This is a genomic window from Soehngenia saccharolytica DSM 12858 (genome assembly GCF_059568515.1).
This window is the reverse complement of the sequence record NZ_JCANTN010000017.1, coordinates 1-44,259: the sequence shown is the minus strand read 5'-3', so window position 1 is coordinate 44,259 and position 44,259 is coordinate 1. Positions and strand designations below refer to the sequence as shown.

Sequence of the window (44,259 nt, the reverse complement as noted above, 5' to 3'; positions counted from 1 at the left end):
GGATTGTTATTAGAAGCCTTTAGGTTGAGAAGTTTATTACCTTGGAAATCAAGAGCACACAAGACGTTAGTCTTAGAACTTACATCAATACCAATAAATAAAGTTGATAAAATATTGTTCTTCATATTATCACCACCTTTCATAAGTAGTAGGGAGAACAATTAGTAAAAGAGATATCCCGATCTTAGCTACTAACTTCAACCTCGCACTATTAGCATTCATCTTTGAAAATTACCTTGCTGTTGGTCTAGTCAAGGAGATGCAGCATCTGAGTTGGAAGATTATGATAGCTAAGTCAGGAAGCATGCTATAGAGGCAATAACCATTTGGCTTTGCAAGGAGGACAAGAATTATCCTTCGCTAACTATTCTTTGTTTTATTATAACATCAGGATATCTCAATTAAAAATTGCATTTTAGATATAAAAATATGCTTAGAACACTTAGTAAAAAGTGATTCTAAACATATTATACGAGGAGGATAATTATGAAGTTGGAGCTATTTGATTTTATTGATCAAACCTTAGCCTTGATTGAAAAGGATGCTGATAAGTTAAATAAAGTTGCAGAAGAACTAGAAAACTTCTTCAATAATAGCTTATTTATAAAGGATCATTTTTTGAACGTGAATTATAGAATAAAATCTAGTGAAAGTTTAAAAGAAAAAATTTTGAGACACAATTTTTATATGAAATATGATACACCAGAAAAATTAGTTGATAATTTGTCTGATTTGATAGGATTTAGAATTGAATGTAGGTTTCTCGAAGATGAAAAAAAAATATACCAAGATATAATTACTTTATTTAACATAGAAAAAGAAGATGGATATTTTACCAATTCATTGAATGAAAGCATTTACTTGAAATTGGGTGAAAAACAGCCACAAATACAAAAGAATGGATTTGAGATATACAAAATTGACGGGAAATATATAAAGAGTGATATTTCGGTAAATTTTGAATTACAAATAAAATCTATGGTTAACATTTTCTGGAGTGACATAGAACATAAAGTTCTCTATAAGAATTATAATTATATGATAATTGAAGACTTTTTCAGAGATATTATGTCTTCAATCAAAGATAATCTGTCAATGATAGATAGACAGTTAATGTTAATATATAACCATCTAGATATAATGAACGCAAGTGATGAAGTTTCAAAAAAATCACAGCTAAAAGCTTTATTGTCAAAAATGATTCACGATATCTACTCAGTAAATATAAGAAATGAAGTTGGAGTTATCATAGAGCTTAAAAAATCAACAGATATTATCGTGGATTTTTTGTTTATGAAAGCAGAGGATGATAAGGGTGGATACACAGAAGAATTTTTAAGGATTTTAAATAGATTAAATGAGATCGGAAATGCTGATATTAATTTTAATACCTATTTGGACTTTGAAAGAGAAATACAGTATTCAGATGAATTTTTAAACAAATTCGGCAATAAAATAATGGAGATAATTAACAAAGACTTTAGGTGGTTTGTATTTTTTAAGATAATATTTGATATTCAAAATGGATCTAATTGTGACGACTTCGAAGAATTCATAAAATATTTAGAACTCACATACAATAATTTAGTTGATACGGCAATGGAGGGTATGAAAATTAACGAAAGAGAGAAGGAAGAAATTACTTCTGAGCTTTTAGATGTAATTGCAGATGTTTTCTGTAAAAATCCAAGCATTGATTTCATCAACAATTGTACTTATGACAAACTATTGCAAAAAATAAGGGACTTGCTTGGTCCTATAAATGATTACGATGAATGGTTAATTAGAAAAGATAATATAAAATTAGAAATATTTGAGTACGATAATTATTTTTATAGTTATTAAATATTATTAAAGAGCATAGAGTAGGGTATATATAACATGCTTATGGAGGTGTGAATATGTATAAAGAAGAAATAGATATTATTAAACAAGGAATATTGAATGAAGTCGAAGGATATGAGTTTTATAAATTAGCCGCAAAAGAGATTGACGGCCAAAATAATAAAAACTCTTTTCTTGAATTGGCAAACGAAGAACTGAAGCATATAAATTATTTAAAAGATTTGCTTAAAGAAATAGAAAAAGCTGATAATGATAACATAGACTTATCGTCTTTAAAGAAATTAGAATCCCCAGGTATCTTTACTTGGGATAAAGTTGATAAGGATTTTTTATCTCTAGCTATTTCAGTATATAGCATAGGGATACAAATGGAGAAGGATTCAATTGAATTTTATGAACAAGCAAAAAAGAAAACTATATACGAAAAAGCCAAGGATCTATATGATTTATTAATAAAATGGGAAAATGTTCATCTAGAACAATTCACTAAACAATATGATTTGTACACTAAAGATTGGTGGCTACATCAGGGATTTGCACCGTATTAATAACTGGCAGGGGTAACCCTGCCTCTACTTTTAGAGAGGAAATAGAGAGGTATCAAAAGGATGAAAAAGTTGAAACAACTAGGCATACTATTATTAATTTTGTGGTTAGCAAATATAATTTCAGTAAATTATATAAATATTTTACCGCCTACTATAATAGGAATGGTAATTTTATTTTTATTGTTAAAATTAAATATATTAAAAATATCTCATATTGAAGATATTTCTTCTGTATTATTAGAATATTTGCCTTTTATGTTTTTACCCATAGGCGTAGGCGTAATAAATGTATTAGATGTCTTAAAAAATGATTTAATTCCCATTTTAATAACAGTTTGCTTGACGTTGACATTAGTCATGATAACTACTGGCAAAACCATTCAATTTATGATTAATATTAAGAAAGAAAGGGAGAATAAATGAACTGGGCTATTGACACCCCATTATTTGGCTTCACAATTTCTATTATAATCTATTTTATATCGGTATTTATCTCTAAGAGATTAAGAATGCCACTATTAAATCCTTTATTATTATCTATAGCGGCTATAATATTTATGTTGAAAACATTCGATATAGATTTAGAAACTTATAATTTAGGTGGGAATATAATTACTTTTTTTCTTGCACCTGCTACAATTTCTTTAGCGGTTCCATTATATAAACAATGGGATGTATTTAAGAAAAATTATTTAATAATAATATCAGGAGTATTAGTAGGGGTGATGACTGGAGTTTTTACGACTATTATATTGAGTAAATTATTTAATTTTGACAAATTATTAATGACTGCGTTAATACCTAAGAACACAACAACCCCAATAGCTATAGAAATAGCAAATATGTTGGGGACAAATGCTTCTTTAACAGTCACATTTGTAATTTTAAGCGGTACTTTTGGATATGTAATAGGAGAGTATATATTAAATATATTTAGAATCAACAACAAAATCGCAAAAGGTATTGCACTAGGCACTGCATCGCATGTAATGGGTACTACTAAAGCTATGGAATTAGGGGATGTTGAAGGCGCGATGTCATCTATTGCTATAACATTGTCTGGAATAATAACTATAGCTATAGTACCATTTATTTTTAAATTAATATGATTTATAGAAAGGGGCATTTAAATGAAAGAGATATATTTTGCTGGTGGATGTTTTTGGGGTGTAGAAGAATATTTTTCTAGAATTGATGGAGTTATAGAAACTAAAGTAGGATATGCGAATGGCATAAAGGAGAATCCAACCTATCAAGAAGTATGCACTGGAACAACAAAACATGCAGAAACGGTATATGTGAAATATGACGAATCGGTTGTTTCATTGGAAGAATTATTGTATAAATTTTTCAATATAATAGATCCTACATTGTTGAATAGACAAGGTGGAGATATCGGCAACCAATACAGAACAGGTATATATTATGCCGATGAGAAGGATAAAGATATAATAGCTAAATATGTGGATGGAATACAACAGAATTACACAGAAAAAATAGTTACAGAAGTATGTCCTTTAAGATGTTTTTATTTAGCCGAGGAATACCACCAAAAATATTTAAAGAAGAATCCTAATGGCTATTGCCACATAGATTTAAGCAGGTAGGTGCTGAGATGATTAAAATTGATTCAATTAACAAAATGACTGAAGTTGAGAGATTAAAATACATGAATTTGTTATTAAAAGGTCAGTTATCTTCAGAAACTGATGTTTTAGCTAATATTTCTAACTCTACAGCGATAATAAAATTATGCATTAACAATATAAACTGGAGTGGGTTTTATTTTTTAAGGGGATCTGAACTTGTATTGGGACCATTCCAAGGACTTCCAGCATGCAATAGGATCAAGATAGGCAAAGGAGTATGCGGAACTTCTGTCGAAAGAAAAGAACCCATTATTGTTGACAATGTTAATGAATTTGAAGGGCATATTGCATGTGATGAAAATTCAAGATCAGAGATTGTAATTCCAATTATTCAAAACGATGAAGTATTTGGAGTATTAGACATAGATAGCCCTTATTTTAACAGATTCGATGAAATACATTTAAAATATTTGACAGAATTTGTTTCGATTATGAATAAGTATATTAAATGGAATGAATTTATAAATTAGTAAAATGTAGATCGGAGATATCATGACTATATTGAAAAGAATGTACGAAATAATTACAAGAGCTATATATGATTCTGAATTATTAATAGATCCAAAAAAAGAATATATACCTATTTCGTTTGGTAAAGCAGAAGATAATAATTATTTATATCTTACAGACAACTTAAATTGTCTAGTTGATTTATATAATAAAGGGTATTCAAATAGAATTGATTTAATATATATTGATCCTCCTTTTTTTACTAATATGAATTATGATCAAAAGATAAAGATAAATATTGGAAATGAGGAAATAGTATTAAAGAGAAATGATTTTTCTGATAGATACACATATGGTTTGGAAGAATACATCTATGATATTACTCTACGGTTATCGCTTATGAGAAAATTACTCTCTGATACTGGAAGCATCTATGTCCATGTCGACAACAGAGTAAGCCACTATATTAGAATTATCTTAGATGAAATATTTGATGAAAAAAATTTCATCAATGAAATTATATGGGTTTATAAATCAGGTGGTGCAAGCAATAGAAGATTTTCAAGGAAGCATGACAATATATATCTTTATAGTAAAACAAATAAATACATTTTTAATCAACAAAAAGAAAAATCATACAATCGAGATTTTAAACCATATAAATTCAGTAATGTTGTTGAATATAAAGATGATTTGGGTTGGTATACACTGGTTAATGCAAAAGATGTCTGGTATATAAATATGGTCGGTAGAACTAGTAAAGAAAGAGTGAATTATTCAACTCAAAAACCATTAGAATTAGTTAAAAAAGCAATATTAGCATCGACAAATATTAATTCTATAGTAGCTGATTTTTATTTAGGAAGCGGCACATCAATAGTTGCTGCTAGTGAGCTTGATAGAAAATGGATAGGATGTGACCAAAATCCTATTAGCATAGTTTCGACAACTAGAAGATTAGCTCAGAAAAGCTTTACATTATTAATTGAAAAAATAGATAAGAAATTAAATCAAAATTTCAAGATTGAATACAGCATTAACAAGGAAATAGTTAATTTGGATATAGTCGATTATGCTAATTCCAGTATTAAACTAAAAAATAATCCATCTTCATATATTGAGCAAATGTATATATGCGAAAATAATAATGATAGTTACCAAATCATTCATGCTTTTGTAAGATCTCAAATACAAGGAAATGCAATTAATTTTGTTATAAACGATCAAACTAATCTATGCATTATAATTGTGGATTTATTTGGAAATATTGACTATCATAAACTATGTTAAATTTAACTTGAATGGGGAAGAAAAATAATGTATCATTATAGTAAATAAGTAAATAATAAAGGAGAATAGAAATGAACGATAATAAACACGAGCATGATCACAACCACGAACATGATCATAATCATAATCATAATCATGAACATGATCACAACCATGAAGAAGATATGGAAATAATTACACTTACTCTTGAAGATGACACAGAATTAGAATGTGCAGTAATGGGCATATTTGAAGTGGAAGATAAGGAATATATTGCGTTACTTCCATTGACTGACGATGAAGAAGATTCAGTTTTATTGTACCAATATGTAGAAGATGAAGAAAATGATGAATTTGAGCTATTACTCATAGAAGATGAAGAAGAATTTGATGTTGTAGCAGAAGCTTTCTACACGTTATTTTCTGAAGATGAAGATTTCGAAGATTAATTAGTTTTAAACCAAGGTACTTTGCTTAAGCAAAGTACTTTGGCTTAAATAGAGGTGTTACGATGTACAAGCTAATAGCTATTGACTTAGATGGCACTTTGTTAAATGACAAAAAAGAAATTTCAAAAAAAGATTACGAATCCATTCTGAGAGCTTATCATAAAGGCTTAATTATTATAATAGTTACTGGTAGAAGTTATTATTCAGCAAAAAAAATTGTAAAGGATTTTGGCTTTGATATCAATATTATTTCAAACAATGGTGCAATATTGCGCTATAGTAAAAATGATAATGATACAATATTAAAACACATAAAACAGGATGATTTAGATTACTTGCTTAAACTATCTTATGATATGGGTTTGGAACCTACTATACATGTTAATTATTATAGAAAGGGAATAGATTTAATCACTTCTTTTGATAATCCTAACAAAGAATATATTATGAGTTATGAAAATAGGTATATTTTTATTAATAAGGAATACATGAATAAGATAAAAAAAGCATTGTCATTAGTTTATATCGATGACAAGATAAAGATAAATCACTTCTATGGACAACTAATAAGAACATATGGGGATAGATTTTCATATCATATATTAGAAAACCTTAGAGTTTGTGGAGCAATGCTTGAGGTTCAAGAAAAAAGGTCAACTAAATACCAGACATTGATAGAATACGCTCATATGGTAGGAATAAGACCAGAAGAGATAATTGCTATTGGTGATGACAATAATGATATAGAAATGATACAAAATGTAGGTTTAGGAGTAAGCATGAGAAATGGTACTCAACTTTGTAAAATGAACGCAAGTATTGTAACAAATTTCGATAATAACAATTCTGGAGTATCAGAAGTATTAGATTTTTATTTAAAGTGAAGGTAGATATGATGCAATCAAATCTATATAGAGAGTATTCAGCATATTTAAAGAATAAATATGGATGCAAAGTATATAAATTACCAATCAATCTAGATCTGACTTGTCCAAATAGGGATGGCAACGTAAGCACTGGAGGATGTACCTATTGCAATGAGAAAGGTGGATCATTTGAGAATCTTCCAAATAGTTACACTATTAAAGAACAGTTAGAAAAGAATATGGCACTTATTAGGAAGAAATATAAAGCTGAAAAATTCATAGCTTATTTTCAAAATTATAGCAATACTTATATGGGTATTGAGGAGTTTAAAGATGTTATTAATCAAGCAATTACAGAGGATATAGTAGGTATTTCAATATCAACTAGACCAGATTGTGTAAGCGATGAACAAATAAAATTTTTAAGTGATATACAAGAAAAAATGGGTATAGATATAACAATAGAGTTAGGTCTTCAGACTTCTAATTATAAGACTTTGAAGAAAATAAATAGAGGTCATAGCTTAGCTGAATTTATAGATGCTTGTATTAGAATCAAAGCATATAAGTTGCGAATTTGCGCACATGTAATTTTAGATTTGCCATGGGATGATATAGATGATACTATTGAAACTTCAAAGATTTTATCAAGTTTAGGTGTTGATGAAATTAAACTACATAGTTTATATATTGTAGATAAAACTAAAATGGCAGAAGAATATATCAATGGAAAGTTTAATATATTGTCTAAAGAAGATTATATTAATAGAGTAGTATTATTCTTGGAATATCTTAACCCTAATATAGTTATTCAGAGGCTTATTGGTAGAGCACCTAGGGAGGACTCTCTGCTAGTTAATTGGAATCAATCATGGTGGAAAATAAGAGATGAAATAATTGAAAGTATGATAAAAGCACAAACCTATCAGGGAGCTAAGTTTGATTATCTTGGAGGTAGTGCTTTAAGAAATATACAATTTGACAAATAAGAAAGGTAAGGTGGTTAACATGGTTAAATTCATCTTAGGGGAGCAAGGCTCTGGGAAAACAAAATGGTTAATTGACAATGCTAACAAGGATATGCTTGAAGGAAATGGAAACATTGTATTTGTTGATGTTGATGACGAACATATTTTTAGTTTAAATTATAATGTTAGATTAATTAATGCCATGGAATTTAACATTTTGAATGTTAAGAGCTTCTATGGCTTTTTGTGTGGAATTATGTCAATGGATTATGATTTAGAAAAAATTTACGTAGATGGAATCTACAAATTAATGAATCTAGAGCTTAAAGATTTAGTATTTTTGATAGATGCTTTAGAGAAAATATCTGAGAAATTCAATGTTGAGTTCTATATCAATGTTGATTACACACTAGATAAGATTCCTGAGAATTTAAAATCATATTGTTATGAAATAGAAGCATAATTTTTAGTAATTGAGTATTAACTAAATAATATATTAGATTGGGTGTTAGTTTTGTATTATAGTGCCAGGAAGAGTTTATTTAACATCTTTTTTGAAAACAGATCATCACTGATTTTGCAATATGAAAATGGAGATATAAGCAAAAGAGAATTTTTAGAAAATAATTACCATTTTGTAAAAAGCATGAATTTAAATCCATTTCTCAAAGTAGACAGTTTTGAGAAAGGAATTTATAATTATCAATATTATAATGTGTTAGCTAAGTACTATAAAATGCTTTCTAAAGAATCAAAAGGCAATAAAAAGCAAATAAAAAATTATGTCACATATCTTAATAAAGCGAATAATTATTATCACTTAAAGGATAAGACTACTCTAGAAATATTAAACCTCATTAATTTTTACAGAGTAGAAGCATATTACATTCAATGTGAATCAAAATCATTGAGTGATAAGCTTTACGAAATAGTATTGCTAGATTACAAAGAAGCCATTTTTCATTCTAAAGCTACATGGCTTTTAGAAGTGCTAAAAAAAGAGGGTGTATTTTCTGATCAGAAAAGGAAATCAATTATAGATGGATATATTAACGAAAAATATTAAACAGGCTAGTTATTGCTAGCCTGTTTTGAAATTATAAGGACAATTTCTTCAATTGATTGGCCACTATTCAGAGAGTAATTACCAGATCTTAGTTTAGTATCTAAACCTAGCTCTACTGCTTTAGCGACAAAATCTTTACTATTCTCAACAAGCCCGTTTTCCTGTAGTATTTTTCCTATGTCACTTGGCAAACTCCCATCAGGTATATTGACTTGTACTTCTCTCACTTCGGGGTCTACATTGCTTGGAGTTTCTGGTAATTCATTAGATGGGCTATTATTTTTGTCATCGGGTTTTGGTTCTTCCTCATTATCGATTAGTTCACTAACTTCGTTAGTAGGCAATTCACTTACATCGCTATCAGTGAATAAAATATCAAGTCTCCATCCTATTACTAGAATTACAACTGCAACTATGCCTATCATAATTATATAGTCTATTGAATCATAGAGAATATCTTTAAGCTTATCAAATGGTTTCACTATATCACTCCTAATATGTAACAATTAAGTATCTGGCAATATGTACAATTTATAGTATAATTATAGCATAATATAAATGAAAAGGTGATATAAGTTTGAAGGAAATATTAATTGATAAAAACGAAAATGAACAAAGGCTTGATAGGTTCTTAAAGAAGTATCTTTCTGAAGCATCATTGAGTTTTATTTACAAGATGATTAGAAAGAAAAATATAAAAGTAAATGGCAAGAAGGCTAACCCTGAAACTATTATTTACTGCGGAGATAAAATTGAATTATTTTTATCTGATGACTTATTAAACAAGTTGGTAGCCAATAAAGATACAGAGTACAAAAATTTTGATATGGATATTTGTTATGAGGATGAAAACATCATATTAATTAACAAACCAGTCGGCAAACTCTCCCATAGTACTACTGACAGTCGAGAAGACAATGTTGTAGATGACATGATAGCTTATTTGATTTCGAAAAAAGAATATGTTCCAAGACTTGAAAAAACATTTACTCCTAGCATCTGCAATAGACTAGATAGAAACACCTCTGGTATAATAATTGGTGTAAAGAATTATGATACTTTAAAAGCAGTAAACATGGCTATTAAGAATAATAAAATTAAAAAATATTACAAAACCATAGTTTTTGGTAGAATTGATAATGATTTTGTCAAATCAAGTTTTCTAGTTAAAAATGAAGTAAAAAACAAATCTATTGTATACAACAATCCAATAGATAAATCAAAGAATATTGAGACGGGTTTTAAAGTAATGCAAAACAATGATAAATATACATTGCTAGAAGTAGAACTAATAACTGGGAGGACACACCAAATAAGAGCCCAACTTTCACAAATAGGACATCCAATAATAGGAGATAAAAAGTATGGAATGCATGAAATCAATAATTATTTTGAAAAGAGATATGGTTTAAAATATCAACTATTGCATGCTTATAAAATTGTTTTCAGTGGGTTGGAAGGGAAACTTTCATATTTAAACAATAGAGAGTTTGAAACAACAGAATCTGATATATTTCTAGCAATTGAAAAAGACTTATTTTCAAGAGGTGTTTAATATGTTAAAAATTAATGTTGTTGGATATGGTGAATTAGAGGTTAAAGATGATGCTAGATTACTTGACATAAGCAAGATGATATTCAAAGAAAACCATAAAAAATATTTAGGAGCACGTATCAACAATGAAATATTTCCTTTATTTAAGTTTCCACACCAAAATGACACTATAGAGTTTATTGATATCAGAGATGTAGATGGCTATAGGATTTATACCAAAACAATTTCTGCATGCTTTATCCTAGCCTGTAAAAAGTTGTTTCCGGAGAACGATGCAATAATACATCATTTTTTGGGACCAGGATTATATTTCGAATTAAGTGGAAAAAGGAAAATCCATTTTAAAGACATGCAATTGATAGAAGAAAAAATGAAAGAAATTATCGATCAAGATATTGAGATAAGAAGGGAAGAGTTTGATAGAGAAGAAGCAATAAAGATATTTGAATCAACAAATCAAGAAGATAAAGTTCTATTGTTTAAGTCAGTTCCAAAATCAAAAATAAAGTTATATTCAATTGGAGATTATGTTGATTTCTTTCATGGGTATTTGGCTCCTTCTACTGGATATGTCAGAGAATTTAAGCTAAAGTATTATTATCCAGGGGTGCTTATATTATTTCCAAATATAAAAAACAACTTCAATATAACTAATTTTCAAGACCAAAGAAAGCTGGCAAAAATATTTGAAGAATCAAATGATTGGCTTGAAATTTTAGGATTATCAAATATAGGGTCTTTAAACGATCATATAAAAAACGGAAAGGTAAATGATATAATTCAAATTTCTGAAGCATTACATGAAAAGCGAATTGCCCATATAGCTGACAACATATGTAATGATCAAGACCTTACAATAATATTAATTTCCGGTCCATCTTCATCTGGTAAGACTACATTTGCTAAAAGGTTATGTACGCAGTTAAAAGTTAACGGGAAAAGGCCTGTTGCAATTTCGATGGATGACTATTTTCTAGATAGAGACAAAACACCAATTGGAAAAGATGGTCTTCCAGATTTTGAATCACTAAGCGCTTTGAATTTAGAGAAGCTTAACAGAGATCTGATATGCTTATTGGAAGGCGAAACGATTGAACTTCCTAGATTCAATTTTTTAACGGGCAAAAGTGAACATAGCGGGGAATTCATAAAAGTAGATATGGAATATCCTATCATAATTGAGGGCATCCATGCATTAAATCCAGAAGTAGCAAATGAGATACCAGATAAAAACAAATTTAAAATTTACATATCAGCTCTTACACAGTTAAATATTGATAACCATAATAGAATATCAACAACTGACACTAGGCTGATTAGAAGAATGGTGAGAGATATTAAGTTTAGAGGCAATGATCCTATTAGAACTTTTAATTTGTGGAAAGGCGTAAGGGAAGGAGAAGAAAAATATATTTTTCCATTTCAAGAAAATGCTGATGTTATGTTTAATTCTGCATTAGTTTATGAACTAGCACTTCTAAAAAACTATGTAATGCCCCTACTGAGCAAAATAGACAGTTCAAGTATTTTCTATAGTGAAGTTAAGAAGTTAATCAAATTTCTTGAATACTTCACTCCAATAACACAAACTAATTTAATACCTCCCCAATCGTTGTTAAGGGAATTTATTGGCTTTGAGCAATAGTTATGAGGTGACTAGCATTGAATAGAAAAAATAAATTACTAATATTATTGATGGCAATTCTCTTGTTAACTGCTTGTTCAAAAGAGAGCAACAAAAATTCATCACAAGATCTTAATAATACTGAAAATATAGAAGTAGAAACAGATAAAATTAAAATTCAAATCTCAAATATGAGTATTGATGAAAAAATCAGTCAGTTACTAATTATTGGAATAGAAGGATATGAATTAAGCCAAGACGAAATAGACCTAATAGATAAATATAACTTTTCTGGGTTTATATTTTTCGATAGGAATATAGAGACAAAAGAACAATTTATAGGTTTGATAAACAATATAAAAACTGAGAACAAGAAAAATGTGCATTGCTTCTTGTGTATTGATGAGGAGGGTGGAAGAGTAGAAAGATTGGACAAATTTTTCAAAGCAATTCCTCCTATGAATGAAATCGGGAACAAAAACAATGCTGAATTAGCTTTTAAAGTAGGAACTTTGTTAGGTGAAAAATTACAAACGTTTGGATTGAATATGAATTTTGCACCAGTTTTAGATATCAATTCTAACCCATCAAATCAAGTAATAGGAGATAGATCTTTTGGCAATGATCCTGATGTTGTTGCTAGATTGGGAAATGAGCTAGCAAAAGGTATATCCAATCAAAATATAGTAGCAGTAGGTAAACATTTTCCAGGTCATGGAGATACTGAAACGGATTCTCATTATGATTTGCCAGTAATTAATAAAGACTTGAATGACTTGGAAAAATTAGAATTAAAGCCTTTTATTTATAACATAAACAATGGGCTTAGAGCTATTATGGTTGGGCACTTATTCTTACCGCAAATAAGTAGCGAACCTAGCTCATTGTCAAATGAGATTATAAATGATCTTTTAAGAAAGAAATTAAAATTTAATGGGGTTGTTTTATCTGATGATATGACAATGGGTGCAATTGTCGATAATTACGATATAAGAGATGCTATATTGAAATTTTATTTAGCAGGAGGAGATATTGCATTAGTATGTCATGACAATAGCAAAATTCCTGATATTATCGATTATATAAAATTAGCATTAGAAAAAGGAACTATTTCAGAAACAGAGATCAATGAGAAATTATATCGAATTTTAACATTGAAGAATGATTATGAGATCAATAATGATAAGATAGATTATAGCATGGTTGATAATCATATCGAAAAAATCAATACAGAAATAAATAATCTGAATTTGGAGGTTGAGTAGAATGAAATATGTTGTGGGTGTAGATTTAGGAGGAACTAAAATCAATGCAGGTGTGGTAGACGAAAAAGGAAATATCCTCAAAAAAGCAAGTGCTCCAACCAGCAAGACAGGTAATCGCTTAGAAATATTGGATAAAATAGAAACACTGATAAAGGAGCTTAACACAGAATACAATATTGATGGCGTTGGTATAGGCTCACCAGGGTTCATAGATTCAGACAAAGGTGAAGTGCTTACAATCTCAGGTAATGTAATTGGATGGTCTGGCACAAAAATAAAGCAAGAATTAGGAAAGCGCTTTAACTATCCAATTCAAGTAGAGAATGATGCCAATGCAGCAGCTATTTGCGAAGGATGGTTAGGTTCTGCTAAAGATTATAATAGTTTTGTAATGATAACATTAGGTACAGGACTTGGTGGAGGAATAGTAGTTAATAGAGATTTGATAAGAGGATCTCATTTTCAAGGGTCTGAATTGGGCCATGCTATTCTGTACCCAAACGGTGTAGAATGCAGTTGTGGCCAAAAGGGTTGTGTGGAAAGATATATATCGGGAACTGCAGTAGAATTTTTTTACCATAAAAAAACTGGTAAAAATCTATCTGGCGAGGAAATATTTTCTAAATACTATGATGATGTAAATGCAAAAGAAGTAATAGACAAATTTGCAATGGATTTAGGATATTTCCTAGTGAGCCTAAAAAACATTTTGGATCCAGAAGCTGTTGTAATAGGTGGAGGAGTTATACTATCTAAAGACATTTGGTGGAGCAATATGATTAACCATTATCATAGTCTAGTAAACGATGACCCTGGAATTCAAATATTACCTGCTAAATATTTAAATGATTCAGGAATTGTTGGTGCGGCAAAAGCAATATTAAACAAGATTAATAGTTAACTATTAATCTTGTTTAATATTATCTAGATTATGTATCAAATACAGGCTAACAACTATGAAAACAAACGATATTATACTAACTATCTTCATTCCTCCAAATTCATATATCTTTGATGCTGTAAGCGAATAAAATGTAATTGTCAAAGCATTAACTGTGTACATTAAACTTAAAAATGTTCCACGCATTTCTTTTTCAACTTCTGTTATATAAGTTTGAAATGCGCTAAATCCTCCGTCAAGACCTAATGCAAAGACAAATGAAGCTATTGCTAGAATCAATAAATTATTAGTAAAGCCTATTGGCAATAAAGATATAATCACAAGACAAAAGAATAATTTAGAATAATTTAAGTTTCCAACTTTGTCCGAGAAAATTGCAGAGGATATTACTCCAAGGATTGTTCCAATAGCAATTAACGAATAAAAAGAACCTATTTTAGACTGATTAAAGCTGAAATTTGTAGAAAGATGAAGTCCTAGATAATTATAAATGAGTGTTGGTGCAGTTATGATAAGAAAAAGCGATGTAAGTATTTGCAAATTCTTTGGCTTTTTAGCAATATCAAATATATTCCTTAATTGCACATTTGGAGTACTCATTTTTCTTGAATCAGGCAAAAAAATAAGTGTAATAAATGGAATGATTGCAATTAATGCTAAAGGATAGTACACAAATTTTAAATTATTATATTTATTTACTATAAAGCTTGCATAAACTGGACTTGTTAGTATTGCCAATGCAAAAGAAAACCTCATTATTCCATTTGCTTTGCCTCTATTTTCATAATTAATAAAATCAGATAAATAAGAGAGCATTGTACTCATAAGAGTAAAATAAGATATTCCTATCAATACTCTTCCAATGCTAAATAATATAGCATTGCTTGAAAAACCGCATATGACACTTCCTAATATGAAAAACATTAAACCAGACAAAATAAATCTCTTTTTACCATATTTATCAGATAAATATCCGATAATAGGAACAAACATACCAGATAATGAATACCCTAAGTTTAATAGTATAACATTTGAACCCTTTATGCCAAAAAAGCTTGAAAGAAATGGAGCTAACGGACCGATAAAATTCATTTCCAGAGCTATGATGAACTGAATAATGAATACACATACAAATACTAAAGCTATAAACATTTTACACCTCGATATTCTAGTATTAATTAATTTATTTATATTATATAATATTAGTGTATCTAAATAAATACATATTACAAACTTTGGAGGTAAATATGCTGAAGAGATTTATTTCTTATTATAAACCGCACAAGAAACTATTTGCAATTGATATGTTTTTTGCATTATTATTATCTGTATTTGACTTGGTTTTCCCAATATTTACTCGAAGGCTGATTAATGAAGTAATCCCAGAAGGAAATATGAGAATACTGTTAAATTCGACAATTATAATGCTTTTAATCATTTTTCTACGATATATCAGTCAATACATCATAGCGTATTATGGTCATATTTTAGGTGTTAGAATTGAACGTGACATGAGAAAAGATATATTTGTTCATTTACAGACTTTGCCTTTTAGTTATTACGATAATAATAAGACTGGGCACATAATGTCTAGAATTGTCAATGACTTAAGAGATATAACTGAATTGGCTCATCATGGACCAGAGGATTTATTTATATCTTTGGTAATGTTAGTTGGATCATTTATTATACTATTACAAATAGAATGGCGTTTAACACTAATAATATTTAGTTTTATTCCATTGATGCTTTTATATTCTATTAAAAAAAGGAATAAGATGGAGTCATCATTTAGAGAAGTAAGGAAGAAAATAGCGGACGTGAATGCTCAATTAGAAAACAGTATCTCTGGCATAAGAGTTGCAAAAGCTTTTACAAATGAAGAATATGAAATAGAAAAATTCAACGAAGGCAATGAAGCGTTTTCAGATGCAAGAAAGAATTCATACAAGGTAATGGCAGAATTTACTTCTGGGATAAACTTAATGTCAAGCATATTGAATTTATTAGTTATTTCTATCGGAGGATATTTTGTATATCTGAATATAATAGACTTGGGAGACTTATTTGCTTATACATTATATGTCAATTTTTTCATGCAACCGATAAGGAGATTAACTGAGTTTACACAACAGTATCAAGATGGAATGACTGGTTTTGAGAGATTTATGGAAGTAATGAATATAAGCCCAAATATAATTGATAATCCCAATGCAATTGAAGCTAAAGATATTAAAGGCGATATCTTTTTTAAAGATGTTTCATTTAGTTATAATAATGGTAGTAAAAAAGTTCTAGATAATATCAATTTTTATGTAACTAGAGGGAAGACTGTTGCAATAGTTGGCCCATCTGGTGTTGGAAAAACTACTCTTTGCCATTTAATTCCAAGATTTTATGAAGTGACAGAGGGAAAAATCATGATCGATGGAGTGGATATTAGAGATTATACATTAAAATCTTTAAGGCAGAATATAGGTATTGTCCAACAGGACGTATTCTTATTTACTGGCACTATTAGAGAAAATATTCAATATGGAAATCCCAATTCAACAGAAGCAGATATTATAGAAGCTGCGAAAAAAGCTAAAATTCATGAATTCATTGAGAGCCTGCCTTTTAATTACGAAACTTATATTGGAGAAAAAGGAATTAAATTATCAGGTGGACAAAAACAGAGAATTTCCATTGCAAGGTTGTTTTTAAAAAATCCACCAATATTGATTTTAGATGAAGCTACATCATCACTTGATACTGAAACAGAAATGCTAATTCAGGAATCTTTTAAAGAATTATCAAAAGGTAGGACTACTTTGATTATTGCACATAGACTCTCTACGATAAAAAATGCTGATACAATAATCGTATTGACAGATGATGGTATTAAAGAAATTGGCACTCATGAAGAATTATTAGCTTTAAAAGGTGTATATTTTAATCTTTATACTTACCAATTTTCAAAAGCATAGATGTTGTAATACTTTTGTAACAACATCTAACCCTGCTACGTGTATAATACACATAACGGAGGGATTTATATGAAGCGAATATTTAGGCTTATATTTATAATTTTAATTATATTATTAATAATATTATTTAGTGGTAAAATTAAGGATAATGAAAGTAAAGCTTTAGCACAATCAATCGATGTATATTCGCTATTGTCTAATTACTACTATGATAATTTCATTGAGGAAGAGATAAAAAATGAAAAGCATATAAAGGAATACAATATTGCAGAGAATAAACAAGAAATTATAATTAGGGATTATTATTTGAAAATTGAGGAAGAAAATAAAAAATTAAAAGCTAAAAATATAAAATCTACAAAAAACGCCTATTTGACTTTTGATGATGGACCTTCAGATAAAAGCACTAAAGAAATACTAGAGATACTAGATAAATATAACGTAAAGGCTACTTTTTTTGTGTTAGGCAGCATGGCTGAAAAAAATCCTGAAACTCTTAAATTTATTCATGAAAGCGGCCATAGTATCGGGAACCATGGCTACTCACATAATTACAAATATATTTATAGTGGTACAGAAAAATTTTTTTCTGATATTGAAAAATGTGAATCTGTACTAAAGAGTATATTAGGAGATGACTTTTATACAAAGCTTTTACGTTTCCCTGGTGGATCTTCAGGAAATAGAAAGTTAGAAATCAAAAATGAAGCATTATCAAGAGGTTATGATGTTGTCGATTGGAATGCATTAAATGGTGATGCTGAAAAATCAAATCCATCAAGAGAATACCTAATTAAGAGGTTTAAAGAAACACACAAAAATAAAAAAAATATAATCATTTTGATGCATGATACAAATGCAAAGGAAACAACTGTGGAAGTTCTTCCTTATATAATTGAAACTTTGATAAACGAAGGATATACTTTAAAAGCTTTAGATGAAAAATAATGGGGGACATTATGAGAATAAATATCATGATAGTTGAAGATGAAGAGCCAATAAGAAAATTTATAAAAATAAATTTGGATAGGGAAGGATATATTGTACATGAAGCTTCATCGGGAGAAGAAGCTTTGATAAAAGCACAAGAAGAACACGTTGACATTGCAGTATTGGATGTGATGTTGCCCGGAATTGACGGCTTCGATGTACTAAAAGAATTGAGAAATAAGTATCCTAAGATGGGGATTATTATGTTGACAGCTAAAAGTCAGGATACTGATAAAATCATGGGATTAGAGTATGGTTCTGATGACTACATGACTAAACCTTTTAATCCTGTGGAATTAATCTTGAGGATTAAGTCATTAATAAGAAGACTTGATTTCGATAAAGATAATCAGAACATTTTAGAGCTTGGACCATTTAGACTTGATATGGCTTCTAGAGAATTCTATAAGAACAATGAAAAAATAGAGTTAACAAGAACTGAATTTGCAATAATTGATCTATTTATGTCGAACCCTGGTAAAGCGTTTGACAGAGACAAAATATTAGACATAATTTGGGGAGTAGATTTTTCTGGGGATGGAAAAGTTGTTGATGTGAATATAAGACGATTAAGATCAAAAATAGAAGAAGATCCAAGCAAACCAAAGTATATCGAAACTATTTGGGGAGTAGGGTATAGGTGGAGAGAAGAGGACTAGTCTAATTATGAAAAAAAGCATAAAAAGTAGATTAATTAAAAATTTCATGATAATAATCATACTAACAGTGTTAATAATTGAAATAAGTTTGATTAAAGGAGTCAAGGAATATTTTTATAACAATGTAGAGACAATTTTAACTAACCAATTAGAGTTATCAACTACTTTTTTCGAACGTTATTTTTCTTCTTCTGACCTTTCGGATATCATTATAGATGATGTAGATGTATTTTGGCTGCATACAAAAGCACAAGTTCAAATATTAGATACTAACGGTAAAGTTTTGATGGATTCATTAGGAGTGGATCACGAAAAAAATATTGATTCTGAAGAAGTTAAAAAGGCATTGTCAGTAGGAAAAGCAACTAAAATAGGTGAAGTTACATATACGAAAGATCCTGTAATGTCAGTCTCTATGCCATTGCTAAAGCAAAACAAACCAGTTGGTATAATGAGATTTACTACAAGTCTAAAGATAGCTAATGACATGGTTATTCAAATTTCAAAACTATTAATATGGTTGGGCTTTGCGGTTGTTGTAATATCAGGACTTATCAGTTATTTATTGGCAAAGTCAATTGTAAAACCAATTAAGGAATTGACTCAAGTAGCTGAGAAAATGGCAGATGCACAATTCAAAGTAAGAAGCAAAGAATACAAAGATTCTGAAATAGACAAACTGTCATTAACATTAAATTACATGGCTGAGGAGGTTACTAGAAGAGAAAGAATTAAAGATGATTTTATATCATCAGTAACGCATGAATTAAAAACTCCTCTTACATCAATAAAAGGATGGGCAATTACTTTAAAATCTTATGATAACTTAGATAGAAAACTTTTACAAGATGGTCTAGAAATAATTGAAACTGAAAGCGATAGGTTGACAAATATGGTTGATGAATTGCTAGACTTTTCACGATTTACATCAGGTAGAATTTATTTAGTTAAAGAAGTAATTGATATAAATCAATTGGCAAAACTAGTTGCAAATCAATTGATGCCTAGAGCTATTAACAATAATATTGAATTCAACATATCAATTCCAGAAGAGAAGATATATATTGTTGGTGACATAAATAGAATTAAACAAGTGCTAATCAATATTTTAGATAACGCTTTTAAGTTTACTGGTAAAGGCGTCGTTGATTTTATACTATATGAAGATGCTAAATATGTATACATTAAAATTGCTGATAATGGGCCTGGAATATCAAAAGAAGATTTACCTCACATCAAGGAAAGATTTTACAAAGGAAACAATACTAACTCACACAGCGGTATTGGTTTGTCAATTTGTGATGAAATAATGAAGCTCCATAATGGTATTTTTGAAATTTATTCTGAGGAAATGAAAGGCACAACAGTAATTGTTGGTTTTTTGAAAGAGGAGGAAATACAATGAAAAATATAAAAATATTGTTGTTAATGTTTTCATTGTTTCTACTTGTTGGATGTAGTGCTCTTAAAATCGATAATGTTGAAATTATTGAGTCTCCTAACAACGAAAAACCTCCAATCATTGGAAAATGGGAAATTACAGAAGTATTGTTTAGGTATGACACTACAATAGACTATGATGATGAATATATTGGTAAGGAATGTTTTTTTCATAAGGATGCTATTTTACTAGTTAGTGATTATGCTGATAAACCAAAATATAATATTAAAACAGTTGATTTAAGAGAATACTTACTTTATAGATTTAAATTAACAAATGAGAATTTAGGACTTACTGATCAAGAGGTAAAAATAATAACTATAGTCAAAGATGAGAATTACTTTGCTGAGTTTATTAAACTCAGCGATGATAAAATGTTATACTATTTTGATGATGCATTTTATAAATTGGACCTAATAGATAATGAAGTTTCACTTGATGAAATTGAAAGGTATATCGAAATTGAAAAGGCAATTAATATGCCACTAGAAAGCTCGAAACCAGATGAATATAGTTCAGGAATTTTATTAGGGATAAAAACTCAAAAATTAGATGAAGATAAAAAAATTTTAGATTGGGACTACGAAACTATTTGGATAAATATGCAAAACAAACAATTATCGGGAGTATATAGAGTTGATAAAATATTAGTGCCCAGGAAGAATGGTTTTTGGGCAATAGAACAAAATAGAGTATATGCTAATGAAAGCATATATGATAAAATAGAGGCAAGTCCAATCGTTACAAAGGATTATGGTAATAGTGAAACAGCCTACACTAGTATTAGTGCTAATGAAAATTATCTGACTGCAACCAATAAAGTGAAAAAAATACCTTCGATTCTAAAGAATATATTGTTTATCGGGAATGATTATGTTTCGGTTGAAAACATTGATATAGAAAGGGATGATAGAAAAACTCTACAAGTTTATGCTATCGATAATCTTTCGGAAGAAAAACCAATAAAGCTTTCTGATTTGATTGGTGAGAATGGCACTGTTTTGTTCAATGATGGCGCTAGAAATGTAACTAATTTAGAAAAAGATGTGGCACTCAATGAAGAAAATTTCGGTCTTGTTAGGAGAAACGGCTACTGGACACTTAAAGGCAGAGTGAATTACAAAGAGAACGGAGAAGAATTTTACAGCGATTTCAGCATTAAAGCTCTGCCGCCTAAAGATATGGTAAGCTATGATAATCTTGCAATCCCATATGAGATAATAAAGCTAAATGTACCAAACGTAGTAGATGTTTTTTCATCTCCAAATAATGACTTTATTGTAACAGTAACTCAAGATAAACTTGTTATATATTTGATAGATGAAGATGATATCAATAGGATCCCAATAGCAAGCATTCCTTTGGAAAAAGAGTTTACTATAATAATGTCTGAGTGGGCAACTGGAAGGTATCCTAACATATGGCAAAAAATATTAATAGAACAAGGAGCAAGTGAAGTGGAAGTACAAAAATAGTAATAGAAAGGATAGATTTATGGCAAAAGTCAAATCATTTTTATTAAAAATATCAGATGCCTTTTCTGGACTTAAAGATTATTTAGGAGATGCAAATGTCTTATTTATTGTTCTTTTGATTATTATAGTATTAATTTTAACTATCAACTATATTTACAAGAAAAATAAAACTTTAAATTATTTGCCAGGTATAATTTCTTTAATTGCAGGTCTAATAATTCTGATATTAAATATAGGGGACTTGATGAGCCCATTTAATTTAGCAAAATTGGAAATGACAATTGTACTTTTAACTGCAGGCTTATGTGGCATAGTATTTGCTAAATTGTTGTCAGTTATAAAGAAAAGCAATAAGAGAATCAAGAACTCTAAGAAAAAAGAGAAAGCTACCGAATAAGTGCCTAATAAATAAGTCATAGGTTGATCAACTTATGACTTATTTATTAGATGCATCTTTTCTTTATGTGACAATGATTTTATTTCAATCTCTCTTTTTAGAGCTATAGATTTATTATCGAATGATTCGTAATATACAAGTTTAATTGGCAGTCTACTTCTCGTGTACTTTGCACCTTTACCTGAGTTGTGGGTTTTGAACCTCTCTTCAAGGTTGTTAGTAAATCCAGTGTATAAGGAACCATCAGAGCATAAGCCAATATATACATAATACATTTTATTGATTCTCCTCATTAGAAAAAGCGAAATCTACAATTTTCTTTGACACCTCATAATTATGGCCTTTTCTTTGTAAAAAAGCAATAGCCTTGGCAGTTGCTTTATATCTATCAACAGCATATTCATTAATGAATTTTGATTTTACTAAATTGCACAGTTTTTCATAATCATAGTCTGAATAGCTATTAAGTATATCCTGAATTATTGATTCAGCAATCCCTTTTTTCCTTAACTCATAAGATATTTTATATTCACCCCAGTTATTGTTAGAAGATTTATATGAAATGTATTTTTTTGCATACTCATAATCATCTAGAAATTCATTATCTATTAGTTTTTGAATGACTACTTCTACAACTGAATTATCATAATTTTTCTTTATAAGATAATTTTTAACTTCTAAAACGGTTCTGTCTCTATAGGATAAATATCGTAGTGCTATTTCATATGCTTTTTTATAAATAACATTATTTTCTACTGTACTTGTATTACATTTATTCTCAATGCATTCATCATTTTTTATCACTATTTGTTCTTCATTATCAAAGATTATGTATTTCTTATTGTCTTCTTGTTTTAAATCTTTAATTACTTTCATTTTAATCAGCAGAGTCCTTTTTAATAACTAAATACATACCTATTAGTACTAATAGTATTGGCCATAGTTTTTTAACATTTAAAAATACATATCCAAACTCATACGATAATATCTTAGCAAGCAACAATAATCCAATAATTACTAGAGCGATGCCTAAGTATTTCATAGAATTATTATATTCATAATTTGTGCCCGTATTAGCTTCAACAAATTCATTACTTTCTGGAATGATAATAGCACAAATGATATAGGCTATCACCATAGCCCCAAAGGATATTAAAGATAATACTATGAATGCCAATCTAACAATCGTTGAATTGATGTTAAAGTATTCGGCTAATCCACCGCACACCCCAAAAAAAACTCTATCTTTCTTAGAACGAGTCAATTTTCTCATTTTATCACCTCGTGTATATGATATCAGAAAAAAGTGAACAAATAAATATAAAGTTAAAGAATTCCATTTATTTATAAACTGTGGTAACATTAAAGATGGTGATGAAAATGTTTAATATAATATCCATACTAGCTAAGTATATTTTTGTATTTATTATTTATATGTTTATTTTTTTGATTATCAGGATGATTTATCTCGACATAAATTCGTTGTCAAAACACGAAAATTTCAAAGGTGCTTACTTGAAATTATTAAACAGATTGGATGATTTACCATATAAATTAAATGACAGCTATTCGATTGAGGAAGAAATTTCATTGGGTAGGAACAATGATAACGATATAGTTTTAAAAGATCCATACATTTCAAAACACCATTTCAGAATAGTAAAAGATGAAAATGAATATTTTATTGAAGATTTAAACAGCTCAAATGGGACTTATGTAAATGGCGAGAGAATAATCGATGTAAAGAAACTGACATATGGAGATATTATCAAGGTAGGTAACATTGAGTTTATGTTTATAAATCAAGAGTAGGAGAAAAAGATGAAAAAAATGAATTTTAAAGTAACAAGAAATTTATTATTTATTTTTGAACTAATCTCACTATCATTAATTTTTTTATATAATTGGCCAAATTTTGATAAAAACACTATATATCTCTCTTTAGGCTTAATAGTGTTAGTCTATGTTTCTAATATATTGCTTTTTAAACTCTCAAAAGGTGATCACTACATATTTTTGATTATATGTATGTTAATGTCTATAGGTGTTATAATGATTTATCGAATTGATCAGAACTTGGGTTTAAAACAATTAATATGGTTATATGTCGGAATTATTAGCTTTTTTATTACTTATCTAATTTTTAAATTATATGATAATTGGAGTAAACACTTTAATTTATATTTAATATCAAGCTATATACTTTTTTTTGCAACACTTGTATATGGATTTAGAACACATGGCTCTATTAGATGGCTTAGCATTGGAGGCATATCTTTTCAACCTTCAGAACTCATAAAAATTATACTTGTTTTCATATTAGCTTGTATTTATTCGGACAGAACTTATTTGTCGAGTCCTAGAATAAGTAAATACAAAGAGATTATAACAATGGCCATTGTTTATTCATTTATAGCAATTTTATTTGTGCAACGAAATCTAGGAGCGTCACTAGTTTTTTTTGCTATATTTATTGGAATTCAATATATCTATACTGAGAATTCTAAATACACTCTATTGAATTTGATGCTATTTGCATTTGGAGGAACAATGGGGTATTTTCTATTCGATCATGTGAAGATAAGATTTTTAACATGGCTAGATCCCTGGAAATATATAGATACAATTGGATATCAGATAACTCAGTCTTTGTTTGCAATTTCTGAGGGTGGGTTTTTTGGTACTGGCATTGGAAGAGGACAACCTAATTTTATTCCCTTAGCATATAATGACTTCATATTTTCAGCTATAATTGAAGAAATGGGGATATTTACCGGAATTGCAATAATTATGTTGTATCTAATATTTGTTTATAGAGGGTTTAAGATAGCTTTAAAACAAAACGATGTTTTTTACAGAATCATATCAATCGGGATTAGCCTATTATTTGGAATCCAAACATTTATAATCATAGGTGGTGTAATCAAATTAATACCACTTACAGGACTAACCCTTCCTTTTATCTCATATGGAGGCACCTCAATATTGACTAGCTTTATTGCATTAGGGATATTGCAAGGAACTTCTGAAAAGTATAATCATGGAGGTCCTAGTGATGAATGAAATTGAAAGAAAAAAGATATTAAGAGTTTTATCTATAATGGTATTATTGAATATAACATTGGTTTTATATTTAAGCTATTTTCAGATATTTCAAGCTGAAAAAATTAAGCAAAATCCATACAATAAAAGATTATGGGCTAACGAAGAAAAAGTATTAAGGGGAAGTTTTTATGATAGGAACAATAAGACTTTAGTCTATTCGGAAAAGGATGAAACGGGCAATATAGAACGGATATATAAATATGATCATTTATACAGCCACATAATAGGATATAGCTCACGAGAATACGGGAAATCTGGATTAGAAAAGACCTATAATTCATATTTGATTGATGATGGTAATATTTTCGATATTAATGCAATAAAGGACCTATTTAACGCTGAGGGTATAGGCAATGATATTGTACTTACAATAGATCATGATATGCAATTAAAAACAAGGGAATTATTGTTAGGAAAAAAAGGTAGTATTATTACAATGAATCCAAAAACAGGCGAAATATATTCTATGATAAGTATGCCAGATTTTAATGTAAATGCGTTAAAGGATGATTGGGCTAGCATAATAGATGATACCAATAGCCCACTATTGAATAGAGCTACACAAGGCTTATATCCTCCTGGTTCTACTTTTAAAATAATTACTACTTTATCATCACTTCAAAACAATATCACAAATGAAGATTTTGTATGTAGTGGAAGTATTACAATAAATGGGTATACCATTAGAGATTATGACAGCAAAAGTCATGGAAATATGGATTTGAACAAAGCATTTAGAGTATCCTGTAATACGTTTTTTGCTGAAACGGCTGTCAAGCTAGGTCAAGCAAATTTATTGCAAACTTCGGAAAAATTCTATTTTAATAAAAATTTTGATTTTGATTTGGATATTAAAAAATCATCTTTTCCGTCAGATAAAATGGACAATACTGAACTTGCTGCTTCTGGAATAGGGCAAGGCAAAATTTTAGCAACCCCACTAGAAATGCTTTTAGTTGCATCAAGTATTGCAAATGATGGGAATATGGTTAAGCCATATCTAGTTTCAAAGATATTGACTCATGATGGTATTTTAGTGAAATCTAATACCACAGAGATTCTATCAAACATAGGAAGTCACGATAAAATAAACCAAATAAAAAATATGATGGTTGAAGTTGTTGAAAATGGGACAGGTACACAAGCTAAAATCAGCAATATTGCAGTGGCTGGAAAGACTGGCACTGCAGAAAATTCATCAGGGAAGAATCATGCTTGGTTTGTTGGATTTGCTCCTGCCGAAGATCCAAAAATAGCAATAGTTGTCCTATTAGAAGAAGAAGGGTCAACAGGTGGATCTAAAGCAGCTCCAATAGCAAAAGAATTAATTAAGTTTGGACTAAATAATATAAAATAGGAGGTTTTATTATGAATATTAAAGAAAGAAATGAAATACCTGACACATACAAGTGGAGGCTAGATGATATCTATAAGGATAATCATGAATTAGAGAACGATATAAGTATACTAGAAAGAAAATGGGAAGAAATATCCAAATTGAAAGGCAAATTAACTATTGACACAAATAATCTAATAAAAGGTTTGGAATTAAAAGATGATATCCTAAGGTTATCTGAGAAAATATACTCATTCGCAAGTATGCTATTTGATCAAGATACCAGGATAAATGAATCTTTAGCATTATTTGATAGAGCCCTAGCCATTTATTCAAAATCACTTGATGTCTTGTCGTTTTTTATACCTGAATTACTAAGAGAGAACGACAGTTACTTGAGATCATTACTCAATCAAGATATTAGGTTAAATAAATACACTCATTTCTTTGAAGACATTATAAGAAATAAAAATCATGTTTTATCTGATAAAGAAGAATCAATAATCGCTCAATACAGCGAAGTCTTAATGGCACCAGAAAATATATACTCTATATTTAATGGGGCTGACTTAAGTTTTCCAAGTGTAAAAAAAGATGGAAATGAGATTGAAATAACACAGGGAAATTTTATACAATTATTAGAAAATGACGACAGAGAGTTTCGACAAATAGTTTTTAATGAATTTTATAAAGTATTTTTTCAATATAAAAACACTTTGGCTTCAACATTAAATGGTAATATAAAAAAGAATACCATTACAGCAAAAATTAGAAAATACAATTCTGCTATTGAAGCAAGTCTTTCAGAAAACAATGTAGAAACTGTAGTTTATGATAATTTATTAAATTGCATTCATGAAAACTTAGATACATTACATAAATATATTAGCATTAGAAAGAGCGCAATGCAGTTAGATGAAATTCATATGTATGACCTATATACTCCTATAGTAAAAGATGTATATCCCAATATAGATTACGAGACTGGGAAAAAGATGGTGTTAGAAGGGCTTATGCCTTTAGGAGAGGAATATATTAGCATTGTAGAAAATGCTTTTAATGAAGGTTGGATTGATGTTTTCGAGAATAAGGGTAAAAGGTCAGGAGCTTATTCTGGAGGTTCGTATGATACAAAACCATATATTCTACTTAACTATCATGAGAGATTAGACGATGTTTTCACGATTGCTCATGAAATGGGTCATTCTATGCATAGTTATTACACTAGAAAGCACCAGCCATACATTAATGGCAGTTATAGTATTTTTGTAGCTGAAGTAGCTTCTACAGTTAATGAAATATTGTTATTGCTTAATCTAATAGATAAATCGTCAACAAAGGAAGAAAAAGCATATTTGATTAACCACTATATTGAAAGTTTTAGAACTACTGTGTTTAGACAGGCAATGTTTGCTGAATTTGAAAAGAAAATATATGAATATGTTGAGAATGACAATGCAATTACAGCAGATTATTTAAGTAATACCTACAAAGAACTAAATAAATTATACTACGGTAGTGAGATAGTAATAGATGATTTAATTGCTGTAGAATGGGCTAGAATACCACATTTTTATTATAATTTTTATGTATATCAATATGCTACTGGATTTTGTGCAGCAGTTACGCTAGCCACAAATATAAAAAATAAAGAAGAGGGAAGTTTAGAAAAATATTTAGAATTTTTAAGAAGTGGTTCTTCGGATTATCCGATTAATGTGTTGAAAAAAGCTGGAGTAGACATGACATTGGTAGAACCAATTGAAAAAGCTTTGAACATATTTAAAGATTTAGTAGAGTCATTTGATAAATTGATATAATTGAGTGATATTTATAAAATGCTTCCATTAAACATTTTCAGTGTTTTAGGAAGCATTTTATTTTATAGAAATTTGCTCTTTAAGTTTTCCCAATACATATCTTTACTGAAATTCAATTTTGATATGGTTTTTTTTGACATTGTTAGATCAACTGTAACGATGTCATTATATTTATATTCAAATCCATCATTGATGACAAGTATAGAATTCATATATCTTCGCTCAGGTTTTATTTCTATGACAGAATCACCTGGAATTATTGCACTATTAGGTAAACTTCTGTAAGCATTAGAGATAATTGGTGCAAGAGGAGTTATTTGGAGTGCTTTTATACTTGGATATACAATACTTCCACCGACTGAGTAATTATAAGCAGTGCTGCCTACAGGTGTTGAGATAATTAAACCATCACCGCTAAACTTTTCAAGATGATTATTGTCAATCGAAACATCAAGATGAATTATCTTAGAACGTATTCCTTTTATTACAATCTCATTAATAGCTGTTTGATAATAACACTTCTCAGTCGTACAAATAGAAGCATTTACAAGATATATCTTATCTACAGTGTAATCATTGTTGATGTACCTTTGTATAAATGTATCTATTTTTTCTGGTACTATTTCTTGAAAAAAGCCTAAGTGTCCAGTATTTATACCAACAAAAGGGATACTTGGGAATCTATGATTATGGACAGATCTTAAGAAAGCGCCGTCACCACCGATACAAATATTTAATTCCGCATTTTCATTATAATCAATAGATGGTTTAAAACCATAGAATTTTAGTTTTTCAATCAACAGTTCAGAAGTCTTAATCGATTCATAATTTTTATTCGAGAGTATGTTTACTATTCTTTCATTCAAAGCTATCCCGCCCTTTATTTTTTTACATAAACTTGCTATAATGATTGTAACATATTTAATATTATTTATAAATATTAGTTAGGAGTAAGTGATGCTTTCAAATAGTAATCAAATAACATTTATAAACAAAGAAAACGAAATGGAAATAAAAGATTTTTTGTTAAGAAACTATATATCAAATAGACTCTATAGAAATTTGTATCAAAATAAGAGAATATATATCAATGGTAAACCATTAACCAAGGATTTTATTGTAAAACAAAATGATGTTGTAACTATTGTCTTTGATGATGAGATATCTGATATAGAACCACAAAAAATGGATTTAGATATAGTTTACGAAGATGAGGATTTAATTGTAGTAAATAAGCCTCCGTTTATTTTAGTTCATCCAACTAAAAATTATCCCGATAATACTTTATCTAATGGTATTGCCTTCTACTTTAAACAAAATAATCTAAAAAGAAAAATTCGCATTGTCAATAGATTAGATCGCGATACATCTGGATTAGTCATATTCGCTAAAAATCAATTTGCACATCAGCAAATGGCTTTGCAATTAGAAGATGGCAGATTAGAAAAATATTATTATGCAATAGTACAAGGAATAGTCGGATCTGATGAAGGGACAATTGAACAGCCAATAGCTCAGAAGCTTGATAGTTACGGACGAGAAACAAGAGAAGATGGTGATTATGCAAAAACTTATTATAAAGTGTTAGAAAGATTAGATGATATCACTCTATTAAAAGTAAAGACATTTACAGGTAGAACTCATCAGATTAGAGTTCATCTGGATTTTATAGGTCACCCAATAATTGGAGATACGTTGTATCATCAGAAAAATGCTTTTATAAATAGACAGGCTCTACATGCTAGCAGCTTAATATTTTATCAAATCAGGACAAAAAATAAAATTAAAATAGGTACTGAACTTCCAGATGACATGAAATTATTATTAAAGCAGTATAAATCGGTTTTTATTGAAAATTAGGAATAAAAGTATTATAATAAAACTAAAGATGAGATTTTAAATTAAAAATCTGCAGTGTGCGTTATTCTTATATAATTCAACCGACATATTTTATATGGGAACCCGATTGTTTGCTGTTTGATAACAAGCCTAGTAAGCTAGGTAGTTAGAAAACATCAACAGGGTACCCACCTGCAGCAGTGCGGGTGTGAATTAATAAAGAAGACGGCACTGCGGATTTTTATTATTATATGTTTACAGGGTATTTCTTTCGTTGTTTATAATAATATATATGCTTAAATCCCAAATTTTTTAATGTTTTTTCTGCAGTTTTATATTCATATCCAACATATTCGCAAACGTGTGAATCTGATCCAAAGGTTATTATTTCTCCTCCATATTTTCTATACAAACTCAATATTGAAGGCTTTGGATGAACAAATTCTAGATTATACCTTAAAGAAGCAGAATTGATCTCCAATCCTTTGTTATTTTGTATTAGCACATTCAATATTTTACTTATCTTATCATTTATTATGTTAGAATTGTCGTAAATATCTTGGATATTGAAATACCTATCAATGAAATCTATGTGCCCTAGAGTATCATAGTTATTGAAATTTGTAACACACTCTAACATTTGATCATAATATTTTTCAACTAGTAAATGCGAGTCAGCATTTTCAGAATTCCAACTATTAAAGATATCTTTGCCTTCAATAGAATGAATAGACATAATTACGAAATCAAAAGGATAATTATTAATAAATTCATCATATCTATTGTATAGATTTGGTTGTATGCCTATTTCTACGCCTATTAGTATTTCCAAGTCATTTTTATATTTGTGTTTAAATTTTCTTAAATCTCTAAAATAATCATCTGGCCTAAACATAATGTCAGCACCATCAATTGATGATTCAAAGTCAACGTGATCTGTGATGCATATATACTTTAAATTTCTTTCAATAGCCTTTTTTGCGATATTGTCAAGGGACTCTTTAGAATCAACTGAGAAATCGCTATGTATATGAAAATCAAGCATATGAATCCTCCTCATTTTTATTACATAATAATTTTACACTATAGTTGTTAAAAATACAAACAATATGATATCATATGATTATCAGTCAAATACATAAGTTTGATTATATAGCGTTCAAATGGGTATCAATTATTTAGAAATTCTAAAGGAGGTAAAATAAATGAAATTGAATAAGATTATTGAAGAAAAGAAAAAACAAGTAGAAAGAGAAAAAAAGAAAGAAACAGCTAAAAATATTGCTGTTGGTACAGCTATTGGAACTGCGCTTGGTGCCGTTGCTGGCTTGTTATTTGCACCAAAATCTGGAAAGGAAACAAGAGAGGATATAGCAAATACAAGTAAGGAAGTAGTTGAAAATGTTAAGGAAAAAGTAGAGGAAGGAATTGATTTGACTAAAGAGAAATACGAGAAAATAAAATCAAGTCTTCAAAAGAATGTAGAAGAAACAAAAGATAAAATAGAAGAAGAGAAAACTAAAGTAGAAAAGAAAGCAGAAAAAATCAATGCTAAATCAGAAGAAATAAAGGAAGAAGTTAAGGAATCAGTAGATGATACTAAAGAAATTGTTGAAGAAAAGAAAAAGAATATAGAAAAGATAATAAAAGAATAAAGGGAGAGGATGGGTATGAATATTACTTTTACCCTAAGAGATCTTCTCCAGTTAATACTATTCTTGCTTGGGATAGGTGTCTTGGGATATATTATTGCAATACTAAACAAAGTATATAAGATAGTCAAAGATGCTACCAGTATAGTAGAATCAAATTCTAAAGAATTAGATTCAGCCCTTAAAAAATTACCTGAGATTACTGATAATGTTGAAAACATAACTCAAAAAGTAGATGAGATTATTTTTAATGTAAAAGATGATTTAACTGATGTAGTTAAAAATGTTAATGATATAACAAGTAAAGTCGATAACGTGACAAATGTAATTGATGGTACAACTAGAAAAATTGGTGATACTGTTGACGTCGTTGTAGATTCAATTGTCGATACTACTGTTGGTATATCGGACACTTTAAAAGATGTGACTTTATATGTTGAGATATTAAAAGAGATTCTTGATGTTATAAAATCTGTTTTTAAAAAATAACCATTTTTTGTCAGATGCTTCCAAAGTAAGCAATTAAATTATTACTTAAATTGCTTACTTGGAGGTTTTTTTAAATATTTTATTGCTAATTGTAAAAAAATTGATATACTAACAATATAAATTAAATACATTTTTTTCATATGCATATTAAGACAGGAGAATAATAATGGAAAGAATTAAGTTTATTATTAATCCATCATCAGGAAGACAATTAATGGATAGAAAAATAGATTCTTTAATAAAGAAATTGTTAAATGATGGATATGTTGTCGGGAAATACTATACTAAAGGGAAAGATGATGCAGTAAATGAAACAATGAGAACTTGTAAATCTGGATTTGACTTAATTGTAGTATGTGGAGGAGACGGAACAGTTAATGAGGTTGTAAAAGGCTTAATGCTTAGTGAAAAGAAAATTCCTTTTACAATAATCGCCAGTGGTACTGTAAACGATTTTGCTAAATATCTAAAATTGCCAAGGTCAATTACTGGAATTTATGAGTTAATAAGGCGAAAAAAAGTTATTTCCATAGACGTAGGACGGATAGCAGATAATTATTTTGTTAATGTTGCGGCTGGTGGTCTATTAACAAGCGTTGCACATACTGCTCAACCAGAAATAAAAGCAATTTTAGGAAGGACTGCTTATTATTTAGAAGGATTAAGGGAATTGATGATAGATAGATTAGAACCAATTAAGGTTGAAATTAAAACACCTGAATTTGTCTTGGAGGAGGATATATTGCTTTTTTTGATATCAAATAGTTCATCAATAGGAGGATTTAAAAAATTAGCACCTACAGCTGAAATAGTAGATGGGCTACTAGATGTTGTTATTATAAAAAAAGCTGAAATGGGAGAATTAGCTAATATATTCCTCAGTGTTTTTACAGGAGAACATGTAAAACACCCTAAAGTTATCTATTTTAAAACTGAAAGTATTGAAATAAATTCAGATAACAATGTAACCATTGATATAGATGGAGAATATGGCGGTAAATTACCAGCTAAATTTGATGTAATTCAAAATGCTGTAGAGATTTTAGTTTAATTAAGGAGGTTTGCAATTTGAAAAGTGATCATGTTGAAGCAATTGAGAAATATTTAAGGAAAATTGATTATATTGTAAGAAAAAACGGAAGAATGATTTTAAACGACTACAATTTGACAGCACCTCAGTTTACTGCTTTGCAAATTTTAATAAATTCAGGTGGAATGACTATTAGCGAACTAAGCCAAAAAATGGATCTTGCATGTAGTACTATAACTGATTTAATTGATAGAATGGAAAAAAGTGAATTAGTAAAGAGAACACGTGATGAAAAAGACAAAAGGGTTGTGAGGGTGACCACTCTTGAAAAGGGCAATGAAGTATTAAATAAAGTTATGGAGAGAAGAGTACAATTCTTAGACAATAAACTTGAAGATTTAAGTATTGAAGAAAAAGAGAATTTGATGAATGCATTAGAGAAATTATATAAAAGCATGAGTGAAGAACTAAATTAAGGCTTATGAAGGAGTTTTCCTATGTATTTAATAAATGATTATCGTATTTTAGAAAAATATAAGAGAGATAGGAATGATGAAGCATACATTGCTGAATCTCTTCGGTTCAATGATAATCTAAAATTTATCAAGATTAAAAACAAACATATAGATAAATCATTAATAGATGACTATATAGTTAATTTTCCTAAATACATTAGTATAAATCACAAGAACTTATTAAAAACTTATGAATTTGATGTGGTTAAGACTATTGATCTTAAATCAATAAACGCACCATTGTATTTAATATCATCTGAATATTGCAATTGGCAGCGACTATCAAAATTGGAAGTATTAGACATAAATGATTATGCAAAAATAATTATAAAAGTATTGGAAATCGTAGATTTCTTACACTTTAGAGGCTTTTCTATAAAAATACTAAATCCTGAGATGATTTTTATATCTGATGAATTTGAGGTAAAACTGTTAAATATATCAAGCATTATTGAACTGCAATATAATTTCAATAGATATGAAGATTACTTCGAATATATTGCACCTGAAGTTTTTTCAAATAAATATAAAGCAGATTCAATGTCTGATAACTATTCGCTGGGCTACTTAATTAAAAATTACTTACTCTACTTAATGAAAGATAATTATGAGCACTATCAAGTGTTAAAAAATTATGTTGATAAATTAACAAACTCTAATCCTCAATATAGAGATATTTCTTTATTGGAGTTAATAAACAATATAAAATCTATATTTAATATTGATTATGTAATTGATTATAAAAGAGAGAGAGGATATCTTAATTTTGATAGCACAATAGTTGGTTTGGAAAGTTATTTAGAAATGTATCATAATATTGATGCTGGTTTAAAAGACAACATTTTAAAAGAAAAATCAATTATTTATAGCGGTAAAAAGGGAACTGGAAAGAGCATTTTATTAAATGAATGGGTTAGGTTGGCTAAACTTAATTTGAGAGATTCTATTTATTTTGATTTTTCAAGTTATGATCCATTAAACAACAATTTAAATGATTTCATGTTCAAAATGCTTGATTCTCAAAATATATTATATGATTTTTCAAATAAAAATAATATTTTAACAATTTCAACGGATAAGGGATTAGATACATATAATTTAGGAAAATCAAATGAGAGACATAATCTATTTTCTACTTTAGTAGAATTCATCATCAAACGTTATAAAAACAAAATACTATATTTTGTAATAAATGATTTAGACAATGTTGGAAAAGAAACTTTGGAACTAATAGACTTCCTACTTGTCAGATTCAAGGAACAAAGAGTGTTTTTTGTGTTTTCATCTTGCGAATCAACTACATTTGCAGATTTTAACACTTATGTTGACTACTGGATAGAAAATAAATTTATGATTAAATATCAACTAAATAATTTGGATAAAGAAAATACAGAAAAATTCGTTCAAAAAATACTTGGAATGGGATATCCCCCATATACTTTTGCTGAAAAAATATATAAGGAATCTAAAGGAAATCCTAGGTATATTGAAATTTTATTGAGGTATTTATATGATTCAAATATCATCTATATGAATAATACTGGAAACTGGACACTAAGAATTGACGATTATGATGATCTAATATTTCCTAAAAATGTTGAAGAAAGGTTTAAAACTGTTTTAGATAGCCTATCTGAAGAAGAGTTGAATTTGTTATCTTTAATCTCTTGTGTTGATGGGAATATATATAACGATTATTTATTTGCAGTAAACGATGATTTAAATAAAATAAACGAAATTCTAGAATCATTATTAAAAAAGAGAATATTATATCTAGTAAAAAGTGACAATATAGAATTGATAGAGTTCATTGATGAAGAGTTAAAGTGGGCATTATATGCTGCTTTGGATCAAGATAAAAAGAATGAATATCATCAAAGAATTGCTAATTTAATAGTAAACAAAAAAAATAGCGGTAAAAACTATAATTTTTTGGAGTTAATGTATCAACTGAGTGCATCATCTCAATTTGATTTACTAATCAATTTTGTTTGTGAAAAAAGAAAAGAAGAAAATAATAAATATTCTGATTCATTCATAAAGATATTAGAGTTATGCTATTCAATGATTCAAAACAAAAATGTGATTAAAGAATTAGAAATTTTAGTTGCTCTTGCTGATATTTATAATATTAGAGGGGAATATAAAGAATCTAAAAAAATAATTGATCAGATAAACAACTCATTGTATTTATCAAAAGCTATGTCAGTAGGCACTTCTGCTATTTTGAAGATACTTCTACTAGAAATATATATAAGAACTGATAAATCCCATATGGCAACAATATTATTTGAAGATATTGAATCACATTTAGATAAAATAGATGACAATAACTTAATTAGATATTACTATATAAAATCAGTGTATTTTATGGGTACTGGAGAAAACGAGGCTGCAAACAAAACTGTTAATTTTGCTATAGATGAAGCTATTAAAAGAAATGCAACATTGTATTTAGCAGACTTATACAATCTCAGAGGCATTTGCAAATATACTGAAGGTTATTCAATTGAAGCGATTGAAGACTATAACCGTAGTATTGAATATTTTAATAGCTCCGACAAACCTTTTGATGTAGTAAAACCACTCAATAATATTGCGAATGAATATGGCGATAATTATGGACGAACTGATATAGCAATAGAATATTATCTAAAGTGCATTGATATACTAAAGGAGTATAGATTAAACAATAAAATTGGTAATTTTATGAATAACTTAGCTGAATCATATATTACAACTAGAGACTATGAAAAAGCTGAACATTACTTAAGTGAAGCTCTTAAAATATGTCAACATACTAAAGAAAGAAGCTTATTATTTTATGTGATGATAAATACTGGATTTGTAATGCTTTATACAAAGCAATTTAAGAAGGCATACGAGATTTATGAAGATTTAAGAGAAATGAATAAAGCACAACCAATTTTAGATAAAGAAATATTGGTCAATTACTCAGAATTTTTATCTCTTTTTTATTATGAATTTGGTGATTTAAAGCTGGCGATTAAGTTTTGTGATATAGCAATGCGAAGATCTAAAAATTCAAGTTTAAAGATATTTTCTAGGGCAAAAGTAAGGAAATTCTATTTAGATATTATAGTAAATAGAAAATTCGATAAATTATCTGCATTAAATATAATTGAAGAATTTTCAACAAAAGCGAACAAATACGATCAAGCCGATTTTTTTCTTAAAACTGCATCTTTTGCATTGCATTTTGATGAATTCGATTTTTTCAATGAACTATTAGCTTATTACAAAGATATTGATCAAATAAATGTAACTAATAAGTTTTACTACGACTATTCGATATTAAAAAAATTTGGAAGCATGAATTCTATAAATCAATCAGAGATATTAACCCTAATAATTGAGAATAAGAATAAGCTTGTATTGCCTACAATAATTTACTATATGTTTGTTGCAAAATTCTCATATACATTAAAGGATCATTTTACTTTATTAAAGTCTTCATTATTTATGCTAGATTTTTTATCTAAAGCAACCGAAGGATTAGAAAATAATGATTTAAAACAGCTTATATACAAGCGTTACAATCGAAATGAAATAATAGAATCAATAAGAGCAGTTTTTAAGAATGAATTTAGCATAGAATTAGATCATTATTCGATGCAACTGAATGATAATGATCTGAACAGATTTGTAAATGATTTACCTAATGATATATTTAACAAGATTTTTTACAATGGCGAGTCCATGAAGAAATTTACATCGGTAGAATTATTATTGTCATTTTTTACAGACAAGAACGATAACAACTTATCACTTATCATGAAATATATTTCAGCAATAACTAATACAGAAAAAGTTTTTGTGAAAATATTAGCCAACGATGATACAGAAGAGGATGAATATTTATCTTATGACACAAAAATAAGCATAGATAAATCAAATGGCATAATAGAAAATTATGTTTTACAAGGCAATGAAGTAATTTATAATAAAAATTTAGGCATAAATACAGAGGCAACATATGAACAGTATATAGAAAATAACATACAAGCTCTAATTTCAATTCCATTGTTTGATGGACTATCAGAACAATTTATAAAATATGAGAAAAGAAAATCTGCCAAAATTCAGCAAAAGAAAATATTGGGGTATCTATATATCGAATCTAGAAGCAAACTTAATAGGATTGATTTTACTAGATATTCGACTATTAAAGGCATTTCAAATATTTTGTATCTTAACATACAAAATCAAAAACTATTCAATAAAACAAATATTGATATATTAACCAAGGCTTACACAAGAGAAAAAGTAATGGAATTAGCTGATAAACTAATAAGAGAATATAACGATACAAATATGGAATTTGCTTTACTCATGGTAGATATAGACAAATTTAAAAATATAAATGACACATATGGGCATCAATTTGGTGATGAAGTCTTAAAAAAAATAGTAGACATTTCCAAGAAAAATGTTAGAGATACTGATATAATTGGAAGGTACGGTGGTGAAGAATTCCTAATTTTACTTCAGGACGTAGATCCACGTAGTGCCTTTAGAGTCGCTGAAAAGTTGAGAAAGTCTATTGAAGAGTATGTTTATACTAAAAATGACATTTCTGTTACAATTAGCATTGGAATAGCTCATTTTCCTACTAATGGGTATTTGCTAGATGATTTGATTTTTAAATCTGATCAAGCTCTATATTTTGCCAAAGAAGTAAAAGGGAGGAATTCTGTTGTTATTTGGAATGAAGAAATGGTAGAAATAAAGGATTTTAAAAATTACAATCTGGAACTTAATGCTGAAAGTTTGCTTCAAGATTTTGAAAGTGTTGTCAATATGATTGAAATATCTAAACTATATAAAACCAATTTAAGTATAGAAGAAAAAATATCAATATATTTAACTAAATTAATATTAGGAACAGATGCAGATTACGCTTCTTTAGTTTTATTTAAAGATGATGATATAAAAAAATATGCTAAGTATAAAGAAAACAATAATGCAGAAAGAAATCTTGCAATTGACGAAGAAATAGTTAATAGGGTAAGATTAAATAAAATGCCTGAATGTTTTATTGACTGGAATAAAGATTACGCAAATAATATAAAATTTGATAAAAAAATATATTCAATACTATCCGTGCCAATAATCATAAAAGATGAAGTTAAAGCAGTAGCATATCTTGAAACATCTTTAAAAAACAAAGAATTTGGTGAGCAAGATATATATTATGTGGACTTAATAAGCGGGATTTTCTCTGGGAATATATTGATAAATTAAATATGAAATGAGGTGGGTAAATGGCTGTCACAATAAAAGATGTTGCCAAAAAAGCTGGGGTGTCAATTTCAACTGTTTCAAGGGTAATTAACGAGTCTAAGCCTGTAAGCCCTGAAGCAAGGAGAAAGGTTATAAAAGCAATTGATGAACTAGGATATAGACCAAATGAAATAGCAAGAAGCCTCGTCACAAAAAAATCTAACATAATTGGCGTTATTGTTGACGATATTGGGAGTTCATATGTTGCGCAAATAGTCAGAGGGATAGAGGAATTAGGACATATGTATAATTATGACATCCTACTATGCAGCACCTATGGTGATAAAGAAGCAGAAGAGAAATTTACCCAACTATTATTGCAAAAGCAAGTTGCTGCTATTATATTATTATCAGAAATATACAATGAAGATGTTATTTCCTATTTGAAATTTGCTACAATTCCATTTGTATATTTAAATAAATATTATAATGTCCTAGAAAGTCATACCGTGAGGATAAATAATTATTTAGCAAGCAAAAAAGTGATGGATTATTTAATTGAATGTGGTCATAAAAGCATTGCTTATGTAACGCAAGAAAAAGATATAGAGCTAACTATAGAAAAGCATAAATTACAAGCATATAAAGATGCTATGAAGAATTTAAATCAGCCAGAAAACATATATAAAATAGACGGCCACACAGTATCAATTGGATATGAATTTGGGGAAAAAATTGAGAATGACATAAAAGAGAAAAAGATAACAGCAGTTTTTTGCTGTGATGACGAGATAGCTATAGGTCTAATTAATTATTGTTATGATCATGATATTAATGTTCCAGATTCTATATCTATTGTTGGTTATGGCAATATCTCAATCGCATCATATATAAGACCAAAGCTTACAACAATAATGGAGCCATATTATGATATTGGCGCTGTTTCAGTAAGGAAATTATCAAAAATACTCAGCAATGAAGATTCGGAAGAAGAAACAATTGAATTACCTGTACAACTAATAGTTAGGGACTCTGTTAAAGATTTGAATATTGAAATTAACAATAAATAAGCTAAAAAAGCTGGGATTTATATGAAAAAGGATAAAATAAAAACTAGTAAAAACACCACATTATTTAATGTGGTGTTTTTACTAGCTTTATTATATTAATATATTAAATTAAAAGGAGGATTTTGAAAGTGATTGTTATTGATGGGAATAGCTTGAATTTAGAATCATTTATTAGAGTTGTTAAATATGGTGAAGAAATAAAGTTATCACAAATAGCAACTGAAAAAGTAATTAAATCTAGACAATATGTTGAAGAAATAGTCAATAATGAAAAAGTAGTGTATGGTATAACAACTGGCTTTGGGAAATTTAGCGATGTATTAATAAGTAATGATGAAACAATGGATTTACAAAGGAATTTGATTATTAGTCATTCTTGTGGAGTTGGGAATCCTCTGAGTGAGGAAGCTGTTAGAGGCATAATGTTGCTTAGAGTTAATGCTCTTTCTAAAGGATATTCTGGTATAAGAATTGAAACATTAAATACTCTTGTCGAAATGTTAAATAAAGGAGTTCATCCGATTATTCCTGAAAAGGGATCTTTAGGCGCAAGTGGAGATTTAGCACCATTAGCTCACATGGTTCTAGTAATGATTGGAGAAGGTGAAGCAATTTATAAAGGCTGTAGAATGTCTGGTTTGGAGGCAATGAACAAAGCTAATATTGATATCGTAAAACTTCAAGCTAAAGAAGGGTTAGCTCTTATAAATGGGACTCAAGTAATGACATCGATAGGATCTATTGCACTCTTTGAGGCGTTAAATATATTGAAATTAGCGGATATATCATGTGCTTTGACTACTGAAGCATTAAATGGTATCACTGATGCTTTTGATTTAAAAATACAAAAAGTTAGAGGACATGATGGACAAATAAAGACTGCGATGAATTTATTGAGAATACTCGAAAACAGCAAGATGACCACTAGACAAGGTGATTTAAGAGTACAAGATCCGTATTCTATTCGATGTGTACCACAAGTACATGGAGCTTCGAAAGATGCTTTCAATTACGTGAAAAATGTATTAGAGACAGAAATGAATGCTGCCACAGACAATCCATTAATATTTGCTGATGAAGACGAAGTGTTTTCCGGAGGGAATTTTCATGGGCAACCAGTTGCTTTAGCTATGGATTTTCTTGGCATTGCTTTATCTGAAATAGCCAATATATCTGAGAGGAGATTAGAGAGGCTTGTAAACCCATCATTGAATAGTGGACTTCCTCCATTTCTAACTACTAATGGTGGAGTGAATTCTGGATTCATGATTGTTCAATATGCAGCTGCAGCACTAGTTTCTGAAAACAAAGTTTTAGCACACCCAGCAAGTGTCGATTCAATTCCATCTTCAGGAAACCAAGAAGATCATGTATCAATGGGAACAATTGCTGCAAGAAAAGCATTTGAGATATCTCAAAATGTAAGAAAAGTATTAGCCATGGAAATACTAACCGCATGTCAAGCAATTGATTTAAGAGGCAATAAAGGATTAGGGAAAGGGACAAGTATCGCTTATAGCATAATTAGAAATAGTATCCCTAAATTAGGAAATGACAGAATAATGTATAATGATATAAATAAAGTTGAAGAAATTATTTCTAATGGCACTTTATTAAAAGAAATTGAGAATAATGTTATAATAGATATATAGCATTAAATTTAGTTTATTCAGAAATGAGATGTTGCCATGTCTAAAAAGAACATAATCTTAATTGACCCACAAGAAGTATTTATCTGTGGGTTAATTAAGATATTAGAAGAAAAAGAAAATATTAATATTTTAGATTATACTTATAGATATGATAAAGTTTCAGCAATATTAGATAAAGATGCAGACTTCTATTTAATATGCCCAGAGTTTCAAGAAGATAATGAAAACGGCATCATCAGAATGGCAATTGATAAAAATATAAATCATTCAACTATTTTTATGATTAATGAACTATCAGCGACTCATAATTTTTACATAGAAAATAAAATATTCAAAGGTTATATCCATAAAAAATCTAATAGGTCAATATATTTAGACATGATTGACAGCATTTTTAAAAATGAATTTTATATTGACCCCTCATTAACAATTATACTAAGTCAAAATAATTCTAACAATGAATATATTGATGATATAAAAAAAGTGTATCACCTTACAAATAGAGAGTATGAAATATTCTTTTTACTTTCCAAGGGCTATTCTAATATTGAAATAGCAGATAGACTATGTATAAGTGAGAAAACAGTAAGGAATAATTTAACATCTGTATACAAAAAATTAGGCATAAATAGTAGGACAGAAGCTATAATTTTTTCCCAAAAAATCAACGAAAAATAGATTTTTCTAGTAAAAAATCAATAAATTTATTGCTTAAAGGGCTAAGAGTCCTTATTTTATGATATGCTAAATAAAAATATCGTTCTAAACATAAGTTATTTATTTTGTGCATTCTATAGGTTTTATTCAAGTTATTGTCAATTTCATATTTAGAAATAAATCCTAAACCTAATCCGCATTCAACGAATTTTTTTATAGTTTCATTGTCTTCTAAATATGCTATAACAGATAATGAATCAAAGCTATATGACTTCGAAGATAGAGCGTTTTCAATAATATCTCTCGTTCCAGAACCCTTTTCTCGAATTATGAAATTATAGTTGACTATATCACTTAAATTCAAGAAAGGGGAATTGATCTCGTAGGAAGCTGGCGATATTAGAACCAGTTCATCTTTCATTAACGGTACAAAGTTAATGTTTGGCATGTCATATTCAGTTCCAACTATACCAAAGTCATAGTAGCCATCAATGATATTATCTATTACTTTCTTTGAATCTAATTCACTAATTCTATATTTTACATCTTTATATTGTAAATTAAACTCACTTATCACTTTCGGTAGAAAGTGTTTTCTAGGTACGCTACTACAAGTAATATCTAATGTGCCAACAATAGAATTATTGTATTCATCTATTACAAATTTTAAATTATCATATGTGTTTATAATCTCAATAGCTTTATCATAAAATATTTGTCCAGCTTGAGTTAAAGTTATGTTTTTACCCATTCTATCAAATAGTTTGCACCCTAATTCTTCTTCTAAATTTAAAATTTGGCTACTCACTGTAGGTTGGGTTAGAAATAATTTTTGTGCTGCTTTTGAAAAACTTTTTAGCTTAGCGACCTCTATAAAGGTTCTTAATTGTCTAAAGTCCATTTAATCATCTCACTTACATAGATATTTTCATATGAATTATATCAATTAAAAGAAATAATATCCAGTCATAAAACTATATTAAATTATCTACAAGACTATTGACATAGAAAAGCAAAAATTGTATCATAACTAATGTTAGCATCTACTGATTAACTGGTTTAACTAATTTAAAAAAACTTTAAAAAAACCATTGACAACTAAAAATCAGTTTGGTATACTAACAAAGTCGCCAAGAGAGCGGCAACGAACCAAGAAAACTAAACAGTGTGAAACTTTGAATAAACTACAAAGTTAATTTTAAAAAAATAAGAAGTAATTGAGCTAAATCAAACTATTAAATGAGAGTTTGATCCTGGCTCAGGACGAACGCTGGCGGCGTGCCTAACACATGCAAGTCGAGCGAAGTATATTTAAGTGAAGTTTTCGGACAGAACTTAAATATATCTTAGCGGCGGACGGGTGAGTAACGCGTGAGCAACCTGCCTTTCACAAAGGGATAGCCTCGGGAAACTGGGATTAATACCATATGAAACTTAACTTTCGCATGAAAGATAAGTCAAAGC

At 28.8% G+C, this 44,259-nt stretch carries 43 protein-coding genes, 1 rRNA gene and 1 other RNA gene; 37 read left to right on the top strand and 8 right to left on the bottom strand.

Going from position 1 to position 44,259, the window contains the following annotated elements:
- Positions 1-486: 486 nt before the first annotated feature.
- From BO51_RS06150 to BO51_RS06095, 12 genes are all read left to right on the top strand, one after another.
- A complete protein-coding gene (locus tag BO51_RS06150; RefSeq protein WP_496484969.1) occupies positions 487-1,845 on the top strand; it encodes a GTP pyrophosphokinase in 1,359 nt (452 codons plus the stop codon).
- A gap of 56 nt (positions 1,846-1,901) precedes the next feature.
- Complete coding sequence (locus BO51_RS06145; RefSeq protein ID WP_496484967.1) at positions 1,902-2,393, top strand: ferritin-like domain-containing protein; 492 nt, start codon at positions 1,902-1,904, stop codon at positions 2,391-2,393.
- Positions 2,394-2,453: 60 nt separating this feature from the next.
- Entirely contained in the window at positions 2,454-2,816 is a 363-nt protein-coding gene (locus BO51_RS06140) for a CidA/LrgA family protein (protein WP_496484965.1), read from the top strand.
- Positions 2,813-3,502, top strand: a complete 690-nt coding sequence (locus BO51_RS06135; RefSeq protein WP_496484963.1) for an LrgB family protein — start codon at positions 2,813-2,815, stop codon at positions 3,500-3,502. Before BO51_RS06140 ends, BO51_RS06135 begins: the two co-directional genes overlap by 4 nt.
- A gap of 21 nt (positions 3,503-3,523) precedes the next feature.
- The gene (gene msrA, locus BO51_RS06130) at positions 3,524-4,000 is read left to right on the top strand and encodes a peptide-methionine (S)-S-oxide reductase MsrA (RefSeq protein WP_496484961.1); all 477 of its coding nucleotides are present in this window, start codon (positions 3,524-3,526) and stop codon (positions 3,998-4,000) included.
- Positions 4,001-4,008: 8 nt separating this feature from the next.
- The gene (locus BO51_RS06125) at positions 4,009-4,512 is read left to right on the top strand and encodes a GAF domain-containing protein (protein ID WP_496484959.1); all 504 of its coding nucleotides are present in this window, start codon (positions 4,009-4,011) and stop codon (positions 4,510-4,512) included.
- Between the two features lie 22 nt (positions 4,513-4,534).
- Entirely contained in the window at positions 4,535-5,782 is a 1,248-nt protein-coding gene (locus tag BO51_RS06120) for a DNA-methyltransferase (protein WP_496484957.1), read from the top strand.
- A gap of 71 nt (positions 5,783-5,853) precedes the next feature.
- Positions 5,854-6,210 (top strand): DUF1292 domain-containing protein, encoded by a 357-nt coding sequence (locus BO51_RS06115; protein ID WP_496484955.1) that lies wholly within the window; start codon positions 5,854-5,856, stop codon positions 6,208-6,210.
- Between the two features lie 62 nt (positions 6,211-6,272).
- Complete coding sequence (locus BO51_RS06110) at positions 6,273-7,094, top strand: Cof-type HAD-IIB family hydrolase (RefSeq protein WP_496484953.1); 822 nt, start codon at positions 6,273-6,275, stop codon at positions 7,092-7,094.
- Between the two features lie 8 nt (positions 7,095-7,102).
- Positions 7,103-8,065, top strand: coding sequence for a tRNA modification radical SAM protein MnmL/YtqA (gene mnmL, locus BO51_RS06105; protein ID WP_496484951.1), 963 nt, complete (start codon positions 7,103-7,105; stop codon positions 8,063-8,065).
- Between the two features lie 19 nt (positions 8,066-8,084).
- Positions 8,085-8,507: a hypothetical protein gene (locus tag BO51_RS06100; protein WP_496484949.1), complete on the top strand. Its 423-nt coding sequence runs from the start codon at positions 8,085-8,087 to the stop codon at positions 8,505-8,507.
- 42 nt (positions 8,508-8,549) lie between these two features.
- Entirely contained in the window at positions 8,550-9,110 is a 561-nt protein-coding gene (locus tag BO51_RS06095; protein ID WP_496484947.1) for a DUF6648 family protein, read from the top strand.
- A gap of 5 nt (positions 9,111-9,115) precedes the next feature.
- Here the strand turns inward: BO51_RS06095 and BO51_RS06090 are convergent, their stop codons facing one another.
- A complete protein-coding gene (locus BO51_RS06090; RefSeq protein ID WP_496484945.1) occupies positions 9,116-9,592 on the bottom strand; it encodes a hypothetical protein in 477 nt (158 codons plus the stop codon).
- 95 nt (positions 9,593-9,687) lie between these two features.
- Between BO51_RS06090 and BO51_RS06085 the strand changes: the two genes are divergently transcribed.
- The 4 genes from BO51_RS06085 to BO51_RS06070 are packed head-to-tail and all read left to right on the top strand — an operon-like array spanning position 9,688 to position 14,455.
- A complete protein-coding gene (locus BO51_RS06085; protein ID WP_496484943.1) occupies positions 9,688-10,665 on the top strand; it encodes an RluA family pseudouridine synthase in 978 nt (325 codons plus the stop codon).
- A 1-nt stretch (position 10,666) separates the two neighbouring features.
- Complete coding sequence (locus BO51_RS06080) at positions 10,667-12,310, top strand: uridine kinase family protein (protein ID WP_496484941.1); 1,644 nt, start codon at positions 10,667-10,669, stop codon at positions 12,308-12,310.
- A 17-nt stretch (positions 12,311-12,327) separates the two neighbouring features.
- Positions 12,328-13,554, top strand: coding sequence for a beta-N-acetylhexosaminidase (gene nagZ, locus BO51_RS06075; protein WP_496484939.1), 1,227 nt, complete (start codon positions 12,328-12,330; stop codon positions 13,552-13,554).
- Between the two features lies 1 nt (position 13,555).
- Positions 13,556-14,455: an ROK family protein gene (locus tag BO51_RS06070; protein ID WP_496484937.1), complete on the top strand. Its 900-nt coding sequence runs from the start codon at positions 13,556-13,558 to the stop codon at positions 14,453-14,455.
- A gap of 3 nt (positions 14,456-14,458) precedes the next feature.
- On the opposite strand, the gene BO51_RS06065 is transcribed toward BO51_RS06070, so the two are convergent.
- Positions 14,459-15,607, bottom strand: a complete 1,149-nt coding sequence (locus tag BO51_RS06065; RefSeq protein ID WP_496484935.1) for an MFS transporter — start codon at positions 15,605-15,607, stop codon at positions 14,459-14,461.
- A 95-nt stretch (positions 15,608-15,702) separates the two neighbouring features.
- Here BO51_RS06065 and BO51_RS06060 point away from each other — a divergent pair, with 95 nt between their 5' ends.
- From BO51_RS06060 to BO51_RS06035, 6 genes are all read left to right on the top strand, one after another.
- Positions 15,703-17,424, top strand: a complete 1,722-nt coding sequence (locus tag BO51_RS06060) for an ABC transporter ATP-binding protein (protein WP_496484933.1) — start codon at positions 15,703-15,705, stop codon at positions 17,422-17,424.
- A 69-nt stretch (positions 17,425-17,493) separates the two neighbouring features.
- Positions 17,494-18,372: a polysaccharide deacetylase family protein gene (locus tag BO51_RS06055; RefSeq protein ID WP_496484931.1), complete on the top strand. Its 879-nt coding sequence runs from the start codon at positions 17,494-17,496 to the stop codon at positions 18,370-18,372.
- A gap of 11 nt (positions 18,373-18,383) precedes the next feature.
- Positions 18,384-19,073 carry a response regulator transcription factor gene (locus BO51_RS06050; protein WP_496484930.1) on the top strand — a complete coding sequence of 230 codons (690 nt, stop codon included), beginning with the start codon at positions 18,384-18,386 and terminating at the stop codon, positions 19,071-19,073.
- 7 nt (positions 19,074-19,080) lie between these two features.
- Positions 19,081-20,478, top strand: a complete 1,398-nt coding sequence (locus BO51_RS06045) for a sensor histidine kinase (protein ID WP_496484928.1) — start codon at positions 19,081-19,083, stop codon at positions 20,476-20,478.
- Positions 20,475-21,989, top strand: coding sequence for a hypothetical protein (locus tag BO51_RS06040; RefSeq protein ID WP_496484926.1), 1,515 nt, complete (start codon positions 20,475-20,477; stop codon positions 21,987-21,989). Before BO51_RS06045 ends, BO51_RS06040 begins: the two co-directional genes overlap by 4 nt.
- 19 nt (positions 21,990-22,008) lie before the next feature.
- Positions 22,009-22,386 (top strand): hypothetical protein, encoded by a 378-nt coding sequence (locus BO51_RS06035; RefSeq protein WP_496484924.1) that lies wholly within the window; start codon positions 22,009-22,011, stop codon positions 22,384-22,386.
- Between the two features lie 32 nt (positions 22,387-22,418).
- Here the strand turns inward: BO51_RS06035 and BO51_RS06030 are convergent, their stop codons facing one another.
- The 3 genes from BO51_RS06030 to BO51_RS06020 are packed head-to-tail and all read right to left on the bottom strand — an operon-like array spanning position 22,419 to position 23,659.
- A complete protein-coding gene (locus tag BO51_RS06030; RefSeq protein WP_496484922.1) occupies positions 22,419-22,661 on the bottom strand; it encodes a GIY-YIG nuclease family protein in 243 nt (80 codons plus the stop codon).
- Between the two features lies 1 nt (position 22,662).
- Positions 22,663-23,262 (bottom strand): regulatory protein RecX, encoded by a 600-nt coding sequence (locus tag BO51_RS06025; RefSeq protein ID WP_496484920.1) that lies wholly within the window; start codon positions 23,260-23,262, stop codon positions 22,663-22,665.
- A gap of 1 nt (position 23,263) precedes the next feature.
- Positions 23,264-23,659, bottom strand: a complete 396-nt coding sequence (locus tag BO51_RS06020; RefSeq protein ID WP_496484918.1) for a PspC domain-containing protein — start codon at positions 23,657-23,659, stop codon at positions 23,264-23,266.
- Between the two features lie 107 nt (positions 23,660-23,766).
- On the opposite strand from BO51_RS06020, the gene BO51_RS06015 reads away from it, so the two are divergent.
- Genes BO51_RS06015 through pepF form a run of 4 tightly spaced genes read left to right on the top strand, consistent with a single transcriptional unit; the run spans position 23,767 to position 28,647 of the window.
- Entirely contained in the window at positions 23,767-24,198 is a 432-nt protein-coding gene (locus BO51_RS06015; RefSeq protein WP_496484916.1) for an FHA domain-containing protein, read from the top strand.
- Positions 24,199-24,207: 9 nt separating this feature from the next.
- Positions 24,208-25,449: an FtsW/RodA/SpoVE family cell cycle protein gene (locus BO51_RS06010; protein ID WP_496484914.1), complete on the top strand. Its 1,242-nt coding sequence runs from the start codon at positions 24,208-24,210 to the stop codon at positions 25,447-25,449.
- On the top strand, positions 25,442-26,848 hold the full coding sequence (locus tag BO51_RS06005; protein WP_496484912.1) for a peptidoglycan D,D-transpeptidase FtsI family protein: 1,407 nt from the start codon (positions 25,442-25,444) through the stop codon (positions 26,846-26,848). The genes BO51_RS06010 and BO51_RS06005 overlap by 8 nt, the downstream gene beginning before the upstream one ends.
- 11 nt (positions 26,849-26,859) lie before the next feature.
- Positions 26,860-28,647, top strand: coding sequence for an oligoendopeptidase F (gene pepF / locus BO51_RS06000; RefSeq protein ID WP_496484910.1), 1,788 nt, complete (start codon positions 26,860-26,862; stop codon positions 28,645-28,647).
- Positions 28,648-28,709: 62 nt separating this feature from the next.
- Here the strand turns inward: pepF and BO51_RS05995 are convergent, their stop codons facing one another.
- Positions 28,710-29,513 carry an NAD(+)/NADH kinase gene (locus BO51_RS05995; RefSeq protein ID WP_496484908.1) on the bottom strand — a complete coding sequence of 268 codons (804 nt, stop codon included), beginning with the start codon at positions 29,511-29,513 and terminating at the stop codon, positions 28,710-28,712.
- 91 nt (positions 29,514-29,604) lie between these two features.
- Here BO51_RS05995 and BO51_RS05990 point away from each other — a divergent pair, with 91 nt between their 5' ends.
- Both BO51_RS05990 and ssrS read left to right on the top strand, forming a co-directional pair.
- Positions 29,605-30,507 (top strand): RluA family pseudouridine synthase, encoded by a 903-nt coding sequence (locus BO51_RS05990; RefSeq protein WP_496484906.1) that lies wholly within the window; start codon positions 29,605-29,607, stop codon positions 30,505-30,507.
- A 43-nt stretch (positions 30,508-30,550) separates the two neighbouring features.
- A non-coding RNA gene (gene ssrS, locus BO51_RS05985) (6S RNA) lies at positions 30,551-30,730 on the top strand.
- Positions 30,731-30,733: 3 nt separating this feature from the next.
- Here ssrS and BO51_RS05980 read toward each other — a convergent pair.
- Positions 30,734-31,531, bottom strand: coding sequence for a histidinol-phosphatase HisJ family protein (locus BO51_RS05980; RefSeq protein ID WP_496484904.1), 798 nt, complete (start codon positions 31,529-31,531; stop codon positions 30,734-30,736).
- A gap of 160 nt (positions 31,532-31,691) precedes the next feature.
- On the opposite strand from BO51_RS05980, the gene BO51_RS05975 reads away from it, so the two are divergent.
- The 8 genes from BO51_RS05975 to BO51_RS05940 all read left to right on the top strand — a co-directional run bounded on the left by BO51_RS05975 (position 31,692) and on the right by BO51_RS05940 (position 42,816).
- A complete protein-coding gene (locus BO51_RS05975; protein WP_496484902.1) occupies positions 31,692-32,141 on the top strand; it encodes a YtxH domain-containing protein in 450 nt (149 codons plus the stop codon).
- Between the two features lie 15 nt (positions 32,142-32,156).
- The gene (locus tag BO51_RS05970) at positions 32,157-32,627 is read left to right on the top strand and encodes a methyl-accepting chemotaxis protein (RefSeq protein WP_496484900.1); all 471 of its coding nucleotides are present in this window, start codon (positions 32,157-32,159) and stop codon (positions 32,625-32,627) included.
- Positions 32,628-32,793: 166 nt separating this feature from the next.
- Positions 32,794-33,678 carry a diacylglycerol/lipid kinase family protein gene (locus tag BO51_RS05965; RefSeq protein ID WP_496484899.1) on the top strand — a complete coding sequence of 295 codons (885 nt, stop codon included), beginning with the start codon at positions 32,794-32,796 and terminating at the stop codon, positions 33,676-33,678.
- Between the two features lie 17 nt (positions 33,679-33,695).
- Positions 33,696-34,133 (top strand): MarR family winged helix-turn-helix transcriptional regulator, encoded by a 438-nt coding sequence (locus BO51_RS05960; RefSeq protein WP_496484897.1) that lies wholly within the window; start codon positions 33,696-33,698, stop codon positions 34,131-34,133.
- A 21-nt stretch (positions 34,134-34,154) separates the two neighbouring features.
- Positions 34,155-39,437 carry a diguanylate cyclase gene (locus BO51_RS05955; RefSeq protein WP_496484895.1) on the top strand — a complete coding sequence of 1,761 codons (5,283 nt, stop codon included), beginning with the start codon at positions 34,155-34,157 and terminating at the stop codon, positions 39,435-39,437.
- Between the two features lie 20 nt (positions 39,438-39,457).
- Entirely contained in the window at positions 39,458-40,486 is a 1,029-nt protein-coding gene (locus BO51_RS05950; protein ID WP_496484893.1) for a LacI family DNA-binding transcriptional regulator, read from the top strand.
- Between the two features lie 122 nt (positions 40,487-40,608).
- Entirely contained in the window at positions 40,609-42,138 is a 1,530-nt protein-coding gene (hutH, locus tag BO51_RS05945) for a histidine ammonia-lyase (protein WP_496484891.1), read from the top strand.
- 36 nt (positions 42,139-42,174) lie between these two features.
- The gene (locus tag BO51_RS05940; RefSeq protein WP_496484889.1) at positions 42,175-42,816 is read left to right on the top strand and encodes a response regulator transcription factor; all 642 of its coding nucleotides are present in this window, start codon (positions 42,175-42,177) and stop codon (positions 42,814-42,816) included.
- On the opposite strand, the gene BO51_RS05935 is transcribed toward BO51_RS05940, so the two are convergent.
- Complete coding sequence (locus BO51_RS05935; RefSeq protein ID WP_496484887.1) at positions 42,803-43,696, bottom strand: selenium metabolism-associated LysR family transcriptional regulator; 894 nt, start codon at positions 43,694-43,696, stop codon at positions 42,803-42,805. The genes BO51_RS05940 and BO51_RS05935 overlap by 14 nt on opposite strands.
- Before the next feature lie 334 nt (positions 43,697-44,030).
- Here BO51_RS05935 and BO51_RS05930 point away from each other — a divergent pair.
- A 16S ribosomal RNA gene (locus BO51_RS05930) occupies positions 44,031-44,259 on the top strand; the annotation flags it as partial.

What these genes read in the sequence shown, in the direction of transcription:
- BO51_RS05935 (WP_496484887.1), bottom strand. Translation starts at nt 43,696, where the DNA reads ATGGACTTTAGACAATTAAGAACCTTTATAGAGGTCGCTAAGCTAAAA.
- BO51_RS06050 (WP_496484930.1), top strand. Translation starts at nt 18,384, where the DNA reads ATGAGAATAAATATCATGATAGTTGAAGATGAAGAGCCAATAAGAAAA.
- BO51_RS06135 (WP_496484963.1), top strand. Translation starts at nt 2,813, where the DNA reads ATGAACTGGGCTATTGACACCCCATTATTTGGCTTCACAATTTCTATT.
- BO51_RS06020 (WP_496484918.1), bottom strand. Translation starts at nt 23,659, where the DNA reads ATGAGAAAATTGACTCGTTCTAAGAAAGATAGAGTTTTTTTTGGGGTG.
- BO51_RS06055 (WP_496484931.1), top strand. Translation starts at nt 17,494, where the DNA reads ATGAAGCGAATATTTAGGCTTATATTTATAATTTTAATTATATTATTA.
- BO51_RS05970 (WP_496484900.1), top strand. Translation starts at nt 32,157, where the DNA reads ATGAATATTACTTTTACCCTAAGAGATCTTCTCCAGTTAATACTATTC.
- BO51_RS06150 (WP_496484969.1), top strand. Translation starts at nt 487, where the DNA reads ATGAAGTTGGAGCTATTTGATTTTATTGATCAAACCTTAGCCTTGATT.
- BO51_RS05975 (WP_496484902.1), top strand. Translation starts at nt 31,692, where the DNA reads ATGAAATTGAATAAGATTATTGAAGAAAAGAAAAAACAAGTAGAAAGA.
- BO51_RS06145 (WP_496484967.1), top strand. Translation starts at nt 1,902, where the DNA reads ATGTATAAAGAAGAAATAGATATTATTAAACAAGGAATATTGAATGAA.
- BO51_RS06025 (WP_496484920.1), bottom strand. Translation starts at nt 23,262, where the DNA reads ATGAAAGTAATTAAAGATTTAAAACAAGAAGACAATAAGAAATACATA.
- BO51_RS06125 (WP_496484959.1), top strand. Translation starts at nt 4,009, where the DNA reads ATGATTAAAATTGATTCAATTAACAAAATGACTGAAGTTGAGAGATTA.
- BO51_RS06070 (WP_496484937.1), top strand. Translation starts at nt 13,556, where the DNA reads ATGAAATATGTTGTGGGTGTAGATTTAGGAGGAACTAAAATCAATGCA.
- BO51_RS05940 (WP_496484889.1), top strand. Translation starts at nt 42,175, where the DNA reads ATGTCTAAAAAGAACATAATCTTAATTGACCCACAAGAAGTATTTATC.
- BO51_RS06060 (WP_496484933.1), top strand. Translation starts at nt 15,703, where the DNA reads ATGCTGAAGAGATTTATTTCTTATTATAAACCGCACAAGAAACTATTT.
- BO51_RS06040 (WP_496484926.1), top strand. Translation starts at nt 20,475, where the DNA reads ATGAAAAATATAAAAATATTGTTGTTAATGTTTTCATTGTTTCTACTT.
- BO51_RS06120 (WP_496484957.1), top strand. Translation starts at nt 4,535, where the DNA reads ATGACTATATTGAAAAGAATGTACGAAATAATTACAAGAGCTATATAT.
- BO51_RS05965 (WP_496484899.1), top strand. Translation starts at nt 32,794, where the DNA reads ATGGAAAGAATTAAGTTTATTATTAATCCATCATCAGGAAGACAATTA.
- BO51_RS06035 (WP_496484924.1), top strand. Translation starts at nt 22,009, where the DNA reads ATGGCAAAAGTCAAATCATTTTTATTAAAAATATCAGATGCCTTTTCT.
- BO51_RS06030 (WP_496484922.1), bottom strand. Translation starts at nt 22,661, where the DNA reads ATGTATTATGTATATATTGGCTTATGCTCTGATGGTTCCTTATACACT.
- BO51_RS06015 (WP_496484916.1), top strand. Translation starts at nt 23,767, where the DNA reads ATGTTTAATATAATATCCATACTAGCTAAGTATATTTTTGTATTTATT.
- BO51_RS06115 (WP_496484955.1), top strand. Translation starts at nt 5,854, where the DNA reads ATGAACGATAATAAACACGAGCATGATCACAACCACGAACATGATCAT.
- BO51_RS06140 (WP_496484965.1), top strand. Translation starts at nt 2,454, where the DNA reads ATGAAAAAGTTGAAACAACTAGGCATACTATTATTAATTTTGTGGTTA.
- BO51_RS06065 (WP_496484935.1), bottom strand. Translation starts at nt 15,607, where the DNA reads ATGTTTATAGCTTTAGTATTTGTATGTGTATTCATTATTCAGTTCATC.
- msrA (WP_496484961.1), top strand. Translation starts at nt 3,524, where the DNA reads ATGAAAGAGATATATTTTGCTGGTGGATGTTTTTGGGGTGTAGAAGAA.
- BO51_RS06100 (WP_496484949.1), top strand. Translation starts at nt 8,085, where the DNA reads ATGGTTAAATTCATCTTAGGGGAGCAAGGCTCTGGGAAAACAAAATGG.
- BO51_RS06080 (WP_496484941.1), top strand. Translation starts at nt 10,667, where the DNA reads ATGTTAAAAATTAATGTTGTTGGATATGGTGAATTAGAGGTTAAAGAT.
- BO51_RS06110 (WP_496484953.1), top strand. Translation starts at nt 6,273, where the DNA reads ATGTACAAGCTAATAGCTATTGACTTAGATGGCACTTTGTTAAATGAC.
- BO51_RS05980 (WP_496484904.1), bottom strand. Translation starts at nt 31,531, where the DNA reads ATGCTTGATTTTCATATACATAGCGATTTCTCAGTTGATTCTAAAGAG.
- BO51_RS05950 (WP_496484893.1), top strand. Translation starts at nt 39,458, where the DNA reads ATGGCTGTCACAATAAAAGATGTTGCCAAAAAAGCTGGGGTGTCAATT.
- BO51_RS05990 (WP_496484906.1), top strand. Translation starts at nt 29,605, where the DNA reads ATGCTTTCAAATAGTAATCAAATAACATTTATAAACAAAGAAAACGAA.
- BO51_RS06010 (WP_496484914.1), top strand. Translation starts at nt 24,208, where the DNA reads ATGAAAAAAATGAATTTTAAAGTAACAAGAAATTTATTATTTATTTTT.
- mnmL (WP_496484951.1), top strand. Translation starts at nt 7,103, where the DNA reads ATGATGCAATCAAATCTATATAGAGAGTATTCAGCATATTTAAAGAAT.
- pepF (WP_496484910.1), top strand. Translation starts at nt 26,860, where the DNA reads ATGAATATTAAAGAAAGAAATGAAATACCTGACACATACAAGTGGAGG.
- BO51_RS06005 (WP_496484912.1), top strand. Translation starts at nt 25,442, where the DNA reads ATGAATGAAATTGAAAGAAAAAAGATATTAAGAGTTTTATCTATAATG.
- BO51_RS05955 (WP_496484895.1), top strand. Translation starts at nt 34,155, where the DNA reads ATGTATTTAATAAATGATTATCGTATTTTAGAAAAATATAAGAGAGAT.
- BO51_RS06045 (WP_496484928.1), top strand. Translation starts at nt 19,081, where the DNA reads ATGAAAAAAAGCATAAAAAGTAGATTAATTAAAAATTTCATGATAATA.